The 43,166-nt window shown below is 60.4% G+C and carries 39 protein-coding genes and 2 pseudogenes (1 of these 41 running past the window's edge); 14 read left to right on the forward strand and 27 right to left on the reverse strand.

The annotated features are described in order from the left end of the window. Positions 1-1,923, forward strand: the 3' portion of a protein-coding gene (locus RFN28_RS20880) for a putative bifunctional diguanylate cyclase/phosphodiesterase (RefSeq protein ID WP_320228066.1). Its footprint begins 696 nt before the window's first position; the window shows 1,923 of its 2,619 coding nt (coding positions 697-2,619); the start codon falls outside the window, past its left edge; its stop codon occupies positions 1,921-1,923. A 363-nt stretch (positions 1,924-2,286) separates the two neighbouring features. On the opposite strand, the gene RFN28_RS20885 is transcribed toward RFN28_RS20880, so the two are convergent. From RFN28_RS20885 to RFN28_RS20920, 8 genes are all read right to left on the reverse strand, one after another. Beyond that, complete coding sequence (locus RFN28_RS20885) at positions 2,287-2,589, reverse strand: DUF982 domain-containing protein (RefSeq protein ID WP_320222758.1); 303 nt, start codon at positions 2,587-2,589, stop codon at positions 2,287-2,289. Between the two features lie 384 nt (positions 2,590-2,973). Continuing rightward, positions 2,974-3,759, reverse strand: coding sequence for a GGDEF domain-containing protein (locus tag RFN28_RS20890; protein WP_320222759.1), 786 nt, complete (start codon positions 3,757-3,759; stop codon positions 2,974-2,976). A 637-nt stretch (positions 3,760-4,396) separates the two neighbouring features. Next, positions 4,397-4,564, reverse strand: a complete 168-nt coding sequence (locus RFN28_RS20895) for an integrase core domain-containing protein (RefSeq protein WP_320222760.1) — start codon at positions 4,562-4,564, stop codon at positions 4,397-4,399. Between the two features lie 11 nt (positions 4,565-4,575). Continuing rightward, positions 4,576-5,265 carry an IS3 family transposase gene (locus tag RFN28_RS20900; RefSeq protein WP_320222761.1) on the reverse strand — a complete coding sequence of 230 codons (690 nt, stop codon included), beginning with the start codon at positions 5,263-5,265 and terminating at the stop codon, positions 4,576-4,578. Beyond that, positions 5,262-5,684, reverse strand: coding sequence for a helix-turn-helix domain-containing protein (locus RFN28_RS20905; RefSeq protein ID WP_320222762.1), 423 nt, complete (start codon positions 5,682-5,684; stop codon positions 5,262-5,264). The genes RFN28_RS20900 and RFN28_RS20905 overlap by 4 nt, the downstream gene beginning before the upstream one ends. Before the next feature lie 396 nt (positions 5,685-6,080). Then, complete coding sequence (locus RFN28_RS20910) at positions 6,081-7,940, reverse strand: DUF3732 domain-containing protein (RefSeq protein WP_320222763.1); 1,860 nt, start codon at positions 7,938-7,940, stop codon at positions 6,081-6,083. Then, the gene (locus RFN28_RS20915; RefSeq protein WP_320222764.1) at positions 7,937-8,383 is read right to left on the reverse strand and encodes a three component ABC system middle component; all 447 of its coding nucleotides are present in this window, start codon (positions 8,381-8,383) and stop codon (positions 7,937-7,939) included. The genes RFN28_RS20910 and RFN28_RS20915 overlap by 4 nt, the downstream gene beginning before the upstream one ends. Further along, positions 8,380-9,594, reverse strand: a complete 1,215-nt coding sequence (locus RFN28_RS20920; protein WP_320222765.1) for a hypothetical protein — start codon at positions 9,592-9,594, stop codon at positions 8,380-8,382. Before RFN28_RS20920 ends, RFN28_RS20915 begins: the two co-directional genes overlap by 4 nt. Before the next feature lie 478 nt (positions 9,595-10,072). Here RFN28_RS20920 and RFN28_RS20925 point away from each other — a divergent pair, with 478 nt between their 5' ends. The 4 genes from RFN28_RS20925 to RFN28_RS20940 all read left to right on the forward strand — a co-directional run bounded on the left by RFN28_RS20925 (position 10,073) and on the right by RFN28_RS20940 (position 12,728). After that, the gene (locus RFN28_RS20925) at positions 10,073-10,249 is read left to right on the forward strand and encodes a YegP family protein (protein ID WP_127426917.1); all 177 of its coding nucleotides are present in this window, start codon (positions 10,073-10,075) and stop codon (positions 10,247-10,249) included. Between the two features lie 365 nt (positions 10,250-10,614). Then, the gene (locus tag RFN28_RS20930) at positions 10,615-11,280 is read left to right on the forward strand and encodes a thermonuclease family protein (RefSeq protein ID WP_320222766.1); all 666 of its coding nucleotides are present in this window, start codon (positions 10,615-10,617) and stop codon (positions 11,278-11,280) included. 10 nt (positions 11,281-11,290) lie between these two features. Next, positions 11,291-11,896, forward strand: coding sequence for a BRCT domain-containing protein (locus RFN28_RS20935; protein ID WP_320222767.1), 606 nt, complete (start codon positions 11,291-11,293; stop codon positions 11,894-11,896). Positions 11,897-11,957: 61 nt separating this feature from the next. Continuing rightward, a complete protein-coding gene (locus tag RFN28_RS20940; RefSeq protein WP_320222768.1) occupies positions 11,958-12,728 on the forward strand; it encodes a hypothetical protein in 771 nt (256 codons plus the stop codon). Positions 12,729-13,080: 352 nt separating this feature from the next. Here RFN28_RS20940 and RFN28_RS20945 read toward each other — a convergent pair whose 3' ends face one another. Together RFN28_RS20945 and RFN28_RS20950 are read right to left on the reverse strand one after the other, a co-directional pair. Further along, positions 13,081-16,416, reverse strand: coding sequence for a UvrD-helicase domain-containing protein (locus tag RFN28_RS20945; protein WP_320222769.1), 3,336 nt, complete (start codon positions 16,414-16,416; stop codon positions 13,081-13,083). Further along, positions 16,407-17,075, reverse strand: coding sequence for a PD-(D/E)XK nuclease family protein (locus RFN28_RS20950; protein WP_320222822.1), 669 nt, complete (start codon positions 17,073-17,075; stop codon positions 16,407-16,409). The genes RFN28_RS20945 and RFN28_RS20950 overlap by 10 nt, the downstream gene beginning before the upstream one ends. Between RFN28_RS20950 and RFN28_RS20955 the strand changes: the two genes are divergently transcribed. Then, positions 17,005-17,286, forward strand: coding sequence for a hypothetical protein (locus RFN28_RS20955; protein WP_320222825.1), 282 nt, complete (start codon positions 17,005-17,007; stop codon positions 17,284-17,286). The two genes, RFN28_RS20950 and RFN28_RS20955, sit on opposite strands and share 71 nt — an antisense overlap. A 567-nt stretch (positions 17,287-17,853) precedes the next feature. Here RFN28_RS20955 and RFN28_RS20960 read toward each other — a convergent pair. Genes RFN28_RS20960 through RFN28_RS20975 form a run of 4 tightly spaced genes read right to left on the reverse strand, consistent with a single transcriptional unit; the run spans position 17,854 to position 23,236 of the window. After that, positions 17,854-18,300 carry an ASCH domain-containing protein gene (locus tag RFN28_RS20960; protein ID WP_320222770.1) on the reverse strand — a complete coding sequence of 149 codons (447 nt, stop codon included), beginning with the start codon at positions 18,298-18,300 and terminating at the stop codon, positions 17,854-17,856. Further along, positions 18,263-19,489, reverse strand: a complete 1,227-nt coding sequence (locus RFN28_RS20965) for a hypothetical protein (RefSeq protein WP_320222771.1) — start codon at positions 19,487-19,489, stop codon at positions 18,263-18,265. Before RFN28_RS20965 ends, RFN28_RS20960 begins: the two co-directional genes overlap by 38 nt. Further along, positions 19,486-20,274, reverse strand: coding sequence for a hypothetical protein (locus tag RFN28_RS20970; protein WP_320222772.1), 789 nt, complete (start codon positions 20,272-20,274; stop codon positions 19,486-19,488). Before RFN28_RS20970 ends, RFN28_RS20965 begins: the two co-directional genes overlap by 4 nt. Beyond that, positions 20,252-23,236 carry a CHAT domain-containing protein gene (locus RFN28_RS20975; protein WP_320222773.1) on the reverse strand — a complete coding sequence of 995 codons (2,985 nt, stop codon included), beginning with the start codon at positions 23,234-23,236 and terminating at the stop codon, positions 20,252-20,254. The genes RFN28_RS20970 and RFN28_RS20975 overlap by 23 nt, the downstream gene beginning before the upstream one ends. Before the next feature lie 704 nt (positions 23,237-23,940). Between RFN28_RS20975 and RFN28_RS20980 the strand changes: the two genes are divergently transcribed. Then, positions 23,941-25,230, forward strand: coding sequence for a hypothetical protein (locus RFN28_RS20980; protein ID WP_320222774.1), 1,290 nt, complete (start codon positions 23,941-23,943; stop codon positions 25,228-25,230). 160 nt (positions 25,231-25,390) lie between these two features. On the opposite strand, the pseudogene RFN28_RS20985 reads toward RFN28_RS20980, so the two are convergent. The 3 genes and pseudogenes from RFN28_RS20985 to RFN28_RS20995 form a co-directional block, all read right to left on the reverse strand. Then, positions 25,391-25,557 (reverse strand): annotated as a pseudogene (locus RFN28_RS20985) (integrase core domain-containing protein); the annotation flags it as partial. Positions 25,558-25,750: 193 nt separating this feature from the next. Beyond that, the gene (locus RFN28_RS20990; RefSeq protein ID WP_320222823.1) at positions 25,751-25,882 is read right to left on the reverse strand and encodes a leucine zipper domain-containing protein; all 132 of its coding nucleotides are present in this window, start codon (positions 25,880-25,882) and stop codon (positions 25,751-25,753) included. Between the two features lie 68 nt (positions 25,883-25,950). Continuing rightward, positions 25,951-26,853, reverse strand: coding sequence for a WYL domain-containing protein (locus RFN28_RS20995; protein WP_320222775.1), 903 nt, complete (start codon positions 26,851-26,853; stop codon positions 25,951-25,953). 98 nt (positions 26,854-26,951) lie between these two features. Here RFN28_RS20995 and RFN28_RS21000 point away from each other — a divergent pair, with 98 nt between their 5' ends. The 5 genes from RFN28_RS21000 to RFN28_RS21020 all read left to right on the forward strand — a co-directional run bounded on the left by RFN28_RS21000 (position 26,952) and on the right by RFN28_RS21020 (position 29,934). After that, positions 26,952-27,308 (forward strand): hypothetical protein, encoded by a 357-nt coding sequence (locus RFN28_RS21000; protein ID WP_320222776.1) that lies wholly within the window; start codon positions 26,952-26,954, stop codon positions 27,306-27,308. After that, entirely contained in the window at positions 27,305-27,685 is a 381-nt protein-coding gene (locus RFN28_RS21005; RefSeq protein WP_320222777.1) for a hypothetical protein, read from the forward strand. The genes RFN28_RS21000 and RFN28_RS21005 overlap by 4 nt, the downstream gene beginning before the upstream one ends. Before the next feature lie 2 nt (positions 27,686-27,687). Next, complete coding sequence (locus RFN28_RS21010) at positions 27,688-28,314, forward strand: hypothetical protein (protein ID WP_320222778.1); 627 nt, start codon at positions 27,688-27,690, stop codon at positions 28,312-28,314. Next, a complete protein-coding gene (locus RFN28_RS21015; RefSeq protein WP_320222779.1) occupies positions 28,311-29,144 on the forward strand; it encodes a HesA/MoeB/ThiF family protein in 834 nt (277 codons plus the stop codon). The genes RFN28_RS21010 and RFN28_RS21015 overlap by 4 nt, the downstream gene beginning before the upstream one ends. Before the next feature lie 223 nt (positions 29,145-29,367). Next, positions 29,368-29,934 carry a hypothetical protein gene (locus RFN28_RS21020; protein WP_320222780.1) on the forward strand — a complete coding sequence of 189 codons (567 nt, stop codon included), beginning with the start codon at positions 29,368-29,370 and terminating at the stop codon, positions 29,932-29,934. Positions 29,935-29,961: 27 nt separating this feature from the next. Here RFN28_RS21020 and RFN28_RS21025 read toward each other — a convergent pair whose 3' ends face one another. From RFN28_RS21025 to RFN28_RS21035, 3 genes are all read right to left on the reverse strand, one after another. Then, positions 29,962-30,144 carry a hypothetical protein gene (locus RFN28_RS21025; protein WP_320222781.1) on the reverse strand — a complete coding sequence of 61 codons (183 nt, stop codon included), beginning with the start codon at positions 30,142-30,144 and terminating at the stop codon, positions 29,962-29,964. A gap of 645 nt (positions 30,145-30,789) precedes the next feature. Continuing rightward, positions 30,790-31,485 (reverse strand): SMC-Scp complex subunit ScpB, encoded by a 696-nt coding sequence (gene scpB, locus RFN28_RS21030; RefSeq protein ID WP_320222782.1) that lies wholly within the window; start codon positions 31,483-31,485, stop codon positions 30,790-30,792. Between the two features lie 2 nt (positions 31,486-31,487). Then, positions 31,488-32,441 (reverse strand): DUF1403 family protein, encoded by a 954-nt coding sequence (locus tag RFN28_RS21035; protein ID WP_320222783.1) that lies wholly within the window; start codon positions 32,439-32,441, stop codon positions 31,488-31,490. Between the two features lie 125 nt (positions 32,442-32,566). Between RFN28_RS21035 and RFN28_RS21040 the strand changes: the two genes are divergently transcribed. Both RFN28_RS21040 and RFN28_RS21045 read left to right on the forward strand, forming a co-directional pair. Continuing rightward, entirely contained in the window at positions 32,567-33,793 is a 1,227-nt protein-coding gene (locus tag RFN28_RS21040; protein ID WP_320289144.1) for a site-specific integrase, read from the forward strand. A gap of 91 nt (positions 33,794-33,884) precedes the next feature. After that, the gene (locus RFN28_RS21045; RefSeq protein ID WP_320289145.1) at positions 33,885-35,051 is read left to right on the forward strand and encodes an ATP-binding protein; all 1,167 of its coding nucleotides are present in this window, start codon (positions 33,885-33,887) and stop codon (positions 35,049-35,051) included. 130 nt (positions 35,052-35,181) lie between these two features. Here the strand turns inward: RFN28_RS21045 and repC are convergent, their stop codons facing one another. The 7 genes and pseudogenes from repC to RFN28_RS21080 form a co-directional block, all read right to left on the reverse strand. Further along, entirely contained in the window at positions 35,182-36,258 is a 1,077-nt protein-coding gene (gene repC / locus RFN28_RS21050) for a plasmid replication protein RepC (protein ID WP_320289150.1), read from the reverse strand. A gap of 6 nt (positions 36,259-36,264) precedes the next feature. Continuing rightward, the gene (locus RFN28_RS21055) at positions 36,265-36,894 is read right to left on the reverse strand and encodes a sarcosine oxidase subunit gamma (RefSeq protein WP_320289146.1); all 630 of its coding nucleotides are present in this window, start codon (positions 36,892-36,894) and stop codon (positions 36,265-36,267) included. Further along, on the reverse strand, positions 36,887-39,898 hold the full coding sequence (locus RFN28_RS21060) for a sarcosine oxidase subunit alpha family protein (protein WP_320289151.1): 3,012 nt from the start codon (positions 39,896-39,898) through the stop codon (positions 36,887-36,889). The genes RFN28_RS21055 and RFN28_RS21060 overlap by 8 nt, the downstream gene beginning before the upstream one ends. A 47-nt stretch (positions 39,899-39,945) precedes the next feature. Beyond that, positions 39,946-40,254 carry a sarcosine oxidase subunit delta gene (locus RFN28_RS21065; protein WP_320289147.1) on the reverse strand — a complete coding sequence of 103 codons (309 nt, stop codon included), beginning with the start codon at positions 40,252-40,254 and terminating at the stop codon, positions 39,946-39,948. Positions 40,255-40,270: 16 nt separating this feature from the next. Continuing rightward, a complete protein-coding gene (locus tag RFN28_RS21070) occupies positions 40,271-41,524 on the reverse strand; it encodes a sarcosine oxidase subunit beta family protein (RefSeq protein WP_320289148.1) in 1,254 nt (417 codons plus the stop codon). Positions 41,525-41,605: 81 nt separating this feature from the next. Next, entirely contained in the window at positions 41,606-42,949 is a 1,344-nt protein-coding gene (gene glnT, locus RFN28_RS21075; protein WP_320289149.1) for a type III glutamate--ammonia ligase, read from the reverse strand. A 25-nt stretch (positions 42,950-42,974) separates the two neighbouring features. Continuing rightward, a pseudogene (locus RFN28_RS21080) lies at positions 42,975-43,166 on the reverse strand (FMN-binding glutamate synthase family protein); the annotation flags it as partial.

Below are 43,166 nucleotides of genomic sequence, written 5' to 3' on the forward strand. Positions count from 1 at the left end.
GCAACGTCTGACTTCTACATACTAAGCGTCAACGAGGCCGCGGCGGCCTTCCTCGGATCGAGCATCGACAGCCTCCAGTTCACCCGGCTCTCGGACGCGCTGACCAAGGTCGGCATAAGCGAGATTCCACAAGAGCTGCTGTGCGCGGGTTCCGGCGGGCGCATATCGAGCTTCGAGCTCGCCTACGGACTGGGACAGCAGAGGGTCGCTCTGCAGGTCGGCGTCGACATCGCCGGCGGCGTGCTGGCCGTCACACTGACCGACATTCGCGACCTGAAGGCGCGCGAGACCCTGTTCCGCTCTCTTTTCGACGATAATCCGGCACCGATGTTCGTGCACAGCCAGTCGACCGGCATCTTTCTCAACGTCAACGAAGCGGCGTTGCGCCTCTATGGCTACAGTCGCGGCGACTTCCTCGACAGCAGCCTTGCCGAAATCCGCGTGGATGGCCGCACCAACCGCGAGAGGGACGGTCGCGAGCTGGTGCTCCGGCACCGCACCGCCGACGGCCGCGAGCTCGATGTGATCGAGTACACAAGCGAAACCCTCGTAGACCACCAGGTGGCAATACTATCGACTATCGTCGACATCACCGAGCGCAAGCGCGCCGAAGCCCATATCACTTACCTCGCTCATCATGATCCGCTGACGGGAGTGGCCAATCGAACAGTTTTCACGCGCGAGCTGGAGCACGCGGCCGACAGCCTCGAGCAGAACGGACGGCGGTTCGCCGTTGTGCTGATCGACCTCGACAATTTCAAGACGGTCAACGACACTCTCGGACACGCGGCAGGGGACGCACTCCTCATAGAGGTGACCGCGCGGCTGAGACACCTGGTGCGCAAGACCGACGTGGTGGCCAGGCTCGGCGGCGACGAATTCGCGATCCTGGTGCCGGCGGTCGAATGCCGCTCCGACGTCGAGGAGCTCGCCCAGCGCATCATCCGCGATCTTACCGCCATCCGGAAGGTCGACGGCGCCGAGATAGTAATCGGCGCGAGTATCGGCGCTGCGCTGGTCCCGGACGACGCCGCCGACATCGACAGCCTACTGAAATGCGCCGATCTCGCCCTCTATCGAGCGAAGCAATCGGACAAGGGTACCTTCCGCTGGTTCGAAGCCGGGATGGACATGCGCCAGCGCGAGCGGCGTGCGCTGGAGATAGAGCTGCGCGGCGCCGAGATCGACCGCGAGTTCGAGTTGCATTACCAGCCAATCATCCGGACGCAAACCGGAAAGCTCCGCGGGTTCGAGGCCCTGCTGCGCTGGCAAAATCCGCGCCGCGGCATGGTGTCGCCCGCGGATTTCATCCCGATCGCAGAGGAAACCGGCATACTCGACGAACTCGGCCGCTGGGTACTTGCGATGGCATGCCGAGAGGCGGCAACCTGGCCGCGCGATCTGGTGCTGTCCGTCAACGTATCGCCGGTGCAGTTCCGCAAAGGGAATCTCGTCGGAGCAGTAGGACTGGCCCTGGCCGGCAGCGGGCTGGAGGCGCACCAGTTGGAGATTGAGATCACTGAGTCGGTGCTGCTGGCCGAGAGCAGCACCAACCTCGCCATTCTCAAGCAACTTCGATCGCTCGGCGTGCGCATTGCGCTCGACGATTTTGGCACTGGCTACTCCAGCCTGAGCTACCTCAGGCAGTTTCCATTCAACCGCCTCAAGATCGACCGGTCGTTTGTCCGCGAGATCGTCCAGTGTCCAGAGTCGCTCGCGATCGTCCGTGCCGTCATCGGCCTCGGCACCAGCCTCGGCATCGATACCACGGCCGAGGGGGTGGAGACGGTCGCGCAGTTGGAGGCATTGCGCGCCGAAAAATGCGGCGAGTTGCAGGGGTTCCTGTTCAGCCCGCCGGTTGCCCGCAAGAGTGTCGCCTCCATCATCGGTGCGTATTTCGAAGAGACATCGCGTCTCGCGTAACGGGATCGCCGACCTGTGCTGTCGACGGCCTGCGTCCAGAGCAAGTGGCGATTGGATCGAACCATTCTGCGCGAATTGATTTGGGTCAGGTCGGGGTTCGGCTAAGGTCCTACCCCGTCTGGCCGTCCCTGCCGTCGAAAGGTCACGAAGGACGCCATTCAGCAAGCTCCCGGAGCAGCGGATATTAAGATCGCCTGACCTGCCTCGCCAGTCGCATCCGCTCTGCTTCAAGGCGATGAACTCGGCCACCGGCAAGGCGAGTGGCGCGCCGGCTGCGCCACAAGGGAACTGGCGAATTTGGGTTGCGCCGGCTTCCAAGGCTCGGCGCTGCCTTCTTTCGACCAATCTCACCCAAGCGCCAGTCTACACCTGCACCTTTCCGCTTCCCGATTTGCAGGCAACGACCCATTGCATCGCGGAGTTTGGGTCTTCCAAAATCCCGGCCCGTTTCGCAAAGCCGAGAAAGGCATTGTGGGCCGCGCCTATAGGCTTGTGCCCGTCGTGGGCGTCAAAGCACGCCCGAAGGGCGGTTTGATGGATCAAGTCTCTGCGATCTTCCGGCCATTCATCGAGAAAATCGATTGCGTCCGCAAGGCCGGCAATCTCTTGCACGATAACCGTGGCACGCCTCACGAAGATGGGGCTGCTGAAAACTTCGGCGTTCATTTCATTTCCTCCGACCTGCTGAACGGCTTCTCTGTGTAAGAGGCCACCGATCGAGGTCGGTTGCGACTATCGCAGAATATGTTGTCACGGCGATGACGGCTTGATAGGGAAGAAGCCGCATCGCGCCCGAGGGAAATCATGGATTTTGCAGAGTGCCGCCTTTGCTGGGGGACAGCGGCGGATCATCGCAACCGACAACCGCCTTCGCGTTGAGGCAGCCTAGTGCAAATCGAAGACTATAGCTTCCGATTGGCACGGCATCAGAAATTTGATGCGCTCCGATTAACGCAATTTGTTGCGGCGTGTGGCACTCGTTTGAACTCACGATGGTTGATTTTACTGAGTAGCGCCGCACCCGAAGGAATCCGCCCCAAGCAGGGTCGGCTATGGAGTCGTGACTCGCAATCTGGTTGCTTCGTAGTCGAACGAAACGCGGTTCCGGCCACGCTGTTTCGCTTCAAAAATGCATCGTTCTGCTGTGCGAAGGATATCCTGACTATCTGCATTGGGAGGGATTTCCGCACCCCCGATGCTGACAGTCACCTTTAGATCGTCCTGTTGCCCTTTGATCCAGGGCATCCCTTCGATAAGACGGCGGATGTTCTCCGCAATGGTCATTGCCTGCTCTTTGCGGACCCCTCGCAGCAGGACCCCGAACTCTTCGCCACCAAGGCGTCCAATTGAATCGCCAGGGCGCGTTAGATAGACAAGCGCTTTTGCGATTCGAACCAAGGCCTCGTCACCTTTGGAATGTCCGTGCTTGTCATTGAACGAGGCGAAGTGATCCGGGTCGATAACGAGAAGCGTGTCGTATTCACCCTCATCGCGCTTCCTGTCCATCCTTGCCATGAATCCGCCGCGGCTAAGAAGCCCCGTCATCGGGTCGTGGCTGGTCACGAACGCCAGCCTGTCGTGGGTCTCTCTCAGGGCCGCATACGACTTCTCCAACTTGTCACAGGTGTCTTGGATGGTTTCCGACTGGGCGAAGATGTAGGCACCGACGGGCATTCCAATCAGGATGGGAATGAGGGTGCATTCCACCCAGCTCAGCCAATCGATCGGCATGTGCAAGGCGAGTCTTGCCGTGAACGACAGAGCAAAGGTCGCGACGATTGCAATTATCGTCACGACTATTGATTTGCCTAGAATACGCTTGGCGCGAGGCGTCATGTTGTTTCTTTGGAGATTGGCACTGTTTCTTTAGATAGAGGCTCTGAAAGAGCCGTTACCAAGTCAATTAAGATTATTCTGAAACTAGAAGGGCGAGAAAAGAGGTGCCGTCATCTGCGGTCGGGAACGCGCGCAAACGTAGGACAGCGCGGCGAATTTTAGCAACGCTTAAAATGCGAGTTTTTCGAATCTGCTGGCGTTAGTTTTCGGATGCTAATCCACGCTGCATGGATGGTGATCGTTGAATATGCGCGGCCTAGGTTGGATTAGAGAAATACGATTGACGGAGGCTCAGCAGATGCGCGATCGGATAGCTTTGCTCGAATCCGAATTGATCAATGCGGCTGGTTCCAAAGGCAAATCCAATCTGCTTAACGTAGGTCACCAGCTTCGTTCGCAAAAGGCTAGGTTGGAACGCCTGGAACAATGCATAGCCTGGATGCCGAAGCGACTCTGACACCGCGCAACCCCGATCCAAGGAAGTCGTCCGCGGATTTTGGCGATGCCGGCAGGTTCGACGCGATCTGAGACCGTGAAGAGGGTGGCGGTTTTCTGGAAATTTCTGCAAATTCCAGTGTGATGGAGTGCACCCTCAGACTGAGACAAGGAAAATAGCGGACACCGTCCCGTGTTCAGCCTATGCCGCCTTTTCCATCCGTCGTCCACCTGAATGCTTCTGTTCGTATTCCTCCGGCGTGAGATAATCGAGCGCCGAGTGCAGGCGCTGCGTGTTGTAAACGGTATCGATGAAAGCGCCGATGCGCCTACGGGCATCATCAGCATCCTTATAGGCGAGACCTTGCACCTCTTCCTGCTTCAGCGTTTCATGAAGCTTTCCGCCTTCGCGTTGTCATAAGGATTTCCGACGCGGCTCCTGCTCGCCTGGATGCCATGGAGATGCAGAAGTTCAGAGTAGGCCCCACAGGCGTATTGAACGCCGCGGTCGGAATGGTGCACGAGACCCCCTGGAGCAGGCTGGCGATCGGTGATGGCCATCTCGAGGGCCTCAATGGCAAGGCTTGCTCTGAGATGCGTATCCAACGCCCATCCGACCACCTTGCGGCTAAACGCGTCAAGCACAACGGCAAGGAAAGCAAACTCCTCAGCCAGATGCAGGAAGGTGATATCGGCAACCCATAGCTGGTTGACCCCACTGAGGATCATGCCCCTGGCCAGGTTCGGCACGACTTGCCAACCATGCCTCGAGTTCGTCGTTGTAGGCACAAAGGGTCGCATACGCAGGCACAGCAGATTGTCTTCACGCATGATGCGTAGAACGCATTTGTGGTTGACTTGCCACCCCTCCCGACGCAACAGGGCACCGATCCGGCGGTAGCCGTAGTGCGCGTTGGCGAGAGCCATCTTTTGAATGAGATCTCGCAAACCTGTCTCGGCCCGACGAGGCGCCGAGTCTAGCCAGTGACGATAATAACTGGCGCGGCTGACGCCAGCGAGCCAGCACATTCCATCGATGTTGAAGTCGCCTTGCGACAGGCCGGTCGTCATCTTTTCGATGACTTTGAAGATCCCGTTTCGCCAGGAGCGCTGCTCCGACGCTGATCTTCCTCGAAGTGCCGCAAGGCTTCGCGAAAAAAATCGAGATCGAGCTGCTGTTGCCCGACTTTCTGCTCCAATTCCCTGATCCGGCGCCTGGCCCTGGTCAGTGCCTTTTCCTGAGCCGACGGCGGATCAACTGCGCTTGGCAATGGCACGTCGCCGTCAACTCCTCCCGCCACTCTCGCCGGCCGGCCACGCCGAAGTGACTTCAGGTTACCACGAAGCCTGAGATGATCGCGCCACTCGTAAAGACGTTGGCGACTGATGCCAACCTCATCTGCCAACTTGCTGACGGTTTCGCCCGCCTCCATGCGCTGGAGCAGCTCCAGCTTTTGGTCCTCATCAATAACTCTTTGCCGTCCGGCCATGCCCCAGTTTCCTCTCCTGCGGGGAAACTGTCCGCTATTTTCCTTGTCTCAGTCTGAGGGTGCACTCCAGGTAAACCCCACGAAATGCCAGATAATTCCGGACATCACACCAGACTGCCAATTATGCGACTTTCGAAGAACAAAAGGCGAACATTGAAAGGACGTTGTGTTTTTGACATCAATAGCCTGCCCATTTCGTCAGTTCCGGTGATCAATAGCAATGGCTGGAACGGGGGCCGGGAGCGGTCCGTCCCGTTCCGTCCAAAGGCGACGAAAAACGGCCGTATCGCTCCGCGACCCCCTGACGGTCAGATAGCAGCGCTGCCCCCCGGAAACGGCCACGTGATATGGCGGCTGCCAGATCAATTGCGTGGCAGCCGTTCGCGCTGATACGCCCTAGTCCATCCTGGAAACCGGGATCAAGGCGTTTCCATCCCGGAAGATTTCGACCAGGTGCACGTTCTTGAGCCCATCCCAATATCGCGGATTTATGTGCTCGAAGACGATCATCTGGAACTCTTTTCCCATCTCGTTTGCCGTAGTGATGAACTGATCCAAAAGCTCCAATGCCAACTTGACCTTCGCGACATCGCTCTCGTCGACGTCCTTCTCGCCGTCACTGCCCTGCTTGTCATCCTCGCCCCAGTAAGGCCTGGAGAACTGATCAATAATCAAGAACGGCGCCACATGAACGCCGCCGTTCTGCATAATCAGTTCATGCAAGCCAAGGAACAGAAACAGGTGAAGGAACATATGATTGGAACTGCTGCCGACGTTCTCGGTCGATGCTGTTTTGGGTTTGCGCAGATGAAGCTTTTTCTCCGTGTAATTGAAGGCGGAGCGATAGTCGCTATAGTTCCCGAGAGCCGCCTTTGTTAGAGAAATATAATCCTGAATTGCTTCATCAAGAGCACTGGTGAAGAGTTCCTGCCGGTCCTTGACAGGCGTCACAGCCAGGCCTTCGATTTCAGCTTCCAGGTTTTCGATCAAGTCGCTGTTGTCCGGAGCCTTGTCTGACTCTGAATCGCCGTAAAGCTCGAGCTTGGCCTTGGTTTCGCCGATGAAGATGTACTTATCTTTGTCGGTCTCGAAGCTTTCCATCTCGGTGGGAAGGGCGCGAAGGTCTTTTTCGAGATTCTGACGCTGAGATTCCAATGCCTTTATGATCTCAGAGATGTTGCTGTCCAAAGGCGTCTTGCCAGCCGTAGCGCCTTTAATCTGCTGCAAACCGTCGGAAAGGTTTTTGAGGATATCGCCGAATACGGATGTCCGAACCGTCTCCTCGTAGTTCCTCATCAGATATTCGACGGGCTGGAGGCTATCCGCCGTCTCCTTGAGCGTCACCTTATGATTTCCATACTCCGAAGCGAATTTGTGAAGACCCCTGATTTTACGAGAAACCCGGTATAACTGAGATGAAATCTCCTCATATTGCGCGGATACATGCAGATCGGAGCCACTTTCCCGCTCGGTGACCATTCGCTTCAATGCGGTGACTGAAGCATCAGCGTCTGTGTTATCCGTGATTAGTCCATACCCCTTAGCTCGAGCGACGGTTTCGGCCAGTTGCGCATTAAACTGATCGCGCTTCTCCTGGGTTTTCGCCGACAGCTTTTGCAGGCGGGCGAGGTTTCGCTCCAACTCCGCCAACTTGTCACGCTTGAGTATGTTTTCGACCGTGTCGATCCCCACAGCGATATCGAATATGCGTGGAAGCGCCTCCCGGTAGCGAGACTCGCTTTGCTTGTCGAAAAACTGATCGCTGTGAGTGATTATGTCTTGCGATATTGTGTTGAAGAGCAGGAAATATCGCAGCGACACGCGAGAGCCCGCCTGCAGCACTCTCCCACCGAAAGGAATTTTGACGTCTTGGTCGATGCCGAAATCAGCGCTCAACTGCTTCTTCAAGACGTTCTCGCTAACGTTCGGCCTCGGCGCGGATTCTGGCACCTCCCCTAGCGACGAAAAGAAATATTCAGGCGACGGGCTTGTCCCCATAGGCGCTCGTCGCGCCAGCGCGTAGACTTTATCGTTCACGTGAATACGAAGTCCGTACCAGAGGACATTTTCGTTGATAATGCTCTCAGAAATTCGATGCTTGCTTGCGAACATGCAGTAATCGATGATGTCGAGGATGGCTGTCTTCCCGGTATGGCTTTCGCCGGTGATCACATTCACCTTGTTAGGCAGAAAGGTCACAGACCTTTTCTGCCCGCTACGGAGCCACAGGTGCAGGCTTTGAATGTAGAATTTCACAGAACGATCCTCGCATTGAGGTAGAACACTTCGGCATTGCCCGATACCAGGGCAGCTATGTTGGCTGACGCACGCCTAACACGTTCGGCGCGCTTGCCCATCGAGGCGTCGAATGGCAAGTCAGATGCAATGACCGCACCGTCATCCTTCAATTGGACGACTCCAATTTCGTGCAAAAATTGGAGAGAATTGATGGTCGGACCAAGTGACGCCAGGTATCTCTCATTGAAATTGTAGAAGAATTCGACGTTGTCAATTAGATAGTTCTCAAAGCTTATGAAGCGGAAGCTGCCATGGGCGAGAGTCTTCAACATCTGGCGATGTGCAACAACCGGCAAAATCAACGAAATTTTGGGGAGTGTTAAAAATCTCGCTTCTTTCAGGACTGATGAGATCGCGAACGCGTTGATCCCCAAGTTGTTGTAATATGAGCTGAACTTCACCTGTAGCGGTCTTTCCAGTTACGCAGCCAACCAATCACCGGCCGATCAGAGAGATCGTAAAACCCGCCATTGCTCATGGCTATCGGGAGCTCCTGAGAAGCAAGCGTCAGCTTTTTCTGCCGCAGATCTGCGACAATCGCGCGGGCAGATTCGCTCTCGTCACCGACTGACGATTGACCCGAGTAGGCTTGGAGGAACTTGCCTTCCCAAATGACGCAGGCCTCGTCCTCCAAGTCGTCGATATCGGATTGAGTGATATCTCCGTCCTGGATCAGTCGCTCCATGTTGTCGCGAAAGTGCAGCCGCCTGGTGGTGAACTTCGTATGAAAATCAATGTTATCCTCCGAGACGTCATTGATGTCCACCAGTTGCTTGATGAACGTCTGGCGGAGGAGATTGTCCGGCAAAACAGGAGGAAATTTCCTGAAAAGCAGACCGATGCTCCGAGCTTTGTCGAAATGCCTTCGGTATCTGATGGTGAACTCGTCAAAGCTGATCGTGATCTTGTTCCCTGCCTTGACAGTTGCGAAGCAGTTCTGCCTCACCTCGGAGTCGACCGCATGAAACACGTCATCGATCCGGGACGCGTCAATCTGCTTTTCAGCGATTGATTTCTTGCATTCTTCGATGGCCTGGTCTCGACCCAACGCAAACTGCAAATGGGAGAAAAATCCCTGCGAAACAGCGGGATCAAGTTTGAGCACATCGTCGATGTAGCCCTGTATCGTCGTGTCTTTGCTCTGCGCCTTTATCGATGTGATGTCTGCGATGAGTTCAGCGTGGGTCTTGGTGCCAGCCTTAAAAGCGACGCTTGACACCAACACGGTGTTTTTGTCGTTGTCAGACTTGTTGGAGGCGAGCAAGAACGAGGTCTTCTCGATGAAGGCAAGCTGAGCGGGGATGGATATCCGTCCCTCCGCAGGGTCGATGATCACCTTGCACCAGTTCGATAGCGACTTCCACAGGTCACTGTCCATGGTCGTGAGATTGATGGGGAGGTCTTGCGCGTTCCGCTGTACGGTGTGCTTCAACTGGATCAGCAGATGGCTGCCATCAGGACGTTCAACGTGGACATCATCGAGAACCTCAAGGCCTACGACTTGCCCGCTCTTCAATTTTAGCAACTCATCGAGAAAGTAATAATACTGATAGTCGAAACCGATTGATTTATCTTCGGCACTAGTTGTATCGACACGCGACCTCGCGCTCATGGGCTACCTACAGATTTCGCAAAAAAACAGACCTCAAGTGTTTATCCCGACACCCAGCAGTTGCAAATCGCTATTGCGATTTATCAACAGTGCGAATTGAGCTATCGATCCAACCGATTCAGTCGCCGACTTCGCCTTCTCCGCTATTGAGGGGAAGTGTCTCCCTCGGTTAAAGGCGGCGAGCATGTCCGGTTTCAGCGGGGGGCCCGGCTGTCGAAGGTGACCGTAATAGGCGCAAAGCTGCCGTCGAAATCGGACCCGCGTACGCCGCGATCCATTGTCCGGCGGGGTTGTCCAAACTAAACATTGTGGCTGATCAAACGGCTCGCCACGATCGCAGCTCGCTCGCATCCTCAGGAATGCTCACGCCGCTTCCGTAGCCCGACGCGACGCAAAACATGTGTTGGCAGGGGCCAAGGCGATCTTGAAGGCCATCTCGATTCCTGCGAGCTTCTCACTGTCAACGGAGGGCACACCCATGGCACATAAGTTCGAAATCTATAAGGACAAAGCTGGCGAATATCGCGTTCGCTTCAAGTACAACAGCGAGGTGATATTCTCGACCGAGGGCTACTCAAGCAAATCCAGCGCTCAGAACGCCATCGATTCGATTAAGAAAAATGGCCCGAGTGCGCCGGTCGAAGACAATAGCTAATCGCCTTCGACTCGACACAATGCTGCGGCGGTTTCGAAGCTGCAGCATATTGGCTTCGGAACGAGCGTCAGCTCGACACTAGCCCTTGTTGCGCTAGGGGCAAGTGAAGCCGTGCTCTCCTAAGGGAATCCTCAGCAAATAGGCTTCACTAGACCTCGGCTACATTTAGGAGCATTCTCTCCGTTGGGGAGAGGGGTGTGGATAGGTCTCGTTACGATAATCGTTCTGATCGCTGGCGCAAGCGCACTGGAGCAAAACACTCCCGTGCACTGCGGTGGGCAAGTGTACCGCGACGGTTGATCTTCGTCACCGCTGCTGCAGTCGGTGCCTTAGCGGCTCAGACGGTCATGATGCATAGTGACCGCTTGCCCGACCTGGCCCCTTCGAACTGGATCGAGCCAAAGCCCGCCCCCATGACCGGCGTGGCGTCCGTCATTGACGGTGACACAAGCGAGATCCACGGCCAGCGCATTCGATTTAGCGGGATCGACGCGCCAGAGAGCAAGCAATATTGCGACGACGCCGGGGGCTTCGAGTACCCGTGTGGTCGACGATCGGCCGAAGCGCTGGATAGTTTCCTAGCCGCCTCGCGGCCGGTGCAGTGCACTTTCGTGACTTGGGATCGCTATCACCGCTACGTCGGCGACTGCCGGCGCGCCGACGGCGACAGCGTAGCGGGGTGGATGGTCGAGCATGGCCACGCGCTCGATTGGCCTCGCTACAGTATTGGCGCCTACGCGCCGCAGCAGGCAAAGGCCAAGGCGGCGAAGGTCGGTCTATGGGTCGGCAAATTCGACGCGCCCTGGGACTGGCGCGCCTCGCATGGCGACGGTGCACCACCGTCGAGCCAGCCGCTTGGCATCATTAGTCGCAAGCTGGTCGCGCAAAGCGGCGGCCTTTCGTGCGAGCCCCGGCGATACTGCTCGCAAATCAGCTCCTGCGAAGACGCCCAATGGTACCTGCACAACTGTGCGTGGGGCCGCAAGCTGGATAGGGATGGTGACGGGATAGCGTGCGAGACGCTTTGCTAGGGAGGGGTTCATGGATGACAAGTTTTACAACCGCGTCGGCGGCGATCGTATTTCTTCGCGGCAGATCGATGAGTTGATTGGGCTAGCGCGCGGCGTCGCTGCAGACGGAAGTATCAACAAGGCGGAAGTCGAGTTCCTTCAAAAATGGCTGGCCGCGAACGTCGAGATTAGCGATCAGCCGATCGTCCGGACCTTGTACCGACGGGTCAATGAAATCCTTGCGGACGGCGTGCTCGACGCCGATGAACACACTGAACTTCTCGATACGTTGAACAGCTTCTCGAACCGAGATTTCGAACTCGGGGAAGTGTTGAAGCCGACCACCCTGCCCCTTTGCAATCCGCCTCCGCATTTGACCTTTGAAGGTCGGTCGTACTGTTTCACCGGGACGTTCAATTATGGCCAGCGAAAATACTGCGAGCAGGCCATAGCGGATCGTGGCGGCCGCGCCGGCAGTTTGACGCAAAAGACCGACGTGCTCGTGATCGGTGCGTACGCTACAGAGTCTTGGAAGCATTCATCGTTTGGCGACAAGATTTTCAAAGCGACCGCCTGGCGCGACGAGGGGTTGCCAATCTCGATTGTCGCCGAGAGCCATTGGGTCGGTTTTCTCTGACTTCGTCCGTGGTTTGGCAGCGTCTCATACCATCAGCACTCTATTCGACCGAGGTGGAACGATGCAGCACAATGCGTTCAGCGATCAGATCCGCCTGTCTCGGCGATTTGCAGGTCGCTTCATTACGAGCGTGATCGCGCTCGCAGTTGCAACTGCAGCTGGGTGCACCTCCATAGACTACCAGAAGCTTACCACCGGTGAGATATCCGGCAGCTTGTTCGTGATGTGGGTCGGTGAAGGCAACAGTTCCGGCGACGGGAATTTCCTGTTCGTGCCCGACCCTCGCGACCCCTTAGTCTTCCATCGGGCCGATCCGACGGCTCCAGGTAGTAAGATCAAGCCGGGCCTCATGTACACGGACGGCGGCTCAATCCCGAAAATCGCGCAAGTCTTTAAGGGGCTCTCACCTTGGGGCTACGCTCCGGCCTACATGATCCACGACTGGATCTTCATCGCGCATCACTGCATCGTCGACGGCAGCACCGAAAAGAGGTTCGACCAAGTCCGTGGGGTCGAGTTCGACGATTCCGCAGCTATCCTCGGCGAGGCAATCAAGGCGTTGATCGCGACGCGCCAAGTCGCGCCAAACGATGTTGCACCCAGCGCCATCACTGCTGCCGTGGGAAGCGCAATCGCCAAGGAACTTTGGGACGAGAAGGGAGCCTGTAAGTCGTTACAGGTCAGCGCAAAAGATATTGCTTCAGCAGAGGCAGCGATACCGGGCTCGACATCCAAAGCTCAAAATCTGAGGGCCTTCCAAATACCAGAAACCGTCGCGCCGGCGGTCCGAGCAGTGAGGCCCGCGAAGATTATAGCACGCCTGTCCTTCTGACCTGAGCGTCGAGCCAACCCATGGCGGGCCGCCGTGCGGCGACCGACCGTCGAAACGGCCGTCACGGGCGATCGTCATGGACCTAGCGCGAATGGCGGCCCTTATCGGGCAAGTCGGCTTTCAGCAGACGTCATAAACCAATTGAACTCCCCAAAAGAGGCGCATAGCGGGCGTTCCTTCCCGTGGCTTACCCCCCGACAACCTCGCCCCAAGCATATGTCTCTGACAGCTTTGTCGTCCTCCGCTCCGCAATAGCCACCTTCTTGCCGAGAGGGCCCGTAAGTAGTTCGTCGCGAATTGGAGTCAACGGAAGCTCGGGCACGCTTCTGTCGAATACGTTTAACCTTACTGGTTATATGGCCGGTGGCGCAGCTGTGAGTTGCGCAAGAAGTCCTTCGCGGTCCCCTATCCAGATCAGCTCCGCGCTTGTCATAAACACCAACGCTCCGGCGATCGCGCCGGTGACCGACACGTATTCGTCGAGTTGCGCAATGTAGTCAGATTTGACCTTCGGCGACGGATTCACGTCTGACTTCCAGTCGAGAACGCCGAGCACCCTGCCCTCGCGCAAGATCAGGGCATCCACGCGGCCAGCCAAGAGGATCGCGCCGTCGGCGTTCCAAACTGGAACTTCGGCTTCGAGAAACGGCAGCATGGTGGCTACGTCCTCGATCGCAAGCGTGTCGCGGATCAGAGTGGCGGCTTGCGCGGGGTCCGGAAACTCAATCTCTCGGCCTAGCAATTGCGAACGCAGTTGTGTCAGCAGCTCACCGGCGCGAACGGTCAGCGCCTCGAGGGTAACAGTCAGCTCGTCGTTGATCACCTCCTCCGCCAGCTTGTGGAGCAGCGTTCCACGTAGCGGGCCGGCGCCGATCGGTGGTGGCGCCGGATCGGTCAGCTCGCTTGATGGCGGCAGATCAATGACCTCCGGAGTGCGATCGGCGTCATGAAGGCTCGGCTGACGCCACCGAAGCACGGGTGCGCTCGCGGCGACGATCGCGGCCTCCTCAGCAAACTTTTCGGCGGTCTGCAGATTGGTCTCTGCTGGGCGATCTTCGACGACCTCGTCCGGCAATAGATCGAGGTTGACCTCAGGCAATTCGAGCTTGTCGAGCCGCACGGCGCGGTACCAGGACGCGGCCCGCGATGTCGGCAGGTTGGGAACGATCAGAATATCCCGTGCCCGAGTGCAGACGACGTACCACATCCGCTGACGTTCAAGGGCCTGCTGGCGCGCCTCTTCCTTGCGGGCGGCATCGAGCGAAGCCGGTGCCACGCCGCCCACCACCCAATGTAGCGTGTTGTCACCGGGCTGGTGAACGAACTTCGAGGGCTGACGGAAGTTGGTCGCCGTGCCGATCGGGATCACAATCGGCCACTCCAACCCCTTCGAATTGTGCATCGTGACGATCTGCACAGCCTCTTCGACGCTGTCGCTTCGCCCTTCCTGCACGGTGGCGCCGCGCTCCCATTGCTGTTGCAACTCCTCGACAAGGCTCGACAAGCCGAATACCGAGTAGCGCCGCGCCATCTCCACCAGCGCATCGAGATTGACGATCGCGCGGGCATTCCGGCTGACGTGGCGGGCCGCGAGGATCGGCCGTATCAAAAGCGCCTCGATCGCCTCGGACAGCAGTTGCGCCGGTGGAACGGCGAACGAACGCCGTCGCAGGCGCTGCAGGGTTTCGATCGCCGACTTCGCATAATGATTTCTGAGGCCGCTGACATCGGTAAGCAAACTCAGATCGGGCGGGCGGCCATCCTTCCACTCGCCCAGCTCATTGACGATATCGAGCAGCTCCGCATCGCTCAGGCCAATGATCGGCCCGCGCAGCAATGCGCCAAATGCCAGCTTGTCGGTCGCATCAGACAGCGCCCGCAGCAGCGTCAGTACATCGAGCGTTTCGGGCCGGCGCATCAGGGCCTTGCCGGCCTGTGAGGCGACCGGGATACGGCGCCGCTCCAGTTCCTGCTCGTAGAGCCAGAGCTCGGTATGGCTCGCCGCCATCAGCGCGATGTCGCCGGCCCGTGCAGGCCGCTGGCTGCCATCCTTCTGGCGCACCGCCAGCCGGCCGATCAGCTGGTCACATATCTCCCCGACAGCATGCGCCTCGAGCCGCCGGACCTCGCCGGGCCCCTCGTCCTCGGTTCCGATCGACAGCCGGACCACATGCGGCATGACTGCCGGCTGGTGCTTGATGGTTGGATGGAGGGCAACATAGGCTGGCTGGCTGCCACCGTCGAACACCTCGGCGAAGTTCAGATTGACGAATTCGATGATCGAGTTGCGGCTCCGAAAGTTCGCGGTGATTGCCACCAGCGCCCCATTGGGCTGGCCGATGATGAGGTCGCGAGCTGCGCGGTAGGCGGCGATATCGGCATTCCGGAAGCGATAGATGCTCTGCTTAGGATCGCCTACAAAGAACAGGGCGCCGGGCCGAAGCCGGGCCCGCCGCCAGTCGCTGACTGGCCCGTCGGCAGCGATGGCGAACAAGATCTCGATCTGGAGGATGTCGCTGTCCTGGCATTCGTCGACGAGGATGATCGGAAACCGCGTCGCGACATTGTCCCGGACCTTCTTGTTGCCGATCACCAGGTCGCGGGCATGCTCGAGCAGATCGTCGAAATCCATGACGGCGGCGCGCCGCTTCATCTCATCATAGGCATCGAGCGCCGCCTGCATCGATCCGGACAGCTGCCAGATCATGCGGCTGCCGGTATGGGCGAGGAGCGCCAGCAGTTTTTCGCCGACCGCGCCATAAAGCGTCAGCACCTCTCCATGCAGCCGGACACCCTCTTCTTCCCCGCGGGCCTTCTTGAATGGCCCGAGACGCTGGAAAGCCTCGAATTCGAAACTCTTCCATTTCATGGCGCCGATCCGCGGCGGCCGGCTGAGCCGCCACAGCGTGTCGAAATCCATCTCGCCGGCGAACGCACCATCGCAATAGCTGCGCAGCTGGTCGAAACCGGCGACGTAGTCATTGGTCTTTTTGTCGAACGGATGGTCGGCAACCCAGCGCGCATAGGCATCGATCGCGTCCACCAGCTCGATATCGGGCCGCGCCGAAAAATCCGGACGCGGCGGCTGTGCCCGGCGGTGCTGCCTACGGATCTTGACCAGGTCCCGCAGCTCTCGTTCGACCTCGAGGGGGTCGGCCTCGGTCAGAACAACTACCGCCCGATCGAGCGTCTTGCCACTCGAGAGCGCGTCAGTGAACCAATCCGAGAACGCCTGATCGAACATGGCGTCCGCCGCCATTTCGTCGGCGACCTTGATGCCGGGGTCGAGTTTGGCCTCGACCGAATTGTCGACGATAATCTGCTGGCAGAACGAGTGTATCGTCGTCACCGTCAGCTCGTCGAGGTGAACCACTGCAGCTCCAAGCGCTTTCTCCCGCTTGGCTCCGAGTCCATTCGGCAAGGCGGCTTTGAGCTCGATCGGCACGTTGCCCGACAGCAGCTCTTCGACCACCGAGTGGATGAGCTTGCCCAACTCCGAAGCCGAGGCCTCGGTGAAACTGATGGCGGCTATGGTACCTGGGTGATGCCCCTCGGCCAGTAGCATCGCCACACGGCACGACATCAGCGTCGTCTTACCGGTGCCCGCCGCGGCCTCGACCACGAGATTGGTCGAAAAATCGGTGACACAGCGAGTGCGTGCATCCTGGTCCGGGACGGTTACGGACATGAGCGCCAGTCCTTGAGAGGTGCATTGGCGACGGCGAGCGCCGCACATTTGTCCGACAGGTAGCCCTGAAGGTCAGCAGGCCTCGCCAGGCGATAGGTTGAGTACTTGTCGAAAGCGTCGGGGCCGGCAATGGCGAACCCGCTCTTGAGGGCAGTGGTCGCGGCGATCACGAAGGCGGACAAATCCGCTATGGCCTTGTCGAGGCGCTCGCTCTCAAGCGGCCTCGTCGTGATCGGGGTGCCCAAATACAATAATCGGGCAACGACACGGCCGGGCCGGGCGAGCGTTCGGATGGCGATTGCATAGAGCACCCTTTGGAGCTCCCGGCCCCCGTCCATCACCAAGTCGTCGGGAGATAGCTCGGGCTTGGACGTCTTGTAGTCAGTGATCCGCGCCACACTTCCCGATTTCGCCAGGTCAAGTCGGTCGATGCGGCCGATTACCCGGATGGCCTGCTGCCAACCAGCCCCAGCGTGGCAGTGGCTCTCAAGGCACGGGATCGGTCCAGGGAGGGTATCAGGGTCCGACCAGCCACAGTACTCCCTCCAACCCACCGAGCGGCGGGTCGAGCGGCGGAAAGAAGTAGAGGTGAGCTCGGGTTGGGATCGCGACGACCTAGCCAGGCTGCTGGCGCTAGAACATGCATTCTGCGCACTCACCCTGATTTCTGCCAGCAACTTCGCATATCTCGCCGAGACTACGCCAAGCGCGGCCGTCAAGCAGTTTCGGGAAGCTATCGAAGGTTCGGTCTACGACACCGGACAGGCCTCGAAGGAAACCAAGGCCGCGATGAAACACCACCTGAAACGGATGTTCGACCACATCGCGGAAATGGCCAAGCACGCTGGCCAGGGAACGCAGAAATCATGAAGGGTTCAGGATTGTCGGCTTTGGGCAGAATTCGACCACTGTGATGATCGAGCCGATATCCTTGCCGGGACTGTTAATGGCCGCACGTACGCAAGCATCATTGGTGGCAACGATCGTTTCGATGTTTTTCGCGAGAGCGGCTTCAGCCGGAGGCACACTCGCTGAGAAGGTACGGGAAAATCCGAGCTGCCTGCAATTCAATGACGAATGCGGCATCTGCATAATCAGCCAAGGTTCTGCACATCATGCTCAAGCAGGCAATCGCCTGCATCGAAACCCAGTGGCATTGCTGCTCCGATCCGTCGAAAGCAGGCCAACCAGATGGCGGGTAGCTCCTTTTGTTGGCAACCTGCTGCTCTTCGAACTTCGGGAAGGCCTAATCACGAAATAGTCCGACGCTCGTCCGGCATCACTGGCACGGGGGATGATGCTGAAAATCTCGCTTGGGGCTTTTGCCGGCCATCGGATTTTGGTGCCACTTTGGAAACGCAGACGCGTCTGCTGGTCTAGTGACTCAGCCTCGCATGATGGACGGCGCATTTGCGCGGCGTCACGTGTGCTAGCGCGTCAGTCGATGCTCGAGTCGAGCAGGTGCTGAACCTCGGGCTCGGGATGAAACAGGCCTAGCTTGCCCTTAGACGGGATCGGTCGCATTCGTATCGGTTCCCGGATCATCCAACCGTATAGCTCGCCGATCATTGGACCCTCAACAAGGTGGCGCGAACGCCACATCGACCAACGATCGACGTCGAAGCGAATGATGTTCGCAAGCTGGAAACGCCCGACAAAGCCGCCACGATACAGACCGGAGAGGCCGAATTGCTGGTCGAGTTCCTCGTTGACCTTGAGGCCGGTGTGAAGCCAGACCGGTCCCCGATAGGTTGGGTTCCAACTACGGACCTCGATCGATTTCTTCCCCTGGAGGATAAGCTCCGCCCAAGGCTGTTGAATGCTGACCGCAGGCGGACTATCGGCGCTAGAAGGAGTCGTCATATTCCTTGGCGAACCTTTCAAGCAGGTCTTCAAGCTCCTCCCGCATCAAGATTGGAGCCGCTCCTGCCGTGAGACCTCGAACATAGCTAGGCAATTCGAGATAGGCCCTCTTGGGGCCCCCTGCTAGTATCTGATCCGCCATAGTGCGGTATGCATGATACCCCACCTTCAACAGGTCGGCCGTCGCCGAGGCCAACGGATCGATCTCTCCCTCTGCAATTCGCGTGGCAGTTCTGCGAACAAGGCATGGAATGCACACCCCGCACGGCTTGCCGACGGTCTTCTCAATGCCACCGAGAAGTTGGTAGGAGTTCGTGTACCAGCAGCTCTCGATCTCGGAGAGCAACGCGGTTCCCTTGAGCAAGCCGGCCAACCGCCCGTCGAAACATTGCCGTTTCGTCAGCTTGAGGAACGGGTTTTCGATTGACCAAGTCCCGCCCAGCACTTCGGCAAAGAGTCGCCTGGCAGCCTCGTGCACGCGGGGATGAGCATGCCTGGTCATCATGAAGGCCGGAGATGGCGGAATCGCCAGAGCAAGAATGCCGTTTTCGTATTGGACGAGGCGGTGCGCGCCAAAGGTCTCCGCGACGAACGCGGCCAAGCACAGGAAGTAGAATGACCGGTGGAGAAAGCCGCGGCCTCGTCCGGTGGTGCCGCTGATGCGGGCTTGCGTCGGGACCCCATAGCCGAGTTCAGACGCTAGCGAGCGCTGCACACTCTTTTGACGCGAGTAATGTGACACAAGCTGCGTTTCGCCGGCCCGGACATCGTCCAGAGCGATCCCCGAGGTGCTGTCGAGCCCCCCTGAGAACAGCACCACGCGGCTGACCTCACGGTCCTGTGCCGCGAGCGCGGTATGGTCGATCCCGTCGCCCGGCTGCACCCCGCCAGATATCGACCAAGTCCAGTGCGCATCGCCTTGAAATTCGAGCAGGGCTCCAAGCGCGGCGAGTGCGCCCGCGGTCCACAAGTCGGGACGCTCAAGTCGCAGTTCGACTTCGAACTCGACGGGGCGATTGCGTCCGGGTGAGCCGGAGAGCGCACGTTCGATCGCAAAAACGGTGCTCCCGACTCGTAGTATATCGCGGGCCTGCGGTGTCACCGCTACAGAACCGCACGGCCCCCCGACATGAACCTTCAGGTCTGCCGAAAGCGCGGTCCAATCACGTGCGCGTCCGGCTAGGCCGACGGTGCGGAACCGGGCGCTCATGCCGCCTTCTCACGGAGCTTGTCGAGAGTCCATTGCTGATTGTCGGCGACCGTGCGCAACAGATCGCGATGCGACACGCCATCAGCATGAAAGCGTCGATCGAAGCGTTCGATCAAATGATCGGCCAAGCGTTGGGCCGCATCCTTGACCACGGGTATCTCAGCTGCCTGAAGCGGTGGCAGCTCGCGCTGCAGGTCACGCCAGAGCAGCGCGCCCAAAAAATGCCCTGAAAGCGAGTCCAACACCTCGACATGTACGCTGGCTAAGATCTGAACCGCCGTCCCATCGAGGAAGAGGTCATCACTGCCGCACACCGCGATCAGTACATCTAAGATTGTCGAATTGGCCACCTCGCGTGCGGTTTCACCACCACCCTGATTGCGCTCCAACATGCGGCTCGCCAGATCGGCAAAGCATCCGGGGCCGTTGCCGATGCCAAACTCCGCAGCGATCGGCTCCCATTGCCCGTCGCGTAGCATGGCCGAGAGCTTGAATAGATCGTCGAAGCAGCCGTTGACGGTTGCGCTGGTCAGCACCTTGAGCAGAAAACCGCCGACGTTGCGGCCTTTAAGCGTGTCGCGCACCAGTTGATCAGCCTTTGCCGCATCGGGACCGCCGCCGCTCGAGCGCCAGGAAAAGAATTCTGCGGCACCGCCGCCAAATGCGGCCTTTATACGATCGACGATGCTGCGTGTTCCCGCACCGCTCCCTGATCGTCCCAACGCACCACTACCGGCGCCGCCAAAAGATCCTGTCCCCATCTCAGTTCCCCCAAGCATCTTCAAGGTTGGCATATCCACGGGCGGCCAACCAGTCCGCCATCCAGGCGATTGCCATTGCGCAACGAGCCACGTCCTGCCGTTCGGTTCCACCGCCAAGCAGCCTGAAAAGGCCCGCATAGGTCTCAGCCGACCGATCTCGATCGGTCCCGCGATCGAAAGTACTTTTGCTCTCCAAGCGCACGCGATTGCGCCTCAGCTGTTCAACTGCGGCCGGACGATCTCCGGCCGCATCAAGAGCATGCGCGGCACTCAGCCTGCCCTTGGCGGCAACACGGAACGCAAAGCCGTGCTGGGCATACATCTCAAGGCGCGCCTCCAGCTCTGCCCAGCGGTCGGCATCGAACGCCTCAAATTCGCGGAAGCGTCTCGCTTCGGCAATCGCGGCGAGCATGCCGTTGCCGCTAGCACGCGCCGCGTTCTCGCATTCGTTGAGCAGATCGATGAGGCGCTCCGGTGCGGAGCCTCGCCTTTCTTCCAGCCGGAGACGCTTGTACCGGATTTCCGCGAGCATCGTGCCGACCGTCGCGTCCTGCTCCTCGAGTGCGCGGAGCAGGATTTCGGCCTCTTCGAACCGATCGAGCTCGCCTCCGCCAAAATCGAGTAGCGCATCGACAAGATTCAGGGAGGCAATCGCCCATTGATGGCGCCGGTCAGCATCAGTCTGCCAAGCTCGGATAACGCGACGATAATAGTCGACTACCGACGGATCGTAGAACAAATATTGCAACAATCGGGCGCGGTTGAGCTCGTAGTCCGCAGCATCGCTCCGCGCGGCATCAGCATCGGTCGATGCAGATGAGGCGAGCGCGTTCGTAGCCGAGATCGCCCGGTCAATTTCGACGAGCGCATTCTGGCGCCAACTCTCCCCGCCAGTCGCCTTCCAAATTTCGGATCGCAGCGCATGCGCGAGCGCGGCCTCGAGCGGGTCGAGTGCGCCTATCCGATCGAGCACTAATTTTGCGTCACGGGGCATGGCGAGCACGACCATCGCGCGAGCGACTCCGAGACGCTGCCGCGACGGGATCGCATCACGCGCGGCATGCGGCTGCAGCGTCTTCCACACACGCAGAACCGCGACGTTGCGTCCTTCGCGCATGAACTGCTCGATTGTCACCGCAGCGAGCTCGGTTGCAGCGGTGGTCGACCCGGCTTCGACATAGTGTCTCAACAATTCAAAGCGCAGCGCCTCGCTGCCACCGAGCCTTTCCAACACGCGCGCCGCGGCAGTGTGTCCGGCGATGAGAACGTCCTTGGACAGATTGGCCACGATCCGTTCGCGGGCCGACGCCGACAGGATCAGGCCGGCGTCAGTCTTCACGAGATATGGACCGAGCCGCGCGACGAGCGCGTCCCCGACCTCTTCACCGCGTAGCGCAGACAGCGGCAGCGCGACCTTGATGGCCGCAAGAAACGCGGTTTGACGTGGCCACTCCTGACAGACCCGATCGAGCTCGGCAAAGCCTGCGTCTGGCTCGACAAGCCGGTCTAGCCGCCATTCCGGCCAATCCTGCTCGGCGTCTACGGTCGAGCGCACAACGATGACGATGGCTCCTCCCTGATCGACCAATCGGCGTAACATCGGATCGGCGCTTTTGGGTGGATCGAGCAGTACAACCGCGAGTCGCGATCGGCGGAGCAATCGTTGCAAGCCCTCGACGCCGTCTCTCGTGGCGATCGAGATGATTTCTGCAAGCTCGGAGGATCGCCATTCAGGCATTATCCAGTCGGCGAGTTGACGAGCCCAGTCCTCGATGCTCCGTCCTAGATCGTCGGTTCGAAATTGGATGAACACGGGCGTGATCTCACCCGCCATGCTCAGCGCATCGGCCGACGCAATGAGCGCTGAAATCAGCGCCTCGTCCCGCGGATCGGAAAGCAGCAGCACGCGCCTGGCGGCCAGCCATTCACGCACTTGGTCGCGGTCAAAAACGTCGGTTTTAGCCGGCGATCGTTGGGCGAGCCGGAGGGACATCCGCGCGACCAAGTCTTGCACCAGCCGATCGGGCGCCGGGGTCGACCATTGAAGCGCTGTCGCTGGCTCGGCGGCAGACCAGACCGCCGGTGCTGCCCAGTCGATGAAGCGGCTCGGGCGAAGCCGGGCGCGACGACGTGCCTGCGCGACGGCGCATTCGATGCTGTCGCCCGCAGCAAGCGCTTCAAAAAAGCCACGCGCCATCAGCCGCGCGACCGCATCGTCAATGCGCGATTGCATGACCACGGTGCAGACGACGCCTCGGTCGCGCAGTGCCAAATGCGCTTCAGGTCCGGAGACCAAGGAGGGATCCGCGGCCGCTCCAAGGTCGCACGCCCAAAAAACCGCAGCCAGCGGCGGCCCTCCCTGCGGGACCGCGGCGGAGAAGTCCTGGACGGACATCCATTGACCACTGGCCACAAGAAGCCCTGGGCTACGCCCGGCTCGCCCGTGCCCGCTATACCAAAGCAGATGCGGCTCGTGCCTCGCAAGCAGATTGCCCAAGGTTGCCGGGTCTAGGCGTTCGACGATCGGTTGGTCGATCCTGACTTTAACGGACGCGTCCAACTCGTCCCACGCCGCCAGAATCCCATCGACCTCTGCCGCGATGTCAAGGCGCTGACCGAGATCGCCTTCGTATCCGGTGAGGACGAGCACCCGCAATTGCTCAATATGGTTGGTGCCGACGGGCAACGGATCGTCGGCGAGTCGCCGTATGGGCACGAAGGCACAGCGGGCGCGCTCGCTGACCATTTGATCGAGGATCAGCTCCCAGGCGAGCGCCCACGGGCCATCTGCGAGATCGAACATGACGGCGGTCCGCTCGTCCGACGCCACGGCATCGACGATGTGCATCGCGACATTGGTGTCGCTCGCAAATTCCCACATCGACGCAATGGCGTCCGTGGTTCTAGGGTTTATCGGCACTTGGCATTTCAGCCGAATGCGTTGCGGGACTTTGCGGACTTCGCCGTCGACTGCTTGAAACTCCACTGATGGCGGTCGAAGCCAATTCCGCCGCCATCGGATTGAACATTGCCTCAAAGGCGCCACCAACTGCGGATCATGGATATCGCTGATCCGCCAGCATCCCCACGGTCGCTGCTGCTGCTGCTGCTGGCAAGGCGTGATAGAATTTCAGGTGCGCCGAATCCGAGTGCGAGCGCCGACTGAAAGTCCCTTGCGCCTGACAGGACCGCACAGGCGCCTCCGCCCACAACAAGAACGAAGAACATAATCCAGAAAAACCGATGCTTTAGATACTCGGGCACCCTCATGCCGCGCCTTGATCAAGCGCAGGACATCAGGAACTGCCCCGCCTGCACAGCCAACTATAGCGATCGTCCAATCGATGGTCATTCCCTCTCCCAAAAAAGTCGCCCCATAGCGATGAGAAAGTGCCGCAAGCGACGATTCGGGGCAAGTCAAATTTCTCGACAATCAAGCAATTCAATATATCCGATTTGAGCCAATTCGTACCGAGCGTTGAAGTGAGGCAATTACTACTGGCACAGTCCAAGAATAGTTTGTAAAAGCGGCGCTCTAGGTGTCAGACTGCCATTGGGGTGGGTCTCCTCTAAGTGCGGGCCGCCCGCAACGTCGCATGGGCGAATGTTGGCGCGCTCGAACCAGCGGATGGAGCATGCTGACGTCACCGGCTAAACAAGACGATTAGTTATCGGAACGCGGGGACGGTATTGAGTGTGAAAAGGCGACATTGTGTTTTCTGCGGCCAAACGGCAGAGAACAAAAATCGAGAGCATATCCTGCCCAAATGGCTACTCGAACTGACGGGCGACCCAAGCCGGGTCGTGACCATGGCTTTCGAACCGCAATCGGGTGAACCAATTAAGTTCGCCTGGTCCGCGCTGGTTATGCCTGCCTGCGAGGCTTGCAATACGCAATACAGCACGCTGGAAAGCGCGGTTAAGCCAATCTTGATGGCGCTGCTGGAGAGGCGGGCTGTCACATCGCGCCAATACTTCTTGCTTCTCGATTGGCTCGACAAGGTTCGTGTCTGCCTGTGGCTGAACCAGCTAATTTTGCAAAAAGCGATGGAGACCATCGATCCTCACCTGCATGTTGGCAACCGGATCGGCACGAAGGATCGCCTGCTCTATCTCTACACTCTTGATGGGCAAGCGAAGGGTCTGAATGCGTTCGGCATAGAGAGCCTGATTTTCCGGCACCAGCCGAGCTGCTTTGCACTCAGGGTCAACGACATTATTTTGTTCAACGCGTCGAGCGACTATGCCTTTTCTGACGGCTGCGGCTTTTGGCATCCAGAGCACATCGACCGGTACGTCGATGGAGAACTCGCCGGGCGTGTCGGGTTTCGGGGTTTTGCGATGACGCGCAAAATCGCCCATCCGATCGTAGACTACCCCCTCCTAAAGGCGGCGATTCGCGTCATCCAGCCGATTGCTCAACGCGGCGAGGATGGCCAGTTCCTTGGGCCGCTTCGGCAGAACGAAAGCTATCACCTCAGTCATATGTCCGACCCGTCACGGGGGGCCGGAATCCTCTTCCGGCAGCTCGATAATAGAGTTCTTCCCATTCGTAATCTCGACGAGCCTATCGAGTTCGAGGGCGTGGATGCTGTCAACAACGGCAGCACCGGTGATATCGTAGCTCAAGTGTATCGTCTCCAGGTCTACTTGTTGCAAAAGCGCATGGAGTTCATGGGAAGCGAACCAGCAATCGCGCACGCCAATTCGATGTCCACCATCTTGACGACGACAAATGAGATGAGAGCTGTGTTAATGGAGAGAGGACAGAGGAGCGATCGGGAACCGGATTCCGTGACGCTTGCGTTTCGGGATGCAATGGCGGCCGCCAGGCGCCCGCCAAACCCCAAGGGTAAGCAAACAGGGAGTCTGTCAGCCTCGCAGGGCGGTGTTCTCAGAGCGGCATCTGCCGCTCATTCGCCCGAATCTACACGGGCAGGGAAGCTGTTTCTTTACAAGCCACCGCGCACTGTGAAATGAGACGCCCAGTAGCCTTGCTTTCATTGATACGAGGGCCAAACTGGAAGTGCTTGCCACAGGGTGTCCGGACGGGCTCAACTGAAGGTACCGAGGATTTGCTGCGCCGCCGATTGGTCATCGTTGGCACACCGCTCGCCATGGGGATGGCACGCCTCGAGACAGCGTAAGCCCATTCGCGCAGCGCGGTCTGGATGAAGCGCTCGGCCTTGCCGTTGGTCTTGGGCGTGTAGGGTTTGGTGCGAATGTGCTTGAGGCCAAGCTTGCGGCAGCCTTGGCGAAGGCTTTCGACCTGTAGCAGGACCCGTTGTCGGTCATCACGCGCAGCACCTTGATGCCGATGCTGGCCGCTCGATGCCATGCGCCGGCGAGCAGGCGTGTGAGACGTAAAACAGTCGAGTTTCGGCGGTGGTGCCATGGCGGGCATAGACGCGGCCATCGATCGCAGCGATGAAGACGAATGACACGTCCCAGGATCAGACCGAAAACCGGCCGGCTTCAAATCAGAATCCATGGCCCGGCTTCATCGGAATACGCTTCGCGAGGAATGGTCGAGCATGCCGGCGCTTCCCTCAATCCGGAAGCGCTTCACCCAGTGCCTTGCCACCTTCGCCGTCACCCCGTATGACCGCGCCGCATCGGTCTCTCCGAGAATCCCTGAGCTTCGACAACCTCAGCTTTCTCGGTCGAGGCCGAATCGACAACACACCGCTCTTGCTGACATCACGGCGCCGGCGACCGACCCGCAATGAGCCGCCTGGAGCGCTCTTTCGCAGACGCTATCTCCTTGTTCAGCTCTTCCAGGTTTTCCAGCCATAGCTGGATGCGTGACGCGGGCACGTCCTGATTGGCTTGCAGGTCGAGGTTGTGGCGCTTTACGAAATAGAAGGCCACCGCAAGCCGCATCTTCAGCTTGCGCTCGCCGCCCTCAAGACGGAAATCGTGCTCGATGGCGGCCCGCTGCTCCGCATCAAGGCCTGGATGGGCCTTGATCCTAAGAACAAACTCCGTCGACCACTCCAGGTCATCCGCAGGATCAACGTCACAGGGCTCCGGCGGCCAGAACGAAAGGATCCGCCCGAGCACATAGTCCCTGAATTCCTGACGGTCGACCGAGAACGCTCGACAATGCCAACGTGACCCGTCGTACACCAGCGCATGAGGGCATATCGTTCTCCGGCCTGTTCGGCTCAGCGACTGGTAAAAAATGTCGATTTGGGAGCGCGTCTCGATCGCGTCGATCACCGCTCGGAGAACATAAGCCTCAGGTCCCCGTGACATTTCCGGAATGGTTTCCACCGGCGGCGTCTTTTCGAACCAGGTGTCAGCCAGGCGCGTCGCGCCCGACTCAATGGCGCGTAGCTGTGCCAGATAGCGTTCTGGGGACAGCGTCAGGAAAACCGGGCGGAAATTCCGAGTCTTCACATAGGACTTTTCCGACGCGTCGTATTCGATGTTGCCGGGGGCGATCTCCTGATAGGTCCGGAAGTCGACCGAAGCCTGCGGCGACGAGATCTGGAACTTCGTCTCGAGGTCTTTGCGGTTGACCGAACCCGTCCAGTAAATGCGCCATTCCATGAATTCGTAGCGCTGGGCCACGGTCCAGCGGACATCCGGCTCGTTCATATGGATCACCCCATTGACACTTATAAAAACTAGGTATATACGTATTTCAAGTTGAGAAACTGTATACCGCGTGAGCCTCGGGATCAAGGAGAACTAACATGAGCGATCAGGACGAAGAGAAGGGCAAAGGCCACTCCGACGCCGGAGACCACTCCGGCCGCGGCAATGGTGGCAACCCAGGCCACGGCGGCGGTGACGGCAATCCCGGTCACGGCGGCGGCAACCCTGGCCACGGCGACGATAAAGTCACTATCCTCGTCGATAATGCGCAGAGGCGCGTCCGCGGCGGCCAGTGGATCGTCAGCGAATTGAAGGCCGAGGTCGGCGTCGACCCCGCCAAGATCCTCGCCGAAATCACGCCGAACGGCCTTAAAGACCTCGATGATGCTAGCACCGTCACCGTGCGCGAGGGGTCGCGCTTTATGAGCCATGCTCGCACCGGAGGTTCGTCATGAGCATCAACAGCGTCGAAGAGGGAGGCGAGCCTCCTGACGGATTGAGTCAAATCCGTGAACTCTGCTCTGGTGAAGTCAGCTTCAAGACCGAAGGGTGGCGAAATTTGATTTTCATGGGGCAGTTGCGCCTTTGGGTGGGCGACCAGGTGCGCGTCACGGATGCGGTGCTCTGCCTGAACCATAATAATCCGACCTATCCGACGAAATTGTACATGGCGGAGAACGTAGGCGGGCCAGTCAATTGGAACGAAACGAACGTGCCTTTGCTCGGACGCTATTGGCACTCGTTTTCATGGCGGGACGTCAGCTCTGCCCTGCCGTATCATGAAATCCTGGCGGCGCACCTTGCGCCGCTGGCCAGTGATAAGGCGGCTTGATCATGAAGAAGTTCCTGCTCTGGCTCTATCAGACGGCTTTCGGAAAGCCAGCGGCCGTCGACAAGCCGCTGACCTCCTCGGCGCCTTCAGCGGTACCTGCCCTGAGGGTCACTTTCCGCGCAACGGAAGCGTTTCTGTCTCGTGTCCGCGCTGACCTCGAGCGTCGTCACGCCTTTGCTCATGAACGCGTCGGGTTCATCACGGTCCGCGCTACCGAAGGCGCGGAGGGAGTCACCTTGATTGCCGAGGACTACTACCCGGTCGCTGACGACGACTATGTGAGAGATTCGTCGGTAGGGGCCATGATTGGGTCAGAAGCACTCCGCAAGGCACTTGAACTGGCCCTTCTGAAGGGTGTCGGCGTGTTCCACACCCATATGCACGGGCTTTCAAGGCACCTTTGGTTTAGCGGGATCGACCTACGTGAGCAGCTTAAGTTCGTGCCTGACTTCTTCAAGGTCTGCCCGCAAATGCCGCATGGCGCGATCGTCCTGAACCCGAAAACTGCGGCGGGACGCGTTTGGCTGTCGCCTGAGCGGGTGGTGAAGATCGATGAGTTCAGCACCATCGGCCCCCGCCTGGTGATTGATAGGGCCGCCCGCGACGGCAGCACGGAGTTTTACATATGACGGCGGATAGAGACTTTTCACGCCAAAGCTTCCTCGGGCCCGCGGCTGAGCAACTCCTTGCCAATGTGCGCGTGGCGATCGCCGGACTCGGCGGCGGCGGGTCTCATATCGCCCAACAGTTGGCTCATGCGGGCGTCGGCCATTTCCGACTTATCGATCCGGACGCCATGGAGGCCAGCAACTTGAACCGGCTTGTCGGCGGAACCGAGAGCGACATTGTCGCCGGGACCAAGAAAATTGACATCGCGACGCGTCTGATCAGGGGCATACGTCCCTGGGCTGAGGTCCTCTCGGCGGACACGACGTGGCAAGAATCCGATCACCTAATCCGCGACGCGCATGTGATTTTCGGATGCGTGGATGGTTACCAGCAGCGTGATTATCTCGAACGCGCGGCGCGCCGCTTCGCCGTGCCATTAATCGACATCGGCATGGACATCACCCAGGTGGCCGACGGGCACTTCGCAGTCGCCGGGCAGATGATCGTAAGCCTTCCAGGGCAGCCTTGCATGCACTGCCTCGGGTTCTTGACACCAGAAAATCTTGCCATTGAGGAGAACAGGTATGGCGCCGCCGGCGTCAATCCGCAAGTAGTATGGACCAACGGAACCCTGGCAAGCCTTGCCGTCGGCGCTTTCATGAAAATGCTCACACCTTGGCTGCCTGCTCGCGAGCCCTACAGCTGGCTCGAACTGGACGGCAATCAGCAGACGGTGACTCCGAGCCAGCGGCCGCAGTACATGAACATTGCCGGTGTCTGTCCCCATTATGGCGGCCAGGACGCGCTCGGCGACCCGCAGTTCGACATCAGGAAAGTGCTTGCGACGTGACGGTCGAGCCGCAAATTGATGGCCATGCTTCGGCAGACAAGCCGCGGCGAAGGCCGAAGCTGGCGCAGTAGGGTTTGCAGATGAATTTTCTAAAGTAGGCGCTCTGCATTTGACGCCCTAGGAGGGGGCTTATCCTTGACATGACCACACCCGGTCGCCTGATGTTGACCGAGCGGGGTCCTGGGGGGAAGGCCAGCGAAGAACGTACGGAACTACGATTGGCATGTATCACGCACTCAGCACCAACCTCCTACTGGGCTATCATGGCTGCGACGAAGCGGTCGGTGAGAAGATTCTTGCCGGAAACAAGTTTGAGCCGAGCGAGAACGACTACGATTGGCTCGGTCACGGCATCTACTTCTGGGAGGCGAACCCAGAGCGCGCATTGAGCTTTGCTCACCAGCAAGTGAAATGGGGGCGCGTAAAGAAACCGATGGTCGTGGGGGCGGCCCTGACCTTGGGAAACTGCATCGATACCCTCAATGAGCAAAGCCTTCAGGCGCTGAGCCAAGCGTATGATAAATTGGTATCTTTGTCCGCCTCCAGCGGCAACCCCGTGCCGATCAACGAGGGTGGGACGGATGCGCTGCTGAGGCGACGGGATTGCGCTGTAGTCATGACTTTGCATAAAATGATCGAAGACATCAACTACCCGCCTGCCGACAGCTTGCGTGGTCTCTACCAAGAGGGCGGCGCACTTTACGATGGGTCAGGCTTCTTCAAAAAAAGCCATATCCAAATCTGCATTCGGAACCCCGACTGCATAAAAGGGGTTTTCCGCCTACCGTAAGCTCAAAAGAGGCCCTTTGAGGCGTTTCTAAGCCACTTTCGCTTTCGGGCGGGCTTTAGGCTTTTCGTTCCGGTAGGGCGATGCCAACTTACCCTTAGGGGTAAGTATCCCGATTTTTTTCAGCTCTTTGTCGGCGACCTTTTTCGAAACGCCGGCTGCCGCCTTCGCGTTCTTTTCGAGCCGATGAAGCACGTCAGCTGTAAAATCCATGAGTCACCTCGCAAAAATGGTAACGCGACCGATTGCCCGACCTCCAACGGCTGCCGCAATCAATCTCGAATTGATCGTCATAGAAACTATGTGTGTGCATAGCACACATGTCAATACCTCGGGCGACTGTCCGGACGGGGGGACGAGGTCTTATCGCTTGCACATAGAAAGCTTCGTCCAATCGACAATTCGTATTAACAAGTCTCTTTTTCGGGCGAAGCAACCACTTCGACGGCCTGATCGAAACCGTCAGGCCGATTGCTCTGGAAAAGGCAGCCGAGATGAAGAAAGCGGCCCAGGACCGGTCAGACCGGTTGCGTCGCAAGAAGCCAAAACTGTCGTGAACAATGAAGCGTAATCAGATCGTGGAGTAGCTCAGCGGAAGAGGACCTCGCTTCCGACCTGGGGCGTTGCGAGACACCGCTATCCAGGGGCGAAGTGGTCCATGTCATCCTGCCCCACGCCATCCTCACGCGATCGGGATGGTTGCGAGGGGCGCCTCTAGTCGATCGGCTCATGGGATTTTCCTTCGTAGTCGGAGCACGCGGTTCGTCTCCGCTCAAATCCCATCCCCTGCGGCGTCACCGAAGGCCGATACGCTTCGGACAGACAAGCCACCATCGGCTGTTACGCGTCAGGGGCTATTTAGTCCTCGATCTCTGGATCGGCGTTTTGATGGTTGGAAGAAAACGCGGGCATGATGTCGCCCGCCAGCAGCTTCTCCTTCGACAGCAATCCTGCATCCTCCAGCGCCTCGAAATCCGGCAGCTGGCGCAGCGTGTCGAGCCCGAACTGCGACAGGAAGTTCTTGGTCGTCAGATAGGTGTAGGGCACGCCCGGCTGCGGGCTGCGCGGTCCCGAGGCAATAAGGTCCTGCGCGCGCAGCACGCCGATCAGGTCGCGCGACACCTCCTTGCCGAAGAAGGAGGACAGCTCGCCGCGGGTGATCGGCTGGAAATAGGCAATGCACATCAGCACAAGCGCCTCCGACTGCGACAGCTCTTTTGTCCTCTGCCCCGCGGGCGTTCCGAAGGCGGCGTGGATGACGTCGCCAAAGGCTTTCTTCGTCCGGTGCTGCCAGCCCCCGGCGACCGCGACCAGTTCGTAAGGGCGGCCGGCGAGCTCGGCGCGAATGTCTTCGATGATCAGATCGATGTTGCAGCTTCTTCCCACCACCCGCGCTAGCACCTCGCGCGCCACCGGTTCGCTGGCCGCAAAGATTACCGCTTCGACGCGGCCCATCCACTCGCGCCAGCGCAGTTCCGGCGGCAGGTGCTCGAGCTCGGTGTCGAGCAGCGCCGGCTGATCGTCAGGCTTGCGGCGGACGGAGGCTTGGCTCATCGCTACAGCCCAAACAGCCGGAAGCTGGCGCGGCCCGACAGCTCGCGCACGGCCTCGAGCTGCTGCAGCCTGTCGAACAGGCGGCGCGCCGCGAAACGCGACAGGTTTTTCGTCGTCAGCGATCCGGAGACGGCATCTTCGTTGAGCAGCATAAAAATAACGTCGCCGGCGCCCTTGGCGCGCAGTTTCGGCGCCACCGCCAGGAGCTTTTCGGCCCGGCGCGACAACTCGGCGGCCAGCCGGCAGGCGTCGGCCGCCGCTTGAACCAGCGCAACGCAGACCGCCCGCTCAAAACCTTTTTCACCGGGTCGGATGCGCTTGCCGCCGGCCTCGGCGCGGAACGACGATCCAAAGGCCTGTGCCATCGCGAGCGGCAGCGGCCGCGGCCAGCGCAGGCTTTGCGCCAGCACCAAGTCGGCGAGCCACCACGCCAAAAGCTCGGCATCGGGCCGCATGGCGACGGTGTGAGCGGCGATTGCCGCAGCGGCAAACGGCGCCGGCCGCTGGGATGCCCTGAGTTTTTCGATCTCCGCGCATAGGTCGGCGACCGCGGCCTCGTCCCAATGAAAGCCAAGCTGGCCGGCGATCTTTTCGAGCCGTTCGGGGGTGGCAACGGGGTGTTGCCCGGCCAACTGCCGCCAGGCGGCAAAAATGGCGCCGGCGGGACCGGGATCGGCGCCGGCCGGGCAAAGCTGCCAGGCATCGCGCAGGGCGCCTTCGCCCTCGGCACGGCCGGCGAGCCGCATGCTGGCGACGGCGCAGTTGAGCGCCAGCCGCTGGCGCCAGGCGCCAGCCCAGGCAGGTTGCGCGCCGGCGAGGGTGTCGAGCGCACCCAAGGCGGCGCCGGCCCGGAAAGCGGCGTCGGCATCGCTGGGGGCGCCGGCGGCGAGCGCCCAGGCCGGGACGGTGGGCGGCGCGGCGGCGGGACTGGCGGTCGCGGGATCAAGGCGAATCATGATCTTGAGGGTAAAGTGGCCGTGCGCTTTTAGCCATCGATATCGGCCTAAAACGCACAGCCTGTCGTCAGCTTAAAACGAATGATAATGTTGCCTTATCATTCGTTTTCGTCTTTATATGAGAAATGGCCGTTTTCAGCGAGCAGAAGCCCCAAAATCGCGTCGCGCGACCCTCCGGACCGTCCCGCAGCAGAAGGGTGGTAGACGCTGTTTCGGACGCGCGGCTGTCGGCCGAGCCCGCTGCGCCGGGGGCCGACGAGCTGCCCGACATCGTCGAGCTCGTGATGGCGATGGGCCGCGCACCAGAGACCCCCCCTGCCGACGACCTCTCCCCTCCCCTTCCGGCCGTCGCCAATCCGCGCCTGCCGGCGCATCTCGACGCGCTCGCCGATCGCGCGCGTGACTATGTCGAGGCGGCGAGCTCGGCCAACACCCGCCGCGCCTACGCCGCCGACTGGAGGCATTTTGCGAGCTGGTGCCGGCGTCAAGGCCTCGAGATGTTTCCGCCCGATCCGCAAGTCGTCGGGCTCTACATCACGGCTCAAGCGTCGGGCACGGTGACCGGCGACAGGAAGCCAAACTCAGTGTCGACGATCGAGCGCCGGCTCTCGTCGCTGACCTGGAATTTTTCGCAACGCGGTCAGCCCTTGGACAGAAAAGACCGGCATATCGCCACGGTGATGGCCGGCATTCGCAACAAGCACGCCGCCCCGCCCCGGCAGAAGGAGGCGCTGCTGCCGGAGGATCTGATCGCCATGCTGGAAACGCTCGAGCGCGGCTCGCTGCGCGGCTTGCGCGACCGCGCCATGCTGCTCCTCGGCTTTGCCGGCGGCCTGCGCCGCTCCGAGATCGTTGGCCTGGATTGCGGCCGCGACCAGACCGAGGACGGCCACGGCTGGATCGAGGTCCTGGAGAAGGGCCTGCTGGTGACCCTGCGCGGCAAGACGGGTTGGCGGGAGGTCGAAGTCGGGCGCGGCTCGGCCGACGCGACCTGCCCGGTCGTAGCATTGGAGACCTGGCTCAAGCTCGCGCGTATCGCCCACGGTCCGCTGTTTCGCCGCGTGACCGGCCAGGGCAAGGCCGTCGGCGCCGAACGGCTCGCCGACCAGGAGGTCGCGCGCCTGGTCAAGCGCACCGCGCTGGCCGCCGGCGTGCGTGGCGACCTGCCGGAAGGCGAACGCGGCATAATGTTTGCCGGACACTCGTTACGATCTGGCCTGGCGTCCTCGGCCGAGGTTGACGAGCGCTATGTGCAAAAGCAGCTCGGCCATGCCTCGGCCGAAATGACACGCAAATACCAGCGCCGGCGCGACCGGTTCAGGGTCAACCTGACCAAGGCGTCCGGATTGTAAAAAACACCCCTCCCCTGCTCCGCCAACGTCCAAGCAGCGCGAAAGATCGATTATCCTTGCAAAATTGGATTTCAATTCCATAATTGCAAGGATGATTACGCGCCGCATCACGACCCAACTCTCCGAGCTGCTGGACAGCACGCCTGCCGTGGCCTTGCTCGGTCCCCGTCAGGTCGGCAAGACGACCCTCGCGTTGACGATAGCCGAGCAAAGGCCCTCGATCTATCTCGACCTCGAATCCGACGCCGACCGGGCCAAGCTTGACGAGCCGGAGCTTTATCTGGCCGAGCATGAGGACAAGCTGGTCATCCTGGATGAGGTTCATCGGTTGCCGAACCTGTTTCAGAACCTGCGCGGGCTGATCGACCGCGGCCGGCGTCGCGGCCGCACGACCGGCCGCTTCCTGTTGCTGGGATCGGCGTCGATCGATCTCCTCAAGCAGTCGGGCGAGACCCTTGCCGGCCGCATTGCCTATCTCGAGATGCATCCGATCGACGGCCTCGAAGTCGACGTTGCAGACCTGTCCAAGCTTTGGGTACGCGGCGGTTTTCCCGACAGTTTTCTGGCCACCAGCGACCGCGTCAGCCAGCGCTGGCGACTGGATTTCATCCGCACCTATCTTGAGCGCGACATCCCGCTGCTGGGGCCGCGCATCCCGGCCGAGACACTGCGCCGCTTCTGGACCATGCTGGCGCACCACCAGGCCGGCCTGCTCAACGCCGCCGAGTTCGCCCGCTCGCTCGGCGTCGATGGCAAGACAGTCGCGTCCTATCTCGACCTGCTCGTCGATCTTCTCTTGGTTCGCCGGCTGGAACCCTGGCACGCCAATGCCGGCAAGCGCCTGGTCAAATCTCCGCGCGTTTATGTCCGCGACAGCGGCATCACCCATGCGCTGCTTGGTCTTGCCACGCAGGAAGACGTGCTTGGACATCCGGTCGCTGGCGCCTCCTGGGAAGGCTTCGTGATCGAAACCCTTACCGCGACCGCCCCTGCCGGCACGCAAAGCCACTTCTACCGCACAGCCGCGGGCGCGGAGATCGATCTACTGCTCACCTTGCCGCGCCAGCGTCTCTGGGCCATCGAAATCAAGCGAAGCCTGACGCCGAAGGTGGAAAGAGGCTTCTATCAGGCGTGCGAGGACCTTTCGCCGCAGCGGCGCATCGTTGTCTTTCCGGGATCGGAACGTTTCCCGCTTCAGCATGGCGTCGAGACGATGCCGCTCCAGGATGTAGGCCGGGAGTTGCTCGGCGAAGCGTGAGCGCGCGCTCCCAGGTCCTCGCCTAGATTGCGGCTGCGACCAGGCGAGGATGGCCGCGCTGGGTGGAGATCCTCGACAAGGGCCTGCTGATCATGGTTGTCGACACAGCCGCGGAGTGACCGGGACACGGCTACCAGCCCTTTTTCTTCATGCTGTCGCGCAGCGCACCGCTGATATCGAGCGAGCTGCCCGCGGTACCCGCCGCGCTCCCTTGCGCTACCGGGGAGTCCTCCGCCCCTTTCCCGGCCGCAGCCTTCTCCAGCGCCCCGACCCTGGCATTGAGCAACGCGGTGATCATCGGCCACACTGAGAATTTCTGCGCCCGCGCTTTTTCAGTGAGATCCCGCAGATAGCCGCCGCAGCTGCGGATATGCTCGGCACGCTGCAGGATCGCGGCCAGGGCAATCGACGCATTCTGCGAGCCCATGACCTCTACGGCCTCCTGCCAGGCGCTTGGGCTGACCCCGATAGTCGGCCGCGCCCTGTCGGCTGCGGCGGCAAAGTCCCGCCAGGTCCGGATTTGTGTCCCCCGCGTGTAGTTCGCGATTTCGGGGCAGGCGCTCAGCACCATTCCCAAGGGCACATCCCGGTGTGGCAGACTGCGCACATTGTCGGTATGCTCGGCGTCGCGGCCGGCTTCACTCTTGTTTCCGGAGCCATTTTCAGATTCACCGATAGGATTATGATCTGGGTTTGAATTTTGTATGTGGTATCCAGAATGGGACTCATTGGCGTCCGGATTCTGTGATTTTACGAATGTTTCCAACGTCTGATGCACGTCGACCCAAAGGTCTTCGAGGTCGGATGCCATGGCTTCTAGGACCTGCCTAGGTGCAGTCCGTGGCAGCCGGGCAATAATAGCTTCATAGCGGCGCAGAAAACCCCGCCAGTCACCCGGAACACTTTCGTTGATGCCGGCATCGATCATCTTGACCACGTCGCGCCGGCAGATCGTCAGCCTCTCCTTGACTAGGCGGAACGCCTTGCGCTCGGCGGCAACCGCCTCAGCGAGCGCGCGAAACTCCTCGGCGCGCGCCAGGATCGGCGACAGATCGAAACCGTAGGCCTGCTCGATGGCACCACCCTGCCCTTTCCTGGCAAACCGCTTGCCGTTCGGGCTGTCGCGGCGGATGATCAGACCGCAATCCACCAGGACTGCGATATGGCGCCGGAGCGTGGTCGGTGGCATGCCGTTGGCTCGGCGGATGAGCTGCTATGCGGCGTGAGCCACCGATGCCTGAACCCCATATTCGAGGCAGGAGTCCAAAATCGTGTGCCAAAGGCTGTCGGCGAAGCTGGTGAAAACGAGCATGTTGAAGACAGCGTTCTCATCTACACTGCCAGGCTCGCGCCAGAAATTCACCGCAGAGTGGTCAACCGCGGTGGTCGCGGCCGCACCCGCAGGAAAAACCGAATCATGAAGATCCAGGGACGAGAACTTCGCCAGCGCCTGACGGGCGCCGGATCCGGCAATCCGGATCAGACAGCGTCCGTCTGACTGATCGGAGAGTGACGCGACGCCAGCAAAAGCCTCCGTCAGTCTGGCAAATTGATCGTCTGTCTGTCGTGCAGAAAGAACTATGAACTGGTCGGGACCTGACCATATCAAAGTGGCGTTCCGGCCGCTAACCGCTCTAGGGGTATCCGGCGGCTCGACGTTAAACAGTTTCTTGGCAGCCTTGATCGTCTCGGCCGTTCTGCCGCGCCGGGCCATGACCTGAACCAGGCTGACGCCGCGCACCTCCTCGAGAGTGACGCCCATGTGAGTGCCGGCCCCACCATGGCGACCGGGAACAAGCGCCTGTTGCAACGGTGATTGGGTGTTCCAGGAAAAATCAGCCACGCTGGCGCACTCCTTCGGGGTCGTAGAAGACCGGGCTGCAGATCTCGGCCTCGTAGTCCTCGGTTCGCAGAGGATCGGTTATCCTCACAATCTCGCCGATGCGCTCGCGGCCGCGCTCGACCAGGCCAAGGCCAATCCACTGGTCGAGCATCGGCGAGAAGCAGACCGATGTGACGTAGCCTTGGTCTGTTTGCGGGCCTGGGACTGCTCTCTTGGGAATGACATGAGCGCCAGAACGCAGGCGGCGTGTCCGGTCGACCGGCTTTATGCCGACAACGACCTGCCGGTTCGGAGCCGTCAATGCCTCTCGCCCGGCCATCACGCGGCCGATGAAGTCCTTCTTCTTGGACATCATCTTGCCGAGGCCGAGGTCATCGACCGTGGTTGTGCCGTTGAGCTCGGGACCGGCGACATGCCCTTTTTCGATACGCATGACCCCAAGCGCTTCGGTGCCATAGGGCGTCACCCCATAGGGCCTGCCAGCGATCATCAGGTTTTCGGCCATCGCCGCGCCATAGCGCGCCGGCACCGAGATCTCGAAGGCCATTTCGCCTGAGAACGAGATGCGGAACAGGCGTGCGGTCACACCTCCGCGCAGCTTGACCTCCCGGGCGCCCATGAACGGGAAGCCCTCGTTGGTAAGATCCTCCGACGGATCGGCCAGAGCCTGCAGCAGCTTGCGCGTGTTCGGCCCCGCGATAGAGAACTGCGCCCACTGGTCGGTGGCGCTGGTCAGTTGCACGTCGAGCTCCGGGAACAGCACCTGCCGGCAGAATTCGAGATGCTGCATCACCGGACCGGCCTTGGCCGTGGTCGTGGTCAGGAAGTAATGGTCTTCGGCCAGACGCGAGGTCGTGCCATCGTCCATCACGATGCCGTCTTCGCGCAGCATCAGGCCATAACGCGCCTTGCCCACCGCGAGCGACGAGAAAGCATTGATATAGACGCGATCAAGGAAGACGCCGGCGTCGGCGCCGCGAACGTCGACCTTGCCGAGCGTCGACACGTCGCAGAAGCCGACACCGTTGCGCACGGCCAGCACTTCGCGGGTGACCGATTCCAACCAGTCTTTCTCGCCAGCGCGCGGATACCATTGCGCGCGCTTCCAGAGGCCAGTGTCGACAAAGACGGCACCCTGTTTGGCCGCCCAATGATGCGACGGCGTCAGCCGCGTGGCATGGAAATTCTCATCGCGGTGGTGACCGGCGAAAGCGCCGATGGCGACTGGCGCGTATGGCGGACGGTAGATCGTCGTGCCGGTTTCCGGGATCGTGCGGCCGGTCGCCTCCGCCATGATGGCGAGGCCGTTGATGTTGGACGTCTTGCCCTGGTCAGTCGCCATGCCGAGCGTGGTGTAGCGTTTCAGATGCTCGACGCTCTCGAAGCCTTCCCGCTGCGCCAGCGTCACGTCGGATGCGGTAACGTCGTGCTGGAAGTCGACGAAGGCCTTGCCCTTGCCTTTGACATGCCAGAGCGGCGCGATGGCATAGACCTCTTCGTCGGCTTTCGATGCCTCTCCCGGTTTGCCGGCAGCACCGCATTCGGCGGCCGCCCTAGCACCCGCGCCATGCCCTTCGCGAAGGCAGGCGCCGAGTGAGAGCTCACCATTGGCAGCACCGGCCGTCGCCATCCCCTTCGGCGCGTTGCCCGGCACGAAGGCCGCGATATCCTCGCGCCAGGTCGGCTTGCCACGATGGAAGCATGACAGACCGACATTCGGATTCCACCCTCCCGAAACAGCAAGGCAGTCCGTATCGATGCGCTGCGTTAGGCCATTCCTGTCGTTGGTCACGACAATGCTGCGCACACCGTCAACGCCACCCTTGACGTCAGAGACGACCCCGGCGAGCACGCGCAGATCGTAAGTATCGACAAGCCTCTGGTATTGCGCCGGCACCTCATGGCGAGGGTCGATTACCGCCACGACGTGAGCGCCGGCCCGCTCGATAGTTTCGACCGTGCGCCAGCCATCATCATTGTTGGTAAACAACGCTACACGCTTACCTGGCAGAGCCGCAAAACGATTGACATAGGTGCGGACGGCGGATGCCATCATCACGCCCGGCCGATCATTGCCAGAGAAAACGATCGGCCGCTCAATCGCGCCGGCGGTCACCACCGACCGCTTGGCAATGATGCGCCAAATTCGCTGCCGCACCTGATGACGATCCGGCATAGCAACGTTGTCGCTGACGCGCTCGAGCGCTGCGTAGGTGCCACCGTCATAGACGCCGAACAGGGCCGTCCTGGTCATGATACGAACATTGGGCAAAGAAACGAGTTCGCGAGCCGCGCCACGCAGCCATTCCCTGGCATCCAGGCCATCGATCTCGCCGCCGTCACTGAGCAGACGGCCACCAATCAGGGTATCTTCTTCAACGAGAATGACGCGCGACCCGGCGCGGCCGGCAGCAAGCGCCGCCGACAGGCCGGCGGGACCGGCACCGACCACGAGCACATCGCAATGGGCCCAGGCCTTGTCGTAGTGGTCCGGGTCCGGCAATTCGGCGCTCTTGCCGAGGCCTGCAGCGCGGCGGATCATCGGCTCGTAGATCGCTTCCCAGAACTTCGCCGGCCACATGAAAGTCTTGTAGTAGAAGCCGGCGACGAAGATCGGGGCGAACAACTGGTTGATCGACATCAAGTCGCGCCGCAGTGACGGCCAGCGGTTCTGGCTGTTCGCGATCAATCCGTCATAGAGTTCCTGCGTGGTCGCACGCGTGTTCGGCTCGCGCCGGGCGCCGGTGCGCATCTCGACAAGCGCGCTCGGCTCCTCCGAGCCGGCGGTGACGATGCCGCGCGGGCGGTGATACTTGAACGACCGCCCCACGAGCTTGACGCCGTTGGCGACGAGCGCGGAAGCCAGCGTGTCCCCGGCAAACCCGGTCATGGTCTTGCCGTCAAATGAAAACTGGAGCGGCGACCGGCGGTCGATGATGCCGTCACCAGGCAGCCGATGCGACTGGCTAACGGGCGTAGCCCCTTTGCGGACGCTGGCCTCCATCGGCGCTGTCCTGGCGAGCGGCTCGGATTGCGAATAGCCAGACATGGTCATTCTCCTGCCCGCACCGCCAAGGCAGCGCCCGCACCCGGAGCCGCCGTCACGGAAATGAACTCATGAGTGATGGTATTGCGCTCGGCCACAAGCCAGGAGCGGCAGCCGCCGCCATGGTACCAATACTCGCGCATGACGCCCGCGACGTTGTCGCGCAGATAGACGTAGTCGTAGAACGCATCCTCGACGCGCTCAGGGCTCTCCCCGCCATCGACAGCGAAGTTGGGCCGCTTAGGCGAGGCATCGCCAAGATAGGTGAATTCGCCGTTTTCGCGTTCACCGCAGAAAGGACATGCAATTCGCATTCCGCCAGACTCGCTTTCAGTGAAGGTTCGGCTGGGCGCCCTGGCCCTTTTCATCGATCATCGCGCCGCGACGGAATCGGTCGAGGCGGAAGAGTGCTGCCTCCGGATGCGGCTCGTCGCGCGCCAGGAGATGAGCAAAGACAAGACCCGATGCCGGTGTCGCCTTGAAGCCGCCGTAGCACCAACCGGCGTTGAGATAGAGGCCATCGACCGGGCTCTTGTCGATGATCGGCGAACCGTCCATCGACATGTCCATGATGCCGCCCCACTGCCGCAGCATGCGCACGCGGCCGATCATCGGCATGATGGCCATGCCGCCCTCGCAGACATCCTCCATGACCGGCAGGTTGCCCCGTTGAGCATAGGAATTGTAGCCGTCGAGATCGCCGCCGAAGACCAGCCCGCCCTTGTCGGACTGGCTGACATAGAAGTGGCCGGCGCCGAAAGTGATGACACCCGGGATCAGCGGCTTGATCGCTTCGGAGACGAAGGCCTGCAGCACGTGGCTTTCGATCGGCAGGCGCAGTCCGGCCATCGCGGCGACGCGTGACGAGGACCCCGCGACCGCCATGCCGACCTTGCCGGCGTCGATCCTGCCGCGGGTGGTCTCGACGCCGATCACCTTGCCGTTGGCGTCGCGCACGAAGCCGGTGACCTCGCAATTCTGGATGATGTCGACGCCGCGATCATTGGCGGCACGCGCATAGCCCCAGACGACCGCGTCATGGCGGGCGGTGCCTGCGCGACGCTGCAAGAGGCCACCCATGATCGGGAAGCGGGGATTGTCGTAGTTCAGGAACGGCAGTTCCTTGCGGATCTGCACCGCGTCGAGGAGCTCGGCGTCTATGCCATTGATGCGCATTGTGTTGCCGCGCCGGGCAAACGCATCGCGCTGTGCGTCGGAATGATAGAGGTTGATGATGCCGCGCTGGCTGACCATGGTGTTGTAGTTGAGGTCCTGCTCCATGCGTTCCCACAGCTTCATCGACAACTCGTAAAAGCCGACATTGCCGGGCAGGCCGTAATTGGAGCGGATGATGGTGGTGTTGCGGCCGGCGTTGCCGGAGCCGATCCAGCCCTTCTCCAGCACCGCCACGTTTCGGATTCCGTATTCGCGGGCAAGGAAGTAGGCCGTCGCCAGGCCATGACCGCCGCCGCCGATGATCACCACGTCATAGCGGCTCTTGGGTGCCGGATCGCGCCACGCCCGCGTCCATCCCTTGTGTCCGGACAATGCCGCCTTGGCGAGCGAAAAGATCGAATATTTCATCGCGTGTGTTCCGGCGAAATGTCAGTTGGTTCGGCCAGCGCCCAATCCGCAGATCGGGCGCTAGGGGCCCTGGAAACCAGCTCAAACGTCGAGCGTGTGGTCGCGCTCCCACTGGGTGAAGTGCGAGGCGTAGGAGTTCCACTCCTGGGTCTTGAGCTTGATGTAGGCAGCGGAGAATTCCTCGCCCATAGCAGCCTTCAGCTCGGCGTCATCGTCATAGGCGCGAAGCGCATCAAGCAGGTTGAGCGGCAGCTTGGCGCCATGCGTGACGGTGTGTCCGTCCTTGTACATGTCGATGTCGCTGCGTTGGCCCGGATCAGCCTCGGTGCGGATGCCGCTGAGGCCAGCGGCGATGATGGCCGCTTGCATCAGGTAGGGGTTGGCGGCGCCGTCGGGCAGGCGCAGCTCGAAGCGGCCGGGGCCAGGCACGCGCACCATGTGGGTGCGGTTGTTGCCGGTCCAGGTCACCGTGTTCGGCGCCCAGGTCGCGCCGGAGATCGTACGCGGCGCGTTGATGCGCTTGTAGGAATTGACCGTCGGGTTGGTGATCGCCGCAAGTGCCGAGGCGTGCTTCATGATGCCGCCAAGGAAGTGCCTGCCCTTTTCCGACAGACCCAACTCAATGTTCTTGTCGGCAAAGGCATTGGCTTTGCCACTGAGGTCCCACACCGAGATATGGGCATGGCAACCGCTGCCGGTCAGCCCCTGGAAGGGCTTCGGCATGAAGGTCGCGCGAAGGCCATGCTTTTCCGCCACCGACTTGACCATGAACTTGAAGAAGGAGTGCTTGTCAGCGGTCGCCAGGACGTCGTCGAATTGCCAGTTCATCTCGAACTGGCCGTTGGCGTCCTCATGGTCGTTCTGGTAGGGCTGCCAGCCAAGGTCGAGCATGGCATCGCAGATTTCGGCGATAACGTCATAGCGGCGCATCACAGCCTGCTGGTCGTAGCAGGATTTCGACGCTGTATCGTACTCGTCACTGATCTGCTTGCCGTCGGGCGTGACGAGGAAGAATTCCGGCTCGACGCCGGTCTTCACGCGCATGCCTTCCTTGGCGGCTTCAGCAACGAGCCGCTTCAGAGTGTTGCGCGGCGCCTGGGCGACGCCCTTGCCTTCCATCAGACAGTCCGAAGCAAGCCAGGCGACATCCGGCTTCCAGGGCAGCTGGATGACCGATGAGGGATCTGGTACCGCCAGCATGTCGGGATGCGCCGGCGTCAGATCGAGCCAGGTTGCGAAGCCGGCAAAGCCGGCGCCGTCCTTCTGCATGTCGCCGATCGCCTGAGCCGGCACCAACTTGGCGCGCTGCCCGCCGAACAGGTCGGTGTAGGAGATCATGAAATATTTGACGTTGCGAGCCTTGGCGAACTCCTGGAGATCAATCCCCTCAGACTGCTCGATTTTGGCATCAAAGGCCTTGTTCATTGTCTACTCCTCCCAATCTTCGGTTTTAGAAGCCACCCTGCCCCGGTATCCAAGTCGTCCCCGCGAGCGGTACACCGGCCATGGCCGCCGCCTCGATCGAAAGCGAGCAGAGATCTTCCGGCTCGAGATTGTGCAGGTGATTTTTGCCGCAGGCGCGGGCAATCGTCTGCGCTTCCAGCGTCATCACCTTGAGGTAGTTCGCCAGCCGTCGTCCGGC

This window comes from Mesorhizobium album, from assembly GCF_033977205.1.
Classification (GTDB): domain Bacteria; phylum Pseudomonadota; class Alphaproteobacteria; order Rhizobiales; family Rhizobiaceae; genus Mesorhizobium; species Mesorhizobium album.

Excerpts from the sequence above, each read along its gene's own strand:
- RFN28_RS20885 (WP_320222758.1), bottom strand. The coding sequence starts at position 2,589 with ATGAACGCCGAAGTTTTCAGCAGCCCCATCTTCGTGAGGCGTGCCACG.
- RFN28_RS20890 (WP_320222759.1), bottom strand. The coding sequence starts at position 3,759 with ATGACGCCTCGCGCCAAGCGTATTCTAGGCAAATCAATAGTCGTGACG.
- RFN28_RS20900 (WP_320222761.1), bottom strand. The coding sequence starts at position 5,265 with ATGACGACCGGCCTGTCGCAAGGCGACTTCAACATCGATGGAATGTGC.
- RFN28_RS20905 (WP_320222762.1), bottom strand. The coding sequence starts at position 5,684 with ATGGCCGGACGGCAAAGAGTTATTGATGAGGACCAAAAGCTGGAGCTG.
- RFN28_RS20920 (WP_320222765.1), bottom strand. The coding sequence starts at position 9,594 with ATGAGCGCGAGGTCGCGTGTCGATACAACTAGTGCCGAAGATAAATCA.
- RFN28_RS20925 (WP_127426917.1), top strand. The coding sequence starts at position 10,073 with ATGGCACATAAGTTCGAAATCTATAAGGACAAAGCTGGCGAATATCGC.
- RFN28_RS20935 (WP_320222767.1), top strand. The coding sequence starts at position 11,291 with ATGGATGACAAGTTTTACAACCGCGTCGGCGGCGATCGTATTTCTTCG.
- RFN28_RS20940 (WP_320222768.1), top strand. The coding sequence starts at position 11,958 with ATGCAGCACAATGCGTTCAGCGATCAGATCCGCCTGTCTCGGCGATTT.
- RFN28_RS20945 (WP_320222769.1), bottom strand. The coding sequence starts at position 16,416 with ATGTCCGTAACCGTCCCGGACCAGGATGCACGCACTCGCTGTGTCACC.
- RFN28_RS20965 (WP_320222771.1), bottom strand. The coding sequence starts at position 19,489 with ATGAGCGCCCGGTTCCGCACCGTCGGCCTAGCCGGACGCGCACGTGAT.
- RFN28_RS20995 (WP_320222775.1), bottom strand. The coding sequence starts at position 26,853 with ATGAACGAGCCGGATGTCCGCTGGACCGTGGCCCAGCGCTACGAATTC.
- RFN28_RS21000 (WP_320222776.1), top strand. The coding sequence starts at position 26,952 with ATGAGCGATCAGGACGAAGAGAAGGGCAAAGGCCACTCCGACGCCGGA.
- RFN28_RS21005 (WP_320222777.1), top strand. The coding sequence starts at position 27,305 with ATGAGCATCAACAGCGTCGAAGAGGGAGGCGAGCCTCCTGACGGATTG.
- RFN28_RS21010 (WP_320222778.1), top strand. The coding sequence starts at position 27,688 with ATGAAGAAGTTCCTGCTCTGGCTCTATCAGACGGCTTTCGGAAAGCCA.
- RFN28_RS21015 (WP_320222779.1), top strand. The coding sequence starts at position 28,311 with ATGACGGCGGATAGAGACTTTTCACGCCAAAGCTTCCTCGGGCCCGCG.
- RFN28_RS21020 (WP_320222780.1), top strand. The coding sequence starts at position 29,368 with ATGTATCACGCACTCAGCACCAACCTCCTACTGGGCTATCATGGCTGC.
- RFN28_RS21025 (WP_320222781.1), bottom strand. The coding sequence starts at position 30,144 with ATGGATTTTACAGCTGACGTGCTTCATCGGCTCGAAAAGAACGCGAAG.
- scpB (WP_320222782.1), bottom strand. The coding sequence starts at position 31,485 with ATGAGCCAAGCCTCCGTCCGCCGCAAGCCTGACGATCAGCCGGCGCTG.
- RFN28_RS21035 (WP_320222783.1), bottom strand. The coding sequence starts at position 32,441 with ATGATTCGCCTTGATCCCGCGACCGCCAGTCCCGCCGCCGCGCCGCCC.
- RFN28_RS21040 (WP_320289144.1), top strand. The coding sequence starts at position 32,567 with ATGGCCGTTTTCAGCGAGCAGAAGCCCCAAAATCGCGTCGCGCGACCC.
- RFN28_RS21045 (WP_320289145.1), top strand. The coding sequence starts at position 33,885 with ATGATTACGCGCCGCATCACGACCCAACTCTCCGAGCTGCTGGACAGC.
- RFN28_RS21060 (WP_320289151.1), bottom strand. The coding sequence starts at position 39,898 with ATGGAGGCCAGCGTCCGCAAAGGGGCTACGCCCGTTAGCCAGTCGCAT.
- RFN28_RS21065 (WP_320289147.1), bottom strand. The coding sequence starts at position 40,254 with ATGCGAATTGCATGTCCTTTCTGCGGTGAACGCGAAAACGGCGAATTC.
- RFN28_RS21070 (WP_320289148.1), bottom strand. The coding sequence starts at position 41,524 with ATGAAATATTCGATCTTTTCGCTCGCCAAGGCGGCATTGTCCGGACAC.
- glnT (WP_320289149.1), bottom strand. The coding sequence starts at position 42,949 with ATGAACAAGGCCTTTGATGCCAAAATCGAGCAGTCTGAGGGGATTGAT.